61 protein-coding genes (2 of these 61 running past the window's edge) are annotated in these 57671 nt (G+C 59.0%); 24 read left to right on the forward strand and 37 right to left on the reverse strand.

What is annotated here, in order from left to right; genetic code table 11:
• Nucleotides 1-280: the 3' portion of a gamma carbonic anhydrase family protein gene (locus tag VGF98_08730; protein HEY1681704.1), read on the forward strand. Its footprint begins 263 nt before the window's first position; 280 of the gene's 543 nt are visible here — the last part of the coding sequence; its start codon lies beyond the left edge, outside the window; its stop codon occupies nt 278-280.
• A gap of 14 nt (nt 281-294) precedes the next feature.
• Here VGF98_08730 and dnaB read toward each other — a convergent pair whose 3' ends face one another.
• From dnaB to infA, 5 genes are all read right to left on the reverse strand, one after another.
• Nucleotides 295-1674 (reverse strand): replicative DNA helicase, encoded by a 1380-nt coding sequence (gene dnaB, locus VGF98_08735; protein ID HEY1681705.1) that lies wholly within the window; start codon nt 1672-1674, stop codon nt 295-297.
• Nucleotides 1671-3647, reverse strand: a complete 1977-nt coding sequence (gene lonC / locus VGF98_08740; GenBank protein ID HEY1681706.1) for a Lon family ATP-dependent protease — start codon at nt 3645-3647, stop codon at nt 1671-1673. Before lonC ends, dnaB begins: the two co-directional genes overlap by 4 nt.
• A 9-nt stretch (nt 3648-3656) precedes the next feature.
• Nucleotides 3657-4103 carry a 50S ribosomal protein L9 gene (gene rplI, locus VGF98_08745; GenBank protein ID HEY1681707.1) on the reverse strand — a complete coding sequence of 149 codons (447 nt, stop codon included), beginning with the start codon at nt 4101-4103 and terminating at the stop codon, nt 3657-3659.
• 6 nt (nt 4104-4109) lie between these two features.
• Nucleotides 4110-4358, reverse strand: coding sequence for a 30S ribosomal protein S18 (gene rpsR / locus VGF98_08750; protein ID HEY1681708.1), 249 nt, complete (start codon nt 4356-4358; stop codon nt 4110-4112).
• A 220-nt stretch (nt 4359-4578) separates the two neighbouring features.
• Nucleotides 4579-4803, reverse strand: coding sequence for a translation initiation factor IF-1 (infA, locus tag VGF98_08755; GenBank protein ID HEY1681709.1), 225 nt, complete (start codon nt 4801-4803; stop codon nt 4579-4581).
• Nucleotides 4804-5135: 332 nt separating this feature from the next.
• Here infA and VGF98_08760 point away from each other — a divergent pair, with 332 nt between their 5' ends.
• Both VGF98_08760 and VGF98_08765 read left to right on the forward strand, forming a co-directional pair.
• Nucleotides 5136-5456 (forward strand): zinc-ribbon domain containing protein, encoded by a 321-nt coding sequence (locus VGF98_08760; GenBank protein ID HEY1681710.1) that lies wholly within the window; start codon nt 5136-5138, stop codon nt 5454-5456.
• A gap of 25 nt (nt 5457-5481) precedes the next feature.
• Nucleotides 5482-6366 (forward strand): fatty acid desaturase, encoded by an 885-nt coding sequence (locus VGF98_08765; GenBank protein HEY1681711.1) that lies wholly within the window; start codon nt 5482-5484, stop codon nt 6364-6366.
• A 189-nt stretch (nt 6367-6555) separates the two neighbouring features.
• Here the strand turns inward: VGF98_08765 and VGF98_08770 are convergent, their stop codons facing one another.
• A complete protein-coding gene (locus VGF98_08770; protein ID HEY1681712.1) occupies nt 6556-8013 on the reverse strand; it encodes a glutamine synthetase family protein in 1458 nt (485 codons plus the stop codon).
• Between the two features lie 137 nt (nt 8014-8150).
• On the opposite strand from VGF98_08770, the gene VGF98_08775 reads away from it, so the two are divergent.
• Nucleotides 8151-9188, forward strand: a complete 1038-nt coding sequence (locus tag VGF98_08775) for a hypothetical protein (GenBank protein ID HEY1681713.1) — start codon at nt 8151-8153, stop codon at nt 9186-9188.
• Here VGF98_08775 and VGF98_08780 read toward each other — a convergent pair.
• Nucleotides 9157-9786 carry a MarC family protein gene (locus VGF98_08780; protein ID HEY1681714.1) on the reverse strand — a complete coding sequence of 210 codons (630 nt, stop codon included), beginning with the start codon at nt 9784-9786 and terminating at the stop codon, nt 9157-9159. The genes VGF98_08775 and VGF98_08780 overlap by 32 nt on opposite strands.
• A 123-nt stretch (nt 9787-9909) precedes the next feature.
• Here VGF98_08780 and VGF98_08785 point away from each other — a divergent pair, with 123 nt between their 5' ends.
• From VGF98_08785 to VGF98_08795, 3 genes are read left to right on the forward strand one after another with little or no spacing between them, the layout of a single operon-like run.
• Entirely contained in the window at nt 9910-10575 is a 666-nt protein-coding gene (locus VGF98_08785) for a hypothetical protein (GenBank protein ID HEY1681715.1), read from the forward strand.
• A 20-nt stretch (nt 10576-10595) separates the two neighbouring features.
• Complete coding sequence (locus VGF98_08790; protein ID HEY1681716.1) at nt 10596-11594, forward strand: hypothetical protein; 999 nt, start codon at nt 10596-10598, stop codon at nt 11592-11594.
• A gap of 7 nt (nt 11595-11601) precedes the next feature.
• The gene (locus VGF98_08795; GenBank protein ID HEY1681717.1) at nt 11602-12561 is read left to right on the forward strand and encodes a hypothetical protein; all 960 of its coding nucleotides are present in this window, start codon (nt 11602-11604) and stop codon (nt 12559-12561) included.
• A 1-nt stretch (nt 12562) separates the two neighbouring features.
• Here the strand turns inward: VGF98_08795 and VGF98_08800 are convergent, their stop codons facing one another.
• Nucleotides 12563-13987, reverse strand: coding sequence for a serine hydrolase (locus tag VGF98_08800; GenBank protein ID HEY1681718.1), 1425 nt, complete (start codon nt 13985-13987; stop codon nt 12563-12565).
• Between the two features lie 101 nt (nt 13988-14088).
• Between VGF98_08800 and VGF98_08805 the strand changes: the two genes are divergently transcribed.
• Both VGF98_08805 and VGF98_08810 read left to right on the forward strand, forming a co-directional pair.
• Nucleotides 14089-14589, forward strand: a complete 501-nt coding sequence (locus VGF98_08805; GenBank protein ID HEY1681719.1) for an SRPBCC family protein — start codon at nt 14089-14091, stop codon at nt 14587-14589.
• Nucleotides 14586-14894, forward strand: a complete 309-nt coding sequence (locus tag VGF98_08810) for a metalloregulator ArsR/SmtB family transcription factor (protein ID HEY1681720.1) — start codon at nt 14586-14588, stop codon at nt 14892-14894. Before VGF98_08805 ends, VGF98_08810 begins: the two co-directional genes overlap by 4 nt.
• On the opposite strand, the gene bla is transcribed toward VGF98_08810, so the two are convergent.
• A complete protein-coding gene (gene bla / locus VGF98_08815) occupies nt 14878-15717 on the reverse strand; it encodes a class A beta-lactamase (protein HEY1681721.1) in 840 nt (279 codons plus the stop codon). The two genes, VGF98_08810 and bla, sit on opposite strands and share 17 nt — an antisense overlap.
• A gap of 121 nt (nt 15718-15838) precedes the next feature.
• On the opposite strand from bla, the gene VGF98_08820 reads away from it, so the two are divergent.
• Together VGF98_08820 and VGF98_08825 are read left to right on the forward strand one after the other, a co-directional pair.
• Nucleotides 15839-18280 carry a TonB-dependent receptor gene (locus VGF98_08820; protein HEY1681722.1) on the forward strand — a complete coding sequence of 814 codons (2442 nt, stop codon included), beginning with the start codon at nt 15839-15841 and terminating at the stop codon, nt 18278-18280.
• A 21-nt stretch (nt 18281-18301) separates the two neighbouring features.
• Complete coding sequence (locus VGF98_08825; protein HEY1681723.1) at nt 18302-21415, forward strand: hypothetical protein; 3114 nt, start codon at nt 18302-18304, stop codon at nt 21413-21415.
• Here VGF98_08825 and VGF98_08830 read toward each other — a convergent pair.
• Nucleotides 21412-22809: a hypothetical protein gene (locus tag VGF98_08830; GenBank protein HEY1681724.1), complete on the reverse strand. Its 1398-nt coding sequence runs from the start codon at nt 22807-22809 to the stop codon at nt 21412-21414. The two genes, VGF98_08825 and VGF98_08830, sit on opposite strands and share 4 nt — an antisense overlap.
• Before the next feature lie 146 nt (nt 22810-22955).
• On the opposite strand from VGF98_08830, the gene VGF98_08835 reads away from it, so the two are divergent.
• Both VGF98_08835 and VGF98_08840 read left to right on the forward strand, forming a co-directional pair.
• Complete coding sequence (locus VGF98_08835) at nt 22956-23375, forward strand: hypothetical protein (protein ID HEY1681725.1); 420 nt, start codon at nt 22956-22958, stop codon at nt 23373-23375.
• Nucleotides 23376-23386: 11 nt separating this feature from the next.
• Nucleotides 23387-23587 (forward strand): helix-turn-helix transcriptional regulator, encoded by a 201-nt coding sequence (locus tag VGF98_08840; GenBank protein HEY1681726.1) that lies wholly within the window; start codon nt 23387-23389, stop codon nt 23585-23587.
• Here the strand turns inward: VGF98_08840 and VGF98_08845 are convergent.
• Together VGF98_08845 and VGF98_08850 are read right to left on the reverse strand one after the other, a co-directional pair.
• Nucleotides 23584-24519, reverse strand: coding sequence for a hypothetical protein (locus VGF98_08845; protein HEY1681727.1), 936 nt, complete (start codon nt 24517-24519; stop codon nt 23584-23586). The two genes, VGF98_08840 and VGF98_08845, sit on opposite strands and share 4 nt — an antisense overlap.
• Complete coding sequence (locus VGF98_08850; protein ID HEY1681728.1) at nt 24516-24983, reverse strand: hypothetical protein; 468 nt, start codon at nt 24981-24983, stop codon at nt 24516-24518. Before VGF98_08850 ends, VGF98_08845 begins: the two co-directional genes overlap by 4 nt.
• Before the next feature lie 91 nt (nt 24984-25074).
• Here VGF98_08850 and VGF98_08855 point away from each other — a divergent pair, with 91 nt between their 5' ends.
• On the forward strand, nt 25075-25407 hold the full coding sequence (locus tag VGF98_08855; GenBank protein HEY1681729.1) for an NIPSNAP family protein: 333 nt from the start codon (nt 25075-25077) through the stop codon (nt 25405-25407).
• On the opposite strand, the gene VGF98_08860 is transcribed toward VGF98_08855, so the two are convergent.
• Together VGF98_08860 and VGF98_08865 are read right to left on the reverse strand one after the other, a co-directional pair.
• Entirely contained in the window at nt 25388-26476 is a 1089-nt protein-coding gene (locus tag VGF98_08860; GenBank protein ID HEY1681730.1) for a patatin-like phospholipase family protein, read from the reverse strand. The genes VGF98_08855 and VGF98_08860 overlap by 20 nt on opposite strands.
• A gap of 158 nt (nt 26477-26634) precedes the next feature.
• Nucleotides 26635-27474: a DUF6519 domain-containing protein gene (locus VGF98_08865; protein HEY1681731.1), complete on the reverse strand. Its 840-nt coding sequence runs from the start codon at nt 27472-27474 to the stop codon at nt 26635-26637.
• A 404-nt stretch (nt 27475-27878) separates the two neighbouring features.
• Here VGF98_08865 and VGF98_08870 point away from each other — a divergent pair, with 404 nt between their 5' ends.
• A complete protein-coding gene (locus VGF98_08870; protein ID HEY1681732.1) occupies nt 27879-28250 on the forward strand; it encodes a hypothetical protein in 372 nt (123 codons plus the stop codon).
• A 156-nt stretch (nt 28251-28406) separates the two neighbouring features.
• Here the strand turns inward: VGF98_08870 and VGF98_08875 are convergent, their stop codons facing one another.
• The 8 genes from VGF98_08875 to VGF98_08910 all read right to left on the reverse strand — a co-directional run bounded on the left by VGF98_08875 (nt 28407) and on the right by VGF98_08910 (nt 36119).
• On the reverse strand, nt 28407-29669 hold the full coding sequence (locus tag VGF98_08875) for a choice-of-anchor tandem repeat GloVer-containing protein (GenBank protein ID HEY1681733.1): 1263 nt from the start codon (nt 29667-29669) through the stop codon (nt 28407-28409).
• A gap of 67 nt (nt 29670-29736) precedes the next feature.
• Entirely contained in the window at nt 29737-30609 is an 873-nt protein-coding gene (locus VGF98_08880; GenBank protein ID HEY1681734.1) for a retropepsin-like aspartic protease, read from the reverse strand.
• A gap of 25 nt (nt 30610-30634) precedes the next feature.
• Nucleotides 30635-31588, reverse strand: coding sequence for a hypothetical protein (locus VGF98_08885; GenBank protein HEY1681735.1), 954 nt, complete (start codon nt 31586-31588; stop codon nt 30635-30637).
• 14 nt (nt 31589-31602) lie between these two features.
• Nucleotides 31603-32661, reverse strand: coding sequence for a hypothetical protein (locus tag VGF98_08890; protein HEY1681736.1), 1059 nt, complete (start codon nt 32659-32661; stop codon nt 31603-31605).
• Between the two features lie 587 nt (nt 32662-33248).
• The gene (locus VGF98_08895) at nt 33249-33617 is read right to left on the reverse strand and encodes a MarR family transcriptional regulator (GenBank protein ID HEY1681737.1); all 369 of its coding nucleotides are present in this window, start codon (nt 33615-33617) and stop codon (nt 33249-33251) included.
• 109 nt (nt 33618-33726) lie between these two features.
• Nucleotides 33727-34284: an isochorismatase family protein gene (locus VGF98_08900; protein HEY1681738.1), complete on the reverse strand. Its 558-nt coding sequence runs from the start codon at nt 34282-34284 to the stop codon at nt 33727-33729.
• Nucleotides 34285-34296: 12 nt separating this feature from the next.
• Nucleotides 34297-35664, reverse strand: coding sequence for an MFS transporter (locus tag VGF98_08905; GenBank protein ID HEY1681739.1), 1368 nt, complete (start codon nt 35662-35664; stop codon nt 34297-34299).
• 17 nt (nt 35665-35681) lie between these two features.
• On the reverse strand, nt 35682-36119 hold the full coding sequence (locus tag VGF98_08910; protein HEY1681740.1) for a MarR family transcriptional regulator: 438 nt from the start codon (nt 36117-36119) through the stop codon (nt 35682-35684).
• 58 nt (nt 36120-36177) lie between these two features.
• Between VGF98_08910 and VGF98_08915 the strand changes: the two genes are divergently transcribed.
• Nucleotides 36178-36501 (forward strand): hypothetical protein, encoded by a 324-nt coding sequence (locus tag VGF98_08915; GenBank protein ID HEY1681741.1) that lies wholly within the window; start codon nt 36178-36180, stop codon nt 36499-36501.
• Nucleotides 36502-36595: 94 nt separating this feature from the next.
• A complete protein-coding gene (locus VGF98_08920; GenBank protein ID HEY1681742.1) occupies nt 36596-37066 on the forward strand; it encodes a DUF1203 domain-containing protein in 471 nt (156 codons plus the stop codon).
• A 3-nt stretch (nt 37067-37069) separates the two neighbouring features.
• On the opposite strand, the gene VGF98_08925 is transcribed toward VGF98_08920, so the two are convergent.
• The 3 genes from VGF98_08925 to VGF98_08935 form a co-directional block, all read right to left on the reverse strand.
• Complete coding sequence (locus tag VGF98_08925) at nt 37070-38398, reverse strand: DUF1254 domain-containing protein (protein ID HEY1681743.1); 1329 nt, start codon at nt 38396-38398, stop codon at nt 37070-37072.
• A gap of 101 nt (nt 38399-38499) precedes the next feature.
• Nucleotides 38500-39396 carry a hypothetical protein gene (locus VGF98_08930; GenBank protein ID HEY1681744.1) on the reverse strand — a complete coding sequence of 299 codons (897 nt, stop codon included), beginning with the start codon at nt 39394-39396 and terminating at the stop codon, nt 38500-38502.
• Nucleotides 39397-39580: 184 nt separating this feature from the next.
• Complete coding sequence (locus VGF98_08935; protein HEY1681745.1) at nt 39581-40132, reverse strand: sigma-70 family RNA polymerase sigma factor; 552 nt, start codon at nt 40130-40132, stop codon at nt 39581-39583.
• Between the two features lie 692 nt (nt 40133-40824).
• Between VGF98_08935 and VGF98_08940 the strand changes: the two genes are divergently transcribed.
• From VGF98_08940 to VGF98_08950, 3 genes are all read left to right on the forward strand, one after another.
• Nucleotides 40825-40968, forward strand: a complete 144-nt coding sequence (locus VGF98_08940; GenBank protein HEY1681746.1) for a hypothetical protein — start codon at nt 40825-40827, stop codon at nt 40966-40968.
• 292 nt (nt 40969-41260) lie between these two features.
• Nucleotides 41261-41812 (forward strand): RNA polymerase sigma factor, encoded by a 552-nt coding sequence (locus VGF98_08945; protein ID HEY1681747.1) that lies wholly within the window; start codon nt 41261-41263, stop codon nt 41810-41812.
• On the forward strand, nt 41802-42431 hold the full coding sequence (locus VGF98_08950; protein ID HEY1681748.1) for a hypothetical protein: 630 nt from the start codon (nt 41802-41804) through the stop codon (nt 42429-42431). The genes VGF98_08945 and VGF98_08950 overlap by 11 nt, the downstream gene beginning before the upstream one ends.
• Nucleotides 42432-42577: 146 nt before the next feature.
• Here VGF98_08950 and ssb read toward each other — a convergent pair whose 3' ends face one another.
• The 6 genes from ssb to VGF98_08980 form a co-directional block, all read right to left on the reverse strand.
• Complete coding sequence (gene ssb / locus VGF98_08955) at nt 42578-43045, reverse strand: single-stranded DNA-binding protein (protein ID HEY1681749.1); 468 nt, start codon at nt 43043-43045, stop codon at nt 42578-42580.
• Between the two features lie 19 nt (nt 43046-43064).
• Entirely contained in the window at nt 43065-43415 is a 351-nt protein-coding gene (gene rpsF / locus VGF98_08960; GenBank protein ID HEY1681750.1) for a 30S ribosomal protein S6, read from the reverse strand.
• Nucleotides 43416-43580: 165 nt separating this feature from the next.
• Complete coding sequence (locus tag VGF98_08965; protein ID HEY1681751.1) at nt 43581-45743, reverse strand: bifunctional (p)ppGpp synthetase/guanosine-3',5'-bis(diphosphate) 3'-pyrophosphohydrolase; 2163 nt, start codon at nt 45741-45743, stop codon at nt 43581-43583.
• Nucleotides 45744-45836: 93 nt separating this feature from the next.
• A complete protein-coding gene (locus VGF98_08970) occupies nt 45837-46850 on the reverse strand; it encodes a hypothetical protein (GenBank protein HEY1681752.1) in 1014 nt (337 codons plus the stop codon).
• A 30-nt stretch (nt 46851-46880) separates the two neighbouring features.
• A complete protein-coding gene (locus VGF98_08975) occupies nt 46881-47378 on the reverse strand; it encodes a hypothetical protein (protein ID HEY1681753.1) in 498 nt (165 codons plus the stop codon).
• A 1-nt stretch (nt 47379) separates the two neighbouring features.
• Nucleotides 47380-47892, reverse strand: coding sequence for an adenine phosphoribosyltransferase (locus tag VGF98_08980; protein HEY1681754.1), 513 nt, complete (start codon nt 47890-47892; stop codon nt 47380-47382).
• Between the two features lie 29 nt (nt 47893-47921).
• Between VGF98_08980 and VGF98_08985 the strand changes: the two genes are divergently transcribed.
• A complete protein-coding gene (locus tag VGF98_08985; GenBank protein ID HEY1681755.1) occupies nt 47922-48704 on the forward strand; it encodes a hypothetical protein in 783 nt (260 codons plus the stop codon).
• On the opposite strand, the gene VGF98_08990 is transcribed toward VGF98_08985, so the two are convergent.
• Nucleotides 48656-49207: a CoA pyrophosphatase gene (locus tag VGF98_08990; GenBank protein HEY1681756.1), complete on the reverse strand. Its 552-nt coding sequence runs from the start codon at nt 49205-49207 to the stop codon at nt 48656-48658. The genes VGF98_08985 and VGF98_08990 overlap by 49 nt on opposite strands.
• A gap of 68 nt (nt 49208-49275) precedes the next feature.
• Here VGF98_08990 and VGF98_08995 point away from each other — a divergent pair, with 68 nt between their 5' ends.
• From VGF98_08995 to VGF98_09005, 3 genes are all read left to right on the forward strand, one after another.
• A complete protein-coding gene (locus tag VGF98_08995) occupies nt 49276-50628 on the forward strand; it encodes a hypothetical protein (GenBank protein HEY1681757.1) in 1353 nt (450 codons plus the stop codon).
• A gap of 60 nt (nt 50629-50688) precedes the next feature.
• Nucleotides 50689-51687 carry an SMP-30/gluconolactonase/LRE family protein gene (locus tag VGF98_09000; GenBank protein ID HEY1681758.1) on the forward strand — a complete coding sequence of 333 codons (999 nt, stop codon included), beginning with the start codon at nt 50689-50691 and terminating at the stop codon, nt 51685-51687.
• Between the two features lie 71 nt (nt 51688-51758).
• Nucleotides 51759-52418: a hypothetical protein gene (locus tag VGF98_09005; GenBank protein HEY1681759.1), complete on the forward strand. Its 660-nt coding sequence runs from the start codon at nt 51759-51761 to the stop codon at nt 52416-52418.
• A 568-nt stretch (nt 52419-52986) separates the two neighbouring features.
• Here the strand turns inward: VGF98_09005 and VGF98_09010 are convergent.
• The 5 genes from VGF98_09010 to VGF98_09030 form a co-directional block, all read right to left on the reverse strand.
• Nucleotides 52987-53400 carry a PIN domain-containing protein gene (locus VGF98_09010; GenBank protein HEY1681760.1) on the reverse strand — a complete coding sequence of 138 codons (414 nt, stop codon included), beginning with the start codon at nt 53398-53400 and terminating at the stop codon, nt 52987-52989.
• A gap of 122 nt (nt 53401-53522) precedes the next feature.
• Nucleotides 53523-54752, reverse strand: a complete 1230-nt coding sequence (locus VGF98_09015; protein ID HEY1681761.1) for a choice-of-anchor tandem repeat GloVer-containing protein — start codon at nt 54750-54752, stop codon at nt 53523-53525.
• A gap of 206 nt (nt 54753-54958) precedes the next feature.
• Nucleotides 54959-56431: a serine hydrolase domain-containing protein gene (locus VGF98_09020; protein HEY1681762.1), complete on the reverse strand. Its 1473-nt coding sequence runs from the start codon at nt 56429-56431 to the stop codon at nt 54959-54961.
• Nucleotides 56432-56452: 21 nt separating this feature from the next.
• A complete protein-coding gene (locus tag VGF98_09025) occupies nt 56453-56986 on the reverse strand; it encodes a BlaI/MecI/CopY family transcriptional regulator (protein ID HEY1681763.1) in 534 nt (177 codons plus the stop codon).
• A gap of 42 nt (nt 56987-57028) precedes the next feature.
• On the reverse strand, nt 57029-57671 hold the final stretch of the coding sequence (locus VGF98_09030) for a hypothetical protein (protein ID HEY1681764.1). 2195 nt of this gene lie beyond the right edge of the window; only the last 643 of its 2838 coding nucleotides appear in the window; its start codon lies beyond the right edge, outside the window; the stop codon is at nt 57029-57031.

Raw genomic sequence — 57671 nt, forward strand, 5'->3', positions numbered from 1 at the left:
CACGATCGGGCAACACGCCTTGATTGGCAGCAACGCGACGCTATTGAACGGCTGCCGGATCGGCGAAGGCGCCTTGATCGCTGCCGGCAGTGTGGTCGGCGAACGCGCAGAGATTCCCGATGCCATGCTGGCGGCCGGCGCGCCGGCCGTCGTCAAGAAACGCATCGAAGGCGAAGCCGCGCATTGGATCGAGATTTCGGCCGGCGAATACGTCAAACTCTCGCGCACGTACTTGGCGCAGAATATCGGTACGCTCGAGGATCAGGAAACGCGGCTGTAAACTCGGCCGGCGGTTTATGCGGCGGGGTAGTGCGAATCGTCGCCGTACGGAACGAACAGCGTGAACTCGCGCTGGAAACGCAGCTTGACGGTGCCGGTCGGGCCGTTGCGGTGTTTGGCGATGATAAACTCAGTTAGCTCGGGATCCGGGCACTCGGGCTTGTAATAGCCTTCGCGGAACAAGAACGCGACGACGTCGGACTCTTGTTCGATCGATCCCGAATCGCGAAGGTCCGATAGCATCGGGCGTTTGCCGGTATCGGAGCGGCTTTCGACCGCACGGTTCAGCTGCGCCAGCGCCACGATTGGAACTTTCAGTTCTTTGGCGGTCACTTTGAGCGTGCGGCAGATATCCGACAGTTCTTCGTTACGATTGACGTTGCGCGATGTCACCGCCGGACGCATCAACTGCAGATAGTCGACGAAGATCGCCCCTAAAGCTCCTTCGGCCGACTTCTTGAGGACGCGGCACCTATTGCGTAAATCCGATACGCTGAGCGCACCCATGTCGTCGAGGTAGATCGGCAACTGGTCGAGGCCTTCCATCGCCCGCGAGATCGACTCCCACTGATGCGGTTTGATATTCCCGCGCCGCATATCGTTCATCGAAATGCGCGCTTCCGAACAGATCAGTCGTTGGATCAGCTCGTTGTTCGACATCTCGAGCGAGAAAAACGCGACCGGCTGGTTCGAGTCGCGAGCCGCCGCCACCGCCATATTGAGCGCGAACGACGTCTTGCCCATGCCCGGGCGGGCTGCGACGATAACGAAGTTCCCCGGCTGAAAACCGGTCGTCATCGCATCGATGTCCGGAAACCCGGACGTCAAACCGATACGGTCGCCGCGCTGGTGATACAGGTGATCGATGCTGTCGAAGGCTTCTTTCAGGAGATCGCGGACCGGCTTGAAATCCTTCGTGCCGCGCTCTTCGCCGATCGCATAGATCAGTTGCTGCGCGCGATCCAGCGACGCCGCAACGTCCTCTTCGCCTTCGTAACCGAGTTTGGTGACTTGCGTGCCGGCCCCGATCAACGCGCGCAGTGCGGCTTTCTCGTGCACGATCGTGGCGTAATAGCGCGCCGATGCCGCCGACTGAACCGTGTCCATCAGCGAACTGATATACGGCACCCCACCGACGCGTTCGAGCGTGCCGCGCTGGCGCAGTTCTTCGCTGACGGTAATCTTGTCGATCGGTTCGTCGCGCTCGAACAAGTACACGAGCACGGCAAAAATCGATTCGTGCACGTGTGCGTAGAAATCGCCCGGACGTACGAGTTGCCCGACTTCACCCAGCATCTCTTTGTCGACGAGAATCGAACCCAACACTGCCATCTCCGCCTCAATGTTGTGCGGCGGAATGCGGTCGATCGGAGTGGGCGACGGTTGTGCGGTCATGGACGACGTGCGATCTTCCGGCGGGTCGCCGGTGAATGCCTTGTGGAACGCTTGTTCATATTCAGTTCGCGCAAGACGTATTCCACATCGGGCACGGGTACGACGTCGAGACCGGCCATCGTTGCATCGACCTCGCGCGCGTTTTCACGTGGAATCACGACTCGTCGCATCCCGGCTTGTCGAGCCGCGTATAATTTTTCGACGATACCTCCGACGCCCCGAACCTTTCCTTGAATCGACAACTCGCCGGTGACCGCGACGTCTTGCGGCATAGGCGCTTTCAGGATTGCGGAATACAGCGCCAGAAAGATCGCCAACCCGGCCGACGGCCCGTCGATATTACCGCCGCCCACGATGTTGATGTGCAGATCGAAGTTCGCCGTGTCGATTCCGACGAACGTTCGCAATACGCTGGTCGCATTAAACACCGAGTCTTTGGCCATCGAACCGGCGGTGTCGTTAAAACGCACCGTGCCCTTGCCGGGAGCGCTCGCGGTAAACGCGACGGCTTCGATCTCGATGAGGCTTCCGAGATAGTGCAACACACCCAGACCGAACGTCTTGCCGATTTCGCGCACGGCTCGCGCCTTGACCGGCGTGTGCTGCAGCAAACGGCTCGTCTGCGCCACAGATGTCACGTCGTCTTCGGTAATCGCCGGCGCCGCCGGCTTTGCGCCCTCGGCGGCTTTCGCCGGTCGCGAACGATAGAGTGCTTGGCCGTACGCATCGGCCACGAGCTGCACGGCTTTGCGGCCCTCGATCGTATACGACGCGATCGCGCGGGGCACGCCCCGAGTCGCGCGCGCGCCCAAGCGCTTGACCGCGCCTTGCACGATCGAAACGACTTGGTGCTGCGTGAGCGGCGAGAAAAATACTTCTGCGCAGCGCGACCGTATGGCCGGGTCGATGTCGTCGGGCTCGCGGGTCGTAGCCCCGATCAAAATGAAGTCGGCCGGAGCACCGTCGCGGAACAGGCGTTTGACGTACTCCGGGACGTTGGTGGCGCTCTCGTCGTAGTACGACGACTCGAACATCACGCGACGATCTTCGAGTACTTTGAGCAGACGCAGTTGCAGCGCGGCATCCATCTCGCCGATCTCGTCGATGAACAGCACGCCGCCGTGGGCGCGGGTCACCAGGCCGAGCTTGGGTTCGGGAATGCCGCCCTCGGCAAACTCGCGCCGGCTGCCTTGATAGATCGGGTCGTGGACGCTGCCCAGCAACGGATTCACCGTTTCGCGCGGATCCCAACGCAGCGTCGTACCGCTGGCCTCCACGAACGGCGCGTTCTTACCGAACGGCGTTTGCGGACGGGCTTTGGCGGCTTCCAACGCCAGCCGCGCGACCGTGGTCTTTCCGACGCCGGGCGGGCCGTAGAGCAATACGTGCTGGGGAAACGGCGAGCTGATCTTTGCAAGCAGCGCGCGCACCGCGGCTTCTTGTCCAACGATGTCGCGCAAATTCTGCGGGCGTAACTGGCGCAATGCCGACGCTGCGAGCGGTCGCTGGGACAACGCGTCGAGCTCGGCGAGTTTGGCTTGCGTCGCGGGCGTTTCCGGACCGCCGCTTTCCCGCAACGCTTCGAGCTTGAGGTCTTTGACGTACTCTTCGTGCCGTTGCGCCAACTTTTCGGTGACGCGTTTTTCCAACGCGTCCTCGGCGTTGCGCTGCGCCATCGTGTCCGCCATCGCGTCTTCGATTTCCGCGATGGCTTTGCGCTGTTGGGCGCGCGTGGTTGCACGCTCCAGCGTCGGGTCTTCAAAGACCAGGCGCTGCAGCGCGCACAGGCGATCGGGGAGGTTGGCGGAGCGCATCATGCGCAAAGCGTTCACTTTGCCGGCGCGCAGGACGACCTTATCCTGTCCCAACACCGACGCGAGCATGTCGTATAGGGCCGTTACGTAACGGCCCAGCTCGTCTTCAACGCCGAATTTCCGGCGGAAGCGCGACGCGTAATGCGATGCGTCCGGCACGGCCTTCGATTACATCGAGACGACGTCGACCGTCGCTTTGGCGGTTACGTTCTTGTGCAAACGAATCTCGACCGGGTACGAACCCAACGCCTTAATGGACGTGATCAGCTCGATCTTATGCTTATCGATTGCGACGTCGAGGGACTCTGCGATCGCGGTCGCGACGTCGGCGTTCGTTACCGTGCCGAACAAACGGCCGTTGCCGCCCGCCTTGGCTTTGACGGCGACTTTAGCGGTCTCGAGGCGCTTTGCGAGCTCCTTGGCATCGGATAATGCCATCTCGTCGCGACGCCGCTGCGCCTGCTGCTGCGAACCCAGCTTTGCCAATGCGCCCTTATCGGCTTCGATGCCGAGCTTGCGTGGTACCAAGTAGTTGCGTGCGTACCCCTCGGCGACATCGACGATAGCGCCTTTTTTGCCGAGCGCCGATACGTCGGCCAATAAAATGAGCTTCACTCGCCGCTACTCCGAAACGTAGGGAAGGAACGCGATGATCCGAGCGCGCTTGATTGCGACGGTCAACAAGCGTTGGTGCTTGGCACAGTTTCCGGATATGCGTCGCGGCACGATCTTGCCGCGCTCGGAAACGTATTTTTTAAGGCGGTTGATTTCGCGATATCCGATATCGATTACGCGGTCCGCGCAAAATTGGCACGGCTTGCGCTTGGGGCGCCGGTCTTTGACGGCGCGTTTCGTCCTGCTGGTAGCCATCGTTCGTCCTTTCGACTAGGTGGTTTTTGGTCGCCGGCGCTCGTTTCGAGCGTTGCAACCCTAGCCAGGTGACGCATCCTCGCGCCACCACCGGCCGCGGCCGGATTGGGAGGTTGCCCGCGGGCAACAGCGCTCATCCTATCATGTCGGTCACGCGCGCGCTAGTCGCCGCTATAGCGAACGTGTGTTCGAGCGGCGAGCGGCGGATTCCCGTACGGAGCTAGTGAGCGCGGCGGGCCTCGCCCGCACGGTAGCGGTAGACGATGCGCGCTTTTGTGAGGTCATAGGGCGACATTTCGAGCTCTACTCGATCGCCCAGTAGCAGCTTGATCCGATGGCGGCGCAGACGGCCGGCAATGTGAGCCAGCACGGTGTGCCCGTTCTCGAGCTCGACAGCAAAGGTTGTGCTCGGAAACACTTGTTTGATGGTCCCGAAAAGCTCCAGCGGAGCTTCTTTCGAGGTGTCTGGGGCCTGCGGTGTCGATCCGTTATCGGAAGTGCGCCGCGGCCGATTTCTGTTACGCGATGGACGGGCCAAACGTTCTCCTTCTGCTTGGCAGGAAGCGCCCGTAGTATCTCACAGCGGAGAGCTAGGAACAAGGAGTCGGCCTGGTCGCCGCCTAGGAAAAAATGTTCAGGGTCACTGGAACTATTTCGAGCGGGATAGTGTATAGTGTTCTGGTTACCAGGTTTCGAAGTCCGCAAAGGTCACGTTCCACGTACTAGCGAGTCGGATCCGGAAAACACAATCACTACCCTGAGGAGACTCGTTAGTTAATGTATACCAATGAAATGCTGACCTGCATGGATTGCGGCCGTCAGTTCCCCTTCACCGCCGGCGAGCAAGAGTTCTACGCCATGAAGGGCTTTACCAATAAGCCGAATCGCTGCACCGACTGCCGCACCGCCCGTAAGGCCGGTCGCTCGCAGAGTGGTGGCGGCGCTGGTGGCTCCGGCGGCGGCGGCGGAAATCGCGAGATGTTCAAGGCGACCTGCAGCCAATGCGGCGGCGTTGCCGAAGTGCCGTTCCAACCGCGTGGGGATAAGCCGGTTTACTGCCGCGACTGTTTCTCGTCGCGTAGCAGCAGCTACCGGTAAATAGCTAACCGCTATTAGAGCATCGATGAACGCAGAGGGTCAGCAACCCGCCGGCTCTCTGTCTCGTCGGCTCACGGGCGGCGCGCTGTTCGGAATCCACCTGGGAGCCCTGGCTATTTTTTGGCCAGGCTTTTTTTGTTGGCCGGCAGTTGCGACGGGCGCACTCATCGCTTATTGCACCGGCGCACTCGGAATCACGCTGTGCTTCCACCGAACCTTGACGCATCGCAGTCTGCGCTTGCGCAAGCCACTGGAGTACCTTCTCGCCGTGTTTGGGACGCTGTCTCTGCAGGGCGATCCCATCCGTTGGGTGGCAGTGCATCGCAAACATCACGCGCATGCCGACCACGATGGAGATCCGCACACCATTCAGCGCGGCTTTTGGTGGGCACACTTCGATTGGCTGTACCGCAACAACGTTGCGATGCCGAGCGATGAAGAAATCCGACGCTACGCACCCGACCTCGAGGCCGATCCATTTTATCGTGCGCTCGCGTGGTTGGCTCTGCCGTTGCAGCTCGCTTTAGCAGTCGGGCTCTTCTTCATCGGTGGCTGGCCGTTTGTGGTGTGGGGCGTGTTCGGACGCCTGGTCTTCGCCTATCATTCGACGTGGTTCGTGAACAGCGCGGCCCATATGCTTGGCTATCGCACGTTCCGCACGAACGACGAGTCGACCAACTGCTGGTGGGTCGCGCTGCTGTCGTTCGGCGAGGGCTGGCACAACAATCACCACGCGTTTCCGTTTTCGGCGCGTCACGGATTGCAGTGGTATGAGATCGACATGACGTGGTGGCAAGTGCGCTTTTTGCAGCTCTTGCGATTGGCCGACCGGATCAAAGTTCCAACCGCGGCGATGCAACGCAAGCTGTACGTGACACCAGTACAGCGCGACTTGCAAAATGTCGGCTGACGATTCGAAAGGCGCCCCCCGAAAATCCGGTGGGGCGCGTTCGTGTTACAACAAAACCGGCTCCCCGAAGGCCGCGTTCGCGACCAAGAAACTTGCAGAACGTGCGATCCCCGCGAAGAGCGCCGGTTTACGGCCGTACCTGTGCGAAGATCACGGCTGGCATCTCGGCCACCGCTGAGGAACTGCTACCTAAAACAAGCTCCAGAGATATTGGTTGTAGACCTCGTGATGCAGTTGCACTTCCTGCGCTTTCACAACGGTTCCCAATAGTCGTGGGCAACGATCTGCGCCGGCTTGTTTGAGCTCCGCGTATTTCTCTTTGATTTCGGCGCCTAGCATCGCGTCCGGCCATCGCGACTCGCGAAACGCCGCAAGCGCATCGTAGATATTGTCCGGCAGATAACGTTCGGCCGAAGCGACGGTGCCTTCGACATCCGCTCCCAACCCGGTCGCGAACACCGCCAACAACACCAGATACGGATTCGCATCGGGCCCCACGGATCGCACCTCCACGCGCGCGCTTCGTTCGTTGCCGATGGGCACTCGAACCATCGAGCCGCGGTCGATCGCCGATGCTTTAATTTGATTCGGCGCTTCAAAGTGCGGATCGAGCCGGCGATATGCGTTGACCGAGGCGTTGAACATCAAGCACAACGCAGGCGCGTGCGCCAGAATACGCTCGATGAATTCCCATCCGAATGCGCTGAGCCGTTCCTTGCCTTGTGGATCCCAGAAAATATTTTTCCCGTCGCGGCTCACCGAGACGTTGGTATGCATGCCGCTGCCGTTCACGCCGACGACGGGCTTGGGCAAGAAGCTGGCCGTCATGCCCATCCGCGTGGCAACTTGGCGGCAGATGAGTTTGTACAGTTGGATCTGATCCGCGGCGGCGACGACTTCGCCGTAACTGTAGTTGATCTCGAACTGCGACGGCGCTACCTCCGGATGGTCTTTCTCGTTCTGAAATCCCATCGCACGCTGCACTTCTGCGACAGAATCGATAAACGTCCGTAACGGGTCGCCGGGAAGCGAGTGAAAATATCCGCCGATGCTGACGTACTCGAAAGCGCCGGTTTCGTGATAACGCCGTTCTGCGTCTAACCCTTGGAAGAGAAAGCCCTCGATCTCGTTGGCCGCGTTGAGCGTGTATCCGTGCTCGGCATAGCATTTGTTCGAAAGCTGTTTGAGCACGCCGCGGATGTCGCCGGCAAATGGGCGGCCTTCGCGATCGAGCACGTCGGCAAAGACCAGCACCTTGCCCGCACCAAAGACGTCGGCCGGCGCCCAATAAAATGCGCTCCAATCCAACGCCAAGCGTAAGTCGCTCTCGCGCTGGGCGGTGAACCCGCGAATCGACGAACCGTCGAAGGTGAGATTGTCATGCGAGTCCAGCAAAAACTTCTTGTCATAGTCGAGCATGTGCAGACGGCCTTCGAGATCGCTGAACAACACCGTGACGGCTTTGATCCGTTTTTCGGCGCTGAGATACTCGAGCCGTTCGGCGGCGAGTTGATGCGCCGCAGCGCGATCCTTCCGCTGCTGCTTTGCAGCCAGGTTGCGTTCTTCGAGTTCGCTGTAGGTCAGTGTCAAATGGTCGCGGAGGGCGATCGGATCGGGCGTGCGTTCGTGGGCGGACATCGTGCTCATGTTCACTCCTTTGCGCGGCGGCGTCGCTTCGATGCTTTGCTCGTCTGGAGCTGGTCGCCTTTGGACAAGTGGAGTAGTCCGGCGCTCATTATGTCGAGCTCCCCGGAGGTGCCGAGCGAGTCCCCGAAGACGGCAGCATGTGGAAGGCAGCTCTGCTCGCGCTCGCGACCGTCGCGGCGCTCGAAACGCCACAGCCGGATAATGCCGGACGCTTAGCGGACCGGCAGTTCGTCGTGAACGCCCCTCGCGGAAGCGGCATCGCGCGCTACTTCGGCAGCGGGTCGCTGGAAGGCGATCCCGGCACGACGCGCGCGTTGATCGTCGTGCACGGGGTTCTGCGCGACGCGGATTACTATTACGACACCGGAACGCGTGCGGTCGCTCGCGCCGGAGTTTCGAACGTGCTCGTGATCGCGCCACAGTTCGTCGAATCGTCGGAGTTGGCCGGCCACCACGTCTCGGCCTCGACGCTCTACTGGACCAGCACGTGGCCGGGCGGTTCGGATGCGCGCAACGCACCGGTCAGCACGTACGACGTCTTCGACGCGATGATCGCGCGTCTCAGCGACGCTCGACGCTTTCCGCGAATGCGCGACATCGTTCTGATCGGACACTCTGCCGGCGGCCAAATCGTTCAGCGGTATGCGGTGGTGGGACACGCGCCGCAACTCGACGCACGCGGACGCATCCCAGTGCATCTCGTGGTCGCCAATCCGTCGTCGTATTTTTATTTCAACGATTGGCGTCCGGTGCCACAAACCGCTTGCAGCGATTTCAACCAGTGGCGTTACGGGTTGGCCGGCGCGCCGCCGTACGTGCGAGGTTCGCCCGCATCGTTAGAGCGACGCTACGCGTTGCGCCGCGTAACCTATTTGCTCGGTACCGCCGACACTAATCCGAAGGAAGACGATCTCGATCGCAGCTGCGGCGGCGAAGCGCAAGGCGCATATCGCTTCGAACGCGGCCGCTTCTACGTCGGTTATATCCGCAAGCTCTTTCCGGACGGAACGAATCAGGATTATGCATTCGTTCGCGGCGTGCCGCACGATAACCGCCGAATGTTCGATTCAGAGTGCGGACTGGGCGTTCTTTTCGGACGTTCGGAAGCGACTTGCGCGGAGCACGGCTGGATCGGGCCGCGGCTCACAGCCCGAACTTCGGATACACTCCCTTAAAGCCGGTAATTATGAGTTCGATCGCGATCGCGAGAATCAGAAATCCAAGAATGCGATCGAACGCGCTCAGCGTTCCGGCGCTCAATCGCTTCACCAGCGGTCCGCCCAGACGTAAGAGCGCATAGACGAGGACTCCCATCAACACGACCGCGATCGCTATGCCCGTCAGCCACACTCGCGGATCGGGGCGCGCTGCCAGCGCCATTACAACGCCGATCGATCCGGGGCCGGCGAGCAACGGCATCGCCATCGGCGAGAACGCGATATCGTCTTTCGTTTGTGCTTCCGAGCTTTCGGTCGGCGTCATGCGGCTGGATGCCGTCACCATCGTCCATGCGGTGTGCGCGACGATCATTCCACCCGCGATCCGTAATGCCGCAAGCGATATGCCGAAAAACTCGAGCAAGTACGAACCGCCCAGCTCGAACGCAAGCAAAATCAGCACCACGAACATGGCGATACGAGCGGCGGTCGAGTTGCGTTCGGCGGGCGTGTCCGAACTGGTCAATGCAAAGAACACGGCAACGCCGCCGATCGGATTGACGATCGGAAACAGCGCCACGAATGCCGTCACTGCGGCCCCGATCAAAGCGTTCATTCGTCGAACGCTCCGCTACGATTGCATGCGAGCCCGAACCTGCCTCGAGTGTCGAGCGAGGACAGGGGGCGACGGCCATTCGGCGGAAAAGCCCTCGTCGCCAACGGAGGATAGCCGATGCTTGTGATTCGTCGATTTCGTTTGGGAGCCGCCGCGATCGTTGCGGTCGTCGCGCTGCTGGCTTCCACTGCAGCCACCCCGGCAGCAGTCCAGCTTTCGGTCGGAATTCGACTCGTGATTCCCAACGGAGCCATCGAAACGTGTAGCAGCAAAGCCAAGGCCGCGCTCAGCTCCGAGTTATCGACGGTCGGTGAAACATCGCCCGGAACCGCGATCTGGTTCGGTTACGGCGCGACCGACAGTGAAGGTCACGCGACATCCGCCGCCGCCATCCACTGTTTTCCGGTCGATAAAGGGTACGAAGTCACGTTCACGTGCTCGGTCGAGCAACCGGGAAGTCCGTTCAATGCCGACCAGTTGTGCAAAGGTCTCGACGATAAGTTTCAGGGCCGCACGGGCACGCCGCTCACGCTTCCTGCCACGCCGACGCCGGTTCCAACCGGTTGCGCCATGACCAATCTCGTGGGAACGTGGTTGATGAATAATTCGCAAAGTCAGAAGTTCGTGTTCTCGGCGGACGGAGACGTTACGGATCCACAAGGCGTATCGGGCAACTGGAATCTCGACGGAAACACGGTAACGCTGACGTACTACGGAACCTCCACGCTCAAACTTTCGCCCGACGGCAAACAGATCACCGGGTCGAAAAATTTCACGCGTCAATGCTGAAAAAATAGAGGGGCTTTTTTATGCGTACCGTTTCTACGATTGCAAGCGCCGGCCTAATAACCGGCGCTTTGCTGCTTTCGGCCTGCTCGACCTCGGGTTCGAGCGCCGGATCCGTGCCGCAAGCGGCCTCGCAAGGCCGCGCTTCGTCTTCCATCGCGAATAAAAATGGCATCGACCTGCGTTATGGCGGTTCGTATCAAACCGTTCAAGCTCGGCTGTCGCCGGCCAAAGCAAAGGCCGACAAGGATGTGTTCGTTTCGGACTCCGGAGCGACCGTGTTTCTGTTCAAGAACAAAACCTACAAACCGAACGGCTCAATTACGGGATTCAACAGTAACGACGGAATCGCCGTCGATACGGCCGGCAACTTATACGTCACAAATGTCGATTCGAAAAACGTCGAAGAGTTTGCGCCCGGTTCGTCTACGCCCAAATGCACCTACGACAGCGGCCTCGTCGATCCGATCAACGTGACCACCGATGCCAAGGGCGATGTGTTCGTCGTAGATTTCAACGACTTACATAATCCTGGTTACATCGACGAATTCAAACAATGCAGCGACACGGTCACCACGCAATACTCCGTTTCCAGTGGACCCGAGGGTGCCGTGCTCGATAGGAAAGGCGATCTGTTCGTAACGTTCTTCAATAGCGGCTTCACCGGCGGATTTGAAGAGTTCGTCAAGGGCAAGACGCCGGGCGAAATTTTATCGGTAACCGTGGATTCGCCCGGCGGACTGACCATCGATAAGGATGGCGACCTGATCGCCGACGACCAGGCGGGCTCGATCGACGTGATTCCGGAGCCCTACACGACCGCGATTCCGCTGGTTTCGGGTCTCTCAGACCCGTTCCACGCCGCCTTGAGCAAGAACGGAAAAGTTCTGTTCAATGCCAACTTCGGCTCCGGCACGGTCACGATCTATAAGTATCCCGCCGGTACGCTAACCCACACGCTCGGCTCCAGCGATGGTCTCGATGGCGCGGAAGGCGTTGCCGATTCACCGAGTTCGCTCTAACCATCGCATGCGGGTAACGCGTTTTCTCGTAGCGATAGGCGCGTTATCGCTTGCTGCTTGTGCGACAGCGGGGCCGCCGGACGGCGGCTCCGCGATCGCCGGTCCGAACGGCATCGACAAGCGCTATGCGGTCGGCTACGAGCCGATCGAAGCTCGACTCCACCCGGCGGCCTCGAAAGCCGGTAGGGATTTGTACGTTGCCGACGATGCCTCGTCGGTATTTCTTTTCAAGAATAAGAGCTATCGGCCCGATGGTGCGATTACCAACGGAGTATCGGACACGAATAGCGTGTGGGTCGACCACTCGGGTAACGTTTACGTTGCCAACCTGGAGACGGTCAATATCACGGAGTTCGCGCCCGGCGCGAAGTCGCCGTCGTGTACGTACGCTTCCGGTTTGATCGATCCGGTCAACGTGACGACCGATTCGAAGGGGAACGTGTACGTTGCAGACTTTAACTTCTATGCAAAAATTGGGTATATCGACGTGTTTCCGCAATGCACCGACTCGATCGCACGGCAGTACGTGATCAAGCATGGACCGGAAGGCGTCGCGGTCGACGCTCGCGGCGATATTTTCGTATCGTTTTTCAACAAGCAAAAGCGTGGCGCGTTCGAAGAGTTCGTGCGCGGCGATTCGACCCCGACGCTCCTCGCGGCGAGCGTCGCATCGCCCGGTGGCATCATCCTCGACAAACAGCGCGATATCATCGCCGACGACCAGCGCGGAGCGATCCTTAAAATTCCACCACCGTATACCACGGATATGGGCATCGTCTCCGGAATGTTCGATCCGTTTCGGGTAGCGTTGAGCAAGGACGAAAAGACCTTATACAGCGCCAACAGCGGGTCGGGAACGGTAACGATCTATTCGTATCCGTCCGGCACGTTAACGAGAACCCTTGGCCCCGCCGACGGTTTGGACGGAGCAGATGGCGTGAGCCAAAATCCCAACGACACGCCGTAGCTTACTGCAACAGCGAGCCGGCGATTTTCCCGTTCGAATCGACCATAATGGACCAGATATGCGGCTGTCCGCCGAGGAGCACGCGGTACCGGTAGGTCGTCACGTCTCCATGGGGCTGCGACCCGAGGTATGTCCAGCCGGTAAACTCACCCATCGCGGTGAGTGACGCGCTCACTTGTGCGAGCATATCGCCGGTGATGTGCTGTGAGAATTCCGGCGTGAGTTTCGATCGATCGATCGTTCCCGTCCGCAAACTCAACAGCCAACTGCGCGCTAACGCGGTGATCGCGGGATCTTCCTGAACGATTCCGGTCTGCGGCACCGATGACACGGGTGCGGGGAATAGTTGTGGGTACATGATGTGCAGCGCCAGCGAATCGACGTTGGCGTCGGCAACGTTGGCGAGCACGACGATCCCGCTCGCGGCCGTCCGATTGAATCCCATGAACGAGTGGTAGCCGCCGGTCTCGCCGTTCACGAACGTGTTACCGTTGTTCACGTTGACGATCCACGCCAGCCCGGTCTTGGTTTGACTCTGCGACGCATCGCCGGGTGCGCGCGGCATTTGCGCCATCGCCATTGCCGGTCCGAGCGGGCCGGACGGTGCTGTAAGATTCGCGCGCAGGAATACCAGCATATCGTGCATGTCGGAATACAGACCGCCTGCGGCCGCCAGTTCGCCGAAACTCCACGTCGGCGCGGATACGCCCGCCTGCGTGAGTCCGGGCGCTAAGCGCACGCGCTGATCGGGCGTCAGCGACAGCGTCGTATCCGCAAGCGACAGCGGTTGCAGCACACGCGCCTGCAAGAGCTGGTCGTACGACGTTCCCGCGCTCCAACCCAACGCGTCGCCTAACAACCCCACGCCGGCATTCGAATACTCGAATCGATCGCCCGGGGCGCGCGTCAAAGTATACGCCGACAAAAACTGCTCGAACAGCGCCGGCGTGTACGTCGCATATGGGTCGGGCGAATTGGTGGGCAGATTCGTGGGGAGTCGCGGCAACCCGGAGTTGTGCTCTGCCAGGTTAGCCAAGGTGATCTGCTGTCCGTGATACGACGGAATCGTGACACCGGATGGCGCGACGGTTTGCACCGCTTGTTCGAGACGCACGCGTCCGTCGACGACCATCGATGCCAGCAACGTCGCGGTGAACGTTTTGGTGAGCGACCCGATCTGAAACATCGTGCGGTCGTCGAGCGGCGGTTGCGCCGGTCCGAAGTCACCCGAACGATAGACGGTCACCGTCGAACCGTCGACGATACCGACAATCACTCCGGCGCCGCGTATGGCACTCGTATATGCATCGAGCGTGTGCTGGGTCTCCGCCGGCGGAGCAAACGACGGCGTCTGGCCGTTAACCGGCATAGCCGTCCCCAAGGCCGCCACCGCGAGCGCGACAAAGCGCATCATCCAACGATTCATTCGTCGGCCATTCGCGACGTCCGCGGGCAAAATCTTGCAACCAAATGGTTGCATTTCGAAGCAGAGGGTGATATCGTGATATGCAACTAGGAGGTTGCATAATGACATCGTCCACTACCGACAGGGTTGAAAAGAAAACGCTGTTGCGCGCGCCGATCCATCGCGTTTGGAACGCGATCGCCGACGCCACCGCATTCGGCGACTGGTTCGGGATGGAGTTCGCCGAGCCGTTCGCTGCAGGTAGCATAGCCCGCGGGTTGATCCGCGGCACGAAATGCGATCCGAGCGTGGCTGCAATACAAGAAAAATATGCCGGCATGCCGCTGGAGATGCACGTCGAGCACATCGAACCCATGCGGCTGTTTTCGTATCGTTGGCATCCGTTCGCGATCGACGCATCGATCGACTATTCGGACGAACCCATGACGCTCGTTACGTTCGAACTCGAATCGGTCGAAGGCGGAACGATGCTCACGCTCACCGAGTCGGGTTTCGATGCGTTACCGATGGGTCGCCGAACCGACGCCTTCGAAGCCAATGGAGAAGGTTGGGATACGATGGTACACATGATCGAGAATTATCTCGACGCACGTTTGGCATGAGCGTCGCACCGGTCCTCGCTGCCCTGGGCGACGAATCGCGTCTTCGCATCGTCGCCAAGCTCTGCAACGGCGGACCGCTCTCGATCGCGAAATTGGCCGAAGGCTCGGGCATTTCGCGTCAAGCCGTCACCAAACACTTATACGCGCTGCACGCCGCCGGAATCGTGCAAAGCCGGCGAAAGAGTCGCGAGCGCATTTGGACGCTCGAGCCCCGCCGTCTCGAAGAAGTTCGCCGGTATCTCGAACAGATTTCGCAACAGTGGGACGTCGCGCTACAGCGGTTACGCGCTACGGTCGAAGAGTAGACGAAACGATTCTGCCGACGGAAGCTAATGCAGCATCGCGCGTGGTCGCGCGGACCGTCACCCCGGTCAGATAAGCCGTAACGACGATCGGAGCTCCGGACGCGGCCCAGCCGATCGCGATGTCGTTGCGCGTGTCGCTGTCGCCGTACGCGGTATGGCCGCCACCCATGCCCGTTTTATCGCCCGCAGTCCAAGACTTCGGAAAGCCCGCACGAAGCAGCGTCAAACCGGTCTCGCATTGGATCAGCCAGCGCTGCAAAAGCCCGCGCGTCTTCTCTTGCAAATACTTGTCGCCGACGACCATGTCGCGGGCATCGTACGCCATGGCCGATGGCGTCGTCGTGTCGCCCGTCTGGCCGGGGCGCAGCGGGTCGTTCAGCGCCGGTTCGCCGTGCGCGAGGATCGTCTCGGTATCGCCGAGCTGGCGAATGCCCTTCGTGAATCCCGACGGGCCGCCGACCGACGCTAAGAGCAAGTTGGCCGCCGTGTTGTCGCTGACGCGCACTGCTGCGGCAAGCGCCTCGCGCACGGTCATATAACCGCGGGCGACGTTCTGTTGCGCCACGGGTGCGTTTTCTAGCAAATCGGTTGTGCTATATGGGATCCGGCGAGCGAACGACTCCACGCCAAGGTCGATTTTTCGCAACACCATCGCGGCTAACGGCAACTTGAACGTACTACACATCAAGAAGCGTTCGTGCGCGCGGTATGCTAGGGTTTTTCCCGAGTTGGTGTCGATCGCGAAGACGCCCAAGCGTCCACCGGTCGAACGTTCGACCGTTGCCAGCTCCTCGGAGTAGGTCGTCGCGGAGGCCGCGCGCACCGGTGTCGACACCGCAAGCGCAAGGGCAGAAACACCGCCAAAAAACTCGCCTCGTCGCATCGACGGATCGATTCACAATCGCCGCTGAGGAAACCTCGCTTTCGAGCCGAACGTGCGCCGCATGCACGGAATTCTGCTCGCACTTTGCTGCCTCGTATCGGGCAACGTACACTCGCCGTCGGGGGCTCCGATCGTCCAAGCGCAGATCGTCCTGTCGGGCCCGGTCACCGTTCGAGCGGCGACCGATGCGAGAGGCGCGTTCTCCGTGCAAGTATCTCCCGGACGCTACACCGTGGGGGCGAACGCAGGCGGCTTCATCGCGATTCAAGCCGACATCGGCGAGATCGACCGCGATTCGACCGTCGACGTCGCGTTGGAGCCGGCCGACTCCCCGAAACTTCGGACGATCGGCGAGGTGCGCGTAAACGGCGGATACGGATTGGTGCGCAGCGCCATCCCGGAGATGAGCGTTTCGCGCTCGGAGATGGACGCGCTCGGTTACAGCACCGTGTTGCAAGGTCTGCAGCAGATTCCGTCCGTCGTCATCCAGCATCCCGATTCGGGTGCTCCGACCGCTCCAGCCGTCGTGTCGCTGCGTGGACCGGACCCATCCGAATCGCTGGTAACGCTCGACGGACAAGTACTCAACGACGGTAACACCGGCGATCTCGACCTCTCGCAGTTCGCCGTGCCGGCTTTTAACAGCGTCAACGTAACCGAGGGGCTCGGGCCGGCCGATAGTGAGGGCAGCAACACGTTTGGCGGCGCCGTCAACCTCGTATCGCTCCAGCCGACCCAGCAAGATCACGTTGCGGTATCGGGCTCGGCCGGCTCGTACGGCACGACGCAGACGTGGATGAACGCCACCGGCAGCATCGGGAAACTCGGTTACGCAGTGGCAGGCAACGTGTATCAGTCGGCCGGCCAAGTCGACCAATATACCCCGGTCTATCCATCCAACAATGCGCCGTCGAAACATTGCAACTTGGTGGGTAGCGGGATCGTCACGCCGGCCGCACAACCGCAGAACTGTGCGCTGCTCACGCATCTCGGTTCGTCGATCAACGCCAAGCTCGGCCTGGTGAACCTGGATTACAACTTTTCGCAACGCGCCGATGCCGGCGTGCGCATCTTCACGCTCGGTGACTTTCGCGACGAAAGCAGCGCGGTGAACGGCATCGCCGGTAATTCATTCGAACCATGCGACCCGACCGACTCGAGCGCGCCGGTATGTCCTAGCGGCTTTACGAGCACGCCCAACCCCCGGTACGGCGACAACGTCGGTACGGGCAACGCAATCTTTACGCAAAACATCCGCGCCTACGACGCATACTCGCGTTCGGTGCTCGGGTCGGGAACGCTGCTAGCCGAATTCTACGCCAATGATAACGACGTCGACCTTTCCGGCGGATCGGGCGCGACGTCGCCGTACGATGTGTCGCATCAAGATAAGCGCTACAACGAAGCCCTATCGTGGGGACGCACGTTCGAAACCGGCGAGTTCACCTTCGGCGGATACGCGCGCCAAGAATCGCTGACCGCCAACGGCATCGACGGAACGCTATCGCAAAGCGTTAACGCCTACTTCGCGCGCGGCGCCCAGCAATTCGGCCGGCTGCGCCTTTCGGGCGGCCTCTACGAAGCCGACTACACGACGTTCGGCAGCACGCTGGATTGGCGGCTCGGACTCAGCTACGACCTCAACGCGTCGAACGTGATCCATGCCTCCGCAGGCACGGGATTTCGCGCTCCGCTGTTGATCGAACGCTACTATTTTCCTCCGGTGCTGGTGAACGGCAAGCCGCAACCCAATCCGGGGCTACCGCCCCCCGATCAGAATTGCGTGGTCGCAGGACAAGGAAATCCGGACGAGCGTCCGGAGCACGCGACTGAATACGAGCTCGGATATTCGCATCTCTTTTCCACCCAATCCGATCTCGACGTGTCGTTGTACCGTTCCAATTTGCGCGACACGATCGAGAACTATTATCCCTTCGGAGCGTGCAATTCGAAGCTGGAATATGCATACGAGATTCCGATCAACATCGGGAACGCGGTCTACGAGGGCGCCGAAGTGCGTTATCGCCAAGGATTTCCAAGGCAGCACCTGACGATGGTGCTATCGTACGGCCTCAACGTCGCGTATCCGTACTCACTCGGACCGAATGTGTCGAATCCGACCTCGGGCGGCAGCTTGGTCGACGACGAGCAGTTCCTCGGCGTTCCGCAGCAACAAGGGTCGGCAACACTGACATGGGCGCAAAACGGCTGGCACGCATCGACGGCAGCAACCTTCAGCGGGAACAACAATCCGTTGAGCCAGCAGCCGTACACGATCGTCGACGGCGCGATCGGTCACGATTTCGGACGCCTCGACGTCACCCTAGCCGCATCGAACATGTTCAACGCAGTTTCCGGTCCGTTCACGCAGTATCTGGCCGGCGTTCCGTATCGAGGACTGTACGCGGGTCCAAACGGCTCGCAATACCAAGCCAACCTGCCCACCGACCAACTCAACGTGCAGCCGGCTTCAATTCGCTTCATCGTAACATTTCACGAGTGATCCGCTAGTAAGGGTGTAATCGTGCATCGATTTCTCATCGTACCGTTCGCAATCGTTCTGGCTCTTGGGCTCGTTTCGTCGAGCGCACGCGCCGCCGCTCAAGATCCGCAACAGCAATTGATGAGCCGGCTATCGTGGCGCACTATCGGTCCGTATATCGGCGGTCGCGTTGTGGCCGTTTCAGGCGTTCCGAGCAATCCCGACTTGTTCTACATGGGCGGCGTCCAAGGCGGCATTTGGAAGAGCACCGACTACGGGCAAAACTGGTCGAACATTTCCGACGGAGAGCTGCCGGGCATCGCCAGCCCGATCGGCGCGTTGGCCGTCGCCGGATCGAACCCAAAGGTGATCTACGCCGGGACCGGCGAGTCGGATATTCGCAACGATTTCGATACCGGCGACGGCATCTACAAATCGACCGATGCCGGCAAGACGTGGCGATACGCCGGATTACGCGATACGCATATGACCACGAACCTGACGATCGATCCTCGCAACGCGAATATCGTCTACGCCGCTTCGATGGGGCACGTGTTCGCGCCAAACCCCGAGCGTGGAATTTTCAAAACGACCGATGGCGGAAAATCCTGGAAGCGAATTCTCTATGTGAATGCCGATACCGGCGGCGTCGACCTGTCGATGGACCAGCATCACCCGAACGTTCTCTACGCATCGATGTGGCAAGCGCGTCGCTTTCCGTGGAAACTCATCTCGGGCGGCCCGGGCAGTGGACTGTATAAAACGACCGACGGCGGTGCCCACTGGACGAACCTGTCGCGCAATCCCGGCTTTGCGACCGGCACGCTTGGAAAGATCGGCGTTTCGATCGCGCAGTCGGACCCGCGCAGAGTCTACGCCATCGTACAAGCAAAGGACGGAGGCGTGTTTCGATCGGACGACGGCGGGCGTACGTGGAAGCATCTCAACAATCAGTGGAAGCTGCGACAACGCGCGTTTTACTATATGGCGATCTTCGCGGACCCCACCGATCCGAATCGCGTGTACGCGCCCAACGTCGATGCGATGTATGTGTCGACCGACGGCGGCAAAGTCTGGGATGGATTGGAAGGCGATACGCACGGCGACCATCACATTCTGTGGATCAATCCGCGCCATCCAAACATCCTGCTGGAAGGCAACGACGGCGGCGCGACGGTGTCGGTCAATCGCGGCGATACCTTTAGCCGCGAGGACAATCAGCCAACCGGGCAGATCTACCACGTCGCTCTCGACAATCAGTTCCCGTTTCATATTTTCGGCGCATCGCAAGACGAGGCGTCGTGGGAATACACCTCCGCATTCGTCGGCGGCTCGATACCGCCGAGCGAATTGCATACGGTCGCACTGGGCGAAAGCACGTTCATCGCACCGGATCCGGATAATCCGCTGGTAACCTTCGGTTCCGGCTATTACAGCACGTTCGTCGAGCTAAATCGCGTCACCGGACAAGAGAAAAACGTCAGCCCGTGGCCGCGCTTGATGTCAGGCGCGGCGGCAGCGGATTTGAAATATCGCTTTACTTGGACGCATCCAGCGCTGTTTGCACCGATGTTTTCCCCAGCCAATCCACGCGAGCTATTGCTGGTCGCACAGGTCGTCTTTTCGAGTCTCGACCGCGGCCGCACGTGGAAGGCGATTAGCCCGGATCTCACCCGCAACGATCCTTCCACCCAAGGGTTGTCGGGCGGTCCAATCGACTACGATAATACCGGGGCCGAACTCTTTCCCGATGTTTCTTCGCTCGCCGTGTCGCCGCTCGACGCTACCGTGCTGTGGGCCGGGTCGGCGGATGGCCTCGTGCACGTCACGACCGATCACGGCGCGCACTGGACCGACGTCACGCCGCCACAACTGCCGCAGTGGGCGCAAATTAGTTCGATCGAACCGTCGCACGTCGCGCGCGGCGTCGCGTATCTCACGGCGTCGCGCTATCAGTGGGACGATTTTCGACCCTACGTGTATATGACGACCGATTTCGGCGCGCACTGGACGCCGATCGTAAGCGGCTTACCCAACGACCAATATGCATTCGTCGTGCGTCAAGACCCGCGCGAGCCGCGGCTGCTGTTTGCGGGCACGCGTAGCACGGTCTACGTTAGCCTCGATGGGGGTACGCGCTGGCAACCGTTGACGCTCAACCTGCCGGGTGTGCAAATCCGCGATCTGGCAATCGATGCGCGCGAAGGCGAACTCGTTGCCGCTACGCATGGACGCGCGTACTGGATCATGGATAACCTCGCACTGCTCGAACAACTCGCGCGCCAGACGCAGTACTCGGTCGCCGGCGCGCAATTGTTCGCGCCGGAAGGTGCGTGGCTAACGCAATCCTACGGTGACTTCCCGTCCGCACTATCGGGGGAAAATCCGCGCTACGGTGCGCGCGTCTTCTTCACCCTGCCGGCCGGCTACAATGGCAGCGTGCCGGCCACGTTATCTTTCGTCGATTCCACCGGCAAAGTTATTCGCGCGTTCGACCTGCATTTGGCGCCGAAGAAGCCGGTCGATCTCGACGAGGATCAACAAGACGAGATGGATCAAGCCCACATCCGCGCCGTCGAGTATTCCGAAGCGACCGCAGTGAAGCCGGGCGTGAACGCGTTTCAGTGGGATATGAAGTATCCCCCGGCTTTCGATGCGCCCGGCTATAAGATTGATGAGACCGACGATTTCTCCGACAACGGTGACGGGCCGACGACGTTACCGGGTGCATACACCGCGGTGCTACGATACGGCACGCACGAGATGCGAGCGGCGTTTACGATTACGGTCGACCCACGCGTCCATCCGGCCGCCGGCGCCCTCGAAGCGCGTCTGTCGCTCGAGTTACAGCTCCTTGGCGAAATCGACCGGCTCGACCGCAGCATGGCCGCAGCGCTAGCCGCGCGGTCGCACGTTTCGCGCCAAACCGCTCGCGCGATCGACGAAGAGATCGCACACCTCATGCTGCTCGGCAAGCGCTCGAGTGAATACGACTCAGTGCTTCCGACGCAAGTCCGCGAGCAGTTAGCGTTCCTGATGAATGCAATGGAAGGCGCGTATCAAGCGCCGACCCAGGCGGAGTATGATTCGTACGACGAGCTCAAAGGACTAGCCGACGCCGGAATCGCGAAGCTCGATCGCCTCGTCGCTCCCTAAAGTCGGTGGCTCGACCCGACGGTCAGCTGAAATAGCGTGCCGCATTCGCAAGGGGCCGATCCGCCGACCGACGCCGTTGCATATAGGTGGGATCCGATCAAAAGCACTGGCCCGTTCGGATAGGCGCCGTCGCTTCCGACGAACGAATGTAGAAGCGATTCGTTCCATTTGCTCCCCGAGCGAGCAATGGCGAAAATCGTACCGCAGCCAAACTGCGTGTTACAAACCGCCGACCCTCCGTACTGCGTCAAACCGTAGAATCCGGACGCCGCGTTGCCCGAAATCGAATTCGGTTGTTGGCCATCGGGAGTGCCTGTAAACGCATGTAGGATAGTATCGTGCATCTTTTTGCCGCCGTTGAACGGAATCGAATACAACGTTCCGCAACCGTACGGGCCATTGACCTCGACTTCGCATTTCATTCCCGTGCCACCACCGCCACCGTAGGCGGTGACTCCATACAGTTTGCCATTGCCGCCGTCAAGGATCTGTCCGGGCAATGCGCCGTCGTTTTGTGAGTCGCTCACGCTAAACGAATACACGAGGCGCTCGGAAGATCCGCTATCCGACAGCGCGATCTTATAGATCGTTCCGCAACCCGTTATGTAGGGGCACCTTTCGGACGCTCCGCCCAGCTCAGTCGTCCCGTACAGCGAGTTCCCTCTGGGCACTAACGAAGAGGTCGGAACCGCGCCATCGGTGGGAGTTCCTAAGAACGAGTGCAGAATCGATTCGTTCCAACTGCCGATCGGCTGCGATGGCGGCTGCAGTTCGAAGACCGTTCCGCAACCCGAACTTTCGTATAGGCACGCTCTTCCGGTGCCGCCCGAACGCGTGGTTCCGTAGAGGTCTCCACGCGCGTCGATGTATGCTAGGCCGGAAACGATGAAGCCGTCGGGAGCGCCTTTAAAGTTGTAGATCGTCGTCTCGATCCAGTCACCGCTCGCGTTTTGGCTCAGCGAAAAAACCATACCGTCATCGTATAGTCCGCCCTGCGCGGCGCCGTAGAACACTCCGTTTCGGGACAGCAAGCTCCCTACTGGATGAAACCCTTGCGGTTGCGGTTGAAACTCATACACAAGCTGGGCGGCGGAGTTCTGATATTCGTAGACCGTTCCACAACCGCTTCTCTTGCAGTCTCGTGGATGGATGTGACCGCCGTCGTTCGTCGTTCCAAGTAGCGAACCACCCGGACCCAGCACGACTCCTTGCGGCGATCCGCCGTCGCCGGGTCCCCCTTTGAAGTTATACAAAACGGCGAACGACTGGTCGAATCGCGTACGTGTCGCCGCCGCCGGTAAGGCCTTGGACGTGGGGACGTTCGCACCGCAAGCGGATAAAGCGACGATCGACGCGATCGAGCTAAAGAAGAGAAAGACGCGGGCCGTGTTCATGTCGCGGCACCTCCGAAGATTATTAACTTCGACATTAGTCGTAGCTACTCATGGACGAAGGGTTGTTGACATTACTATCCATCATGTTATATATATCTAACATGAAGGTAGATATTGCTAACACAGATTCAAAGCCCGGCCGGCAAATGGCATACCGCGAGAAGGTCGCTTGGCTGTCGCTCGGGGCGATAGTAGTGGCGTTCGTTCCGTACTTCACGATCGTTGCGCAGCGAATGCAGAACCAGACGGCGCTCATTCCGCAGCTCGAGCTCTATACGATCGCCGCCGCGATACAATTGCTCATTCTCGGAGCCGGGTACTGGTATCTTCGCCGGCAGTCCCCGGGGGACGCGGCCATGCCGCCGGACGAGCGCGACACCGCAATCGCTCATCGCAGCACAACCACCGCGTACTATGTCTTGATGGCCGGTACGATCGTCGTAGGATGCATTATGCCGTTCAGCAATCGCGGCTTTGCGATCGTCAACGCGGCGTTCTTGGCAATCATTCTGGCGCAGGTCGTACGCTATAGCGTCGCGGCTGCTACCTATCGCCGCCAAGCATGATCGCGGGAACGATTGCCAATCGGGTTAGGCTGCTTCGTTTTACGAACGGCGAGATGTCGCAGGAACAACTAGGCGTTAGCGTCGGGGTGACGCGGCAAACGATCGCGGCCATCGAGGCTGGGAAATACGCGCCTTCCCTAGAGACGGCGTTCCGAATCGCGCACGTCTTCGGAGTGCCGCTCGGCGATGTCTTCGATTGGTCGCCTAGCTAGATGCATATCCGAGGCATCGTGTCGACATTTACGGCCAACACCCGATCTGTATCGTCAAACGTTATCTCGACGTGCGTCCGCGTCCCGCAAAAGAAATCGAAGGCGCCAAAAAAATACAGATCCACCTCTGGGCTGGCAATCGACTTCGGAGGATTCAATTTGAAAATGTCGCCACATGCGCCATCTTGTTTTGGCAACTGCTCGCCCTGATACGGCCACTCTCCGCTTGCAATATCGCTCGTATCGCAACTGGCGCCAAAAACGACGCCGTTCTTCTCTTGATTCATGGGTGCTGGAACTGGTTTGCCTTTGATAAACGACCAGTTATATGCCGTCAAACCTTTGGAACGAAGCAACTGATAGGCAAACGAGCGTGACACGCCTGGTCGCACATGTCCTTGAATCCAGCTTACCTCGGCGGCCGCGAACGCCGCCGACTGGTCGCTCGCCGATTGAAACGCTTGCACGACCGCGTGCGCTAGCGTGCGCCGTTCCTGTGCGTTGGTAGCCTTTGCATAAAGCGACTGAAGTTTCGGCCCTGCCCCTCCGCTATCCAGCACTGCGAGCGTCATCGCGAGAAGGTATTGATTGCCGGCATCGGGTGGGCTGTCGTGCTCCGAGTGTCCGGGAGCGATCCAAACGATCTCAGATGCGGGTGGACCCGAATCTAATCCCCTGTACGATGCGAACTGTTCATTCATAGGCATGTCCGAGCGTTTCTTCATCACCTTTGTAATCGGTGGATACGGCGCACTCGGTGCATTCATCTGTTTCAAGAATGCACCAATGTCATCCCATCCAAATGGTTGTCCCTGTACGGTTACGTCGATCGGCGCAATGGGCTGTTTCGGCATATCCGACAGGGTCGGGACCGGCCAAAGAACGATCGTCCCGATGACCAGTGCAGCGATAGCACGCCGGACCCGCTTCACTGCACCGGTACGAACCGAATCGCCGCCAACTTACCGTCTTTATCGAGACCAAACACTTCGTAGATAGAAGTCGACTTAAACGAAACCTTGTAAATGTATGCCGTTACACCTTGGGTCGTTTGCTCGCCCGAAATCACGAACGTTACGGGTTCACCGAGCGGTGCCAGCTGCTGACTAACTTGCTTCACTAAATCCGGCGTTAGCGCAGTGTTCATTTCTGCATTGAGCTGCGTACGATCGAGGTTACCGGTCTGAAAACGGTGCAGCCACTCTTTTGCGCGAGCGGTTATCTCCGGTGCGACGGTCGGGGCCGGCGCCGTAGAAGCCGTAGCTGCCGTAGCCGGCGAGGGGCTTGCCGCAGGTGTGGGCGACGCTGCGATCGTGGATGCCGCCGCGTTCAAGGGCGCGAGAAACTTCGGTACAAACAAAACCGCCAAAACCGCGGCGAATAGTAGCTTGCTCATGCGCAGGGGTGCGTTTCTGGTGGCTTTTTTACCTGCCGGTCTTTAACGCGCGCTAGAGGAAGTCGGGCAATCGATGGTCGAGTCTGTATGCGTGATTACGGTTTTCATTCGCTACCAGATCGACCCGTTTCAACGCGAGGCGTTCAAGGAATACGCAGACGTTTGGGGACGTGTTATCCCCCGCTGCGGCGGCCGCCTTATCGGCTACTTCTTGCCGTACGAAGGCACGAACGACATCGCTTGGGGCTTAATCGCATTCGATTCGCTGGCGGCGTACGAAGAGTATCGTCGCCGCCTACGCGAGGACGTGGAAGGGCGCGCGAACTTCGCGTTCGCTCAGGAACGAAAACTAATTCTGCGCGAAGAGCGAACCTTTACCGAGATCGTTCCTAGCACGTTTGGCACTACGACCAAAACGCCTTAATTTTTGCCGCGTCGGTGACACCGCGGTTGGTGCCGAACTCAATCGCCACTGGAATCAGTGCCGGATCGACTAAGTTGACTTTGGAATATCCGGGCGGGCAGCCGACGACGATCAACTGAACTTGGGAGCCGCCAGCCTCGAGATTCTTGATCTCTTGATGGAGCGAGTTCGGAAAGTGGCTGAGGCGCAATCCCTGTGCGGCATCGCGCTCGTCGTCCCCCGACGCTAGGGATACGATCAGCACTCGTTTCGCGCCGCCGAGGACGTCGGAATGCGTTGAGGTTGCGCAGGTTCCGCCATCCATGCAGCGGCGATCTTTTAACCATGTTGGTCCCGCGAGTCCGGGCCATGACGAACTCGCCGATATTGCGTCGATTGCTGCAACGCCGTCTTTCTCGCCGACAATAAGGCGCTGTGCAGTGTAACAGTCGATCGCGCTCGTATGAAATTTGGGCGAGGGCCATGCCTTGCCGGCGCCCGTCAGGCGATTGATGAGCGACTGCCACTCTCCAACCGGATTCGTATGTGCGGCCATCGCGGCGCGACCCAACTCTTGAATGTTCTGAACGCTTGCGGTCGGCAGCGTGTTGCCGACATAATCGGCTCGTTTCGAACTGAACGGCGGATTGAGCGAGTAATTCATCGATGCGGGATTGCGGCCGAACGCTTCCATCTGGGCCTTCATGCGCGCGGCGGCGTCCTTTAGAATCGCGTAAGTGCCCAATGTTCCGGCAGACGTTCCGATCATAACGTCGGCGATTTGCAGATCCACGCCGTTCTTTGCGAGCGATGTTAGATAGCCCGAATAAAACGAGACGAGATAGATCGCGCCGCCACTCATTGCGAGTCCCCGCTCTTTTCCGACCCCAAGCGGCGGCGTGTACGGAATCGGATGCGCGAGTCCGTCGTTTGGCGGAATCCCGGTCGCGAGCGAAGACGGCTTCGTTGCGGTGGGCGTATCGGCAAACGCCCTGCCGGAACCGGCGAGTCCGAGCGCCGCAACCGCACCCATTGCCGACGCAATCGCGCTACGGCGCGTTAACCCGGAGCTTTTAGATGGTGACGTCATTTCTGCGTCAATTTTGCGCCCGGCGTGCGCTTGCTCCTCTTGCTATGGCGTGGGTAATCGCTAGCGGGCCAAGTCGCCAGCTGACTTGCTGCACGACATTGGCGCGTCCGGTGAGCGCCGACTGTTGCTAAACAAATGGTCGGTTCGAAGCGACGCTCTTATGCGTCTTCCGCGCATGACGTAATTGCCGGTGCGCTTCCGGTCAAGTCGAGAACGGCTAGCGGCAGATAGTGGTGGGTCACGCCCTCGGGAGCTTTGGCCACCGGATAGACCGTAACGGCGCCTAGAACATCGGTGTCGGTTTCCGTCGGCCAAATAACGTCGCCGGTTGCGACCCGCGCGGGGATTAACCAGTAATCGCCCGTTTGGTACGCAGCCTGGTCGCCGTTTGGAAAGCGCACTTGAACGCCATCTTCCAGGTCGAGCCATGTATCGCCGACGATCTGTGCCGCGCCATTGACAAGTGTCAGACCGCCCGAAGCCGGATCACCGGCCTCTTGATTCCAAAGCCGAAGGAGCGGGTGCGCGGACGGATCCGTACCAGTCGTCGTTCCGCTGTTGCCGTTCAACGTGACCAACATGGCGGTTCGATCGATCGCCTGTACTTGCAACAACGGATACGCAGCATTAGCCAGCGCCGACGTATCGTCTTCGACTTCAACGTAATCACCGATGTGTAAACCGAAGCGATCGTCGCGACCCAGGCTTCCGAGTACGACCTGCGTCGTTCCGTCGGCCACGTCGAGTTTGACGATCGGAAATACGACGGATCCGTTTTCGCGCGACCAGACGAACGTTGCCGGTTGCGCGGGATCGGCGGGCAGCGCGCGACCGTTGTGGATCTGGACTCGTATAGTTGGTTTTCCGGCCCACGATACTGCGAATCCGGTGCGATGGTGCAGGGGTCGGTCGACTCCACGCCCGGCAGCGCTCGTGCCTGCAACCAGCCACTCGCGTTTGGCTGCAAGGAAGTGGCAAGGGCTTGCACCGTCAAACACTTCGGCGGTGACGGCGCGGGAGCCGGCTTGCCTTTAATAGCACGGATTGGCGGAGGAGGCTGCATTTGCAGGGCGCGTACTTGCCACACAACTTGCGTGCGTGCAGCGGTGTCAGGACCGTTGAGCGCAACCTCGCGGATCGAAGCGTCCTGCAGATACGTTATAATGCGTTCCCATACGTCGAGATAAATCTGGTAAAGATTTCCACTTGTAAGCGGCGAGCCGGTTAGACCGGGCTGGGAAACGTACGTTACCAAACGCTGCAAACGCAGACCGGTAGCATTCTGCAATGGGGTCACGTCTGCGTCCAGCGTTAGCGTGGACGAACCATAGGCCGTCGCCACGATTTTCCCATCGACTTCCACCGGCCCACCCGACGTATCGACCCCGGTCACCGAAACGTATTGTCCGACCCCGAAGGCGCGCTCGTCGACGGTCCACGCAGCCACGGAAACGTTGTGCGGAGGGGTTACCGCCGTGACGGCAACTGGTGTAGACTCAGCTTCACAGAGGATGCCATCGACCCAACGATCGCCTGCGCCTATGATGAAGTCGTTCGTGAGATTGCCAAGCGGTGCTACGTTGAATCCGCCACCGCCGCCGTTTGGGAATACGGCCGCAGCCAGACGTCGAAGTATGTGCAGCTGGATATCGGCTTGCTCGTTCCAATCCGCATCCAGCTGCACGCGGCCTTGCTGCATGACCACGCGACTGAAATGCTTGATTGGGTCGAAGCTTTTGCGAGTGTTGTCGGCCCCCACCTGATTGCTCCTTAGCTAGCGTAGATGATGCCGGTATCGGTTCCGGCCGGAGTGTACTCGTTGAGACGCTGCGCGAGTGCACCTAGGAGTGGAACCGGTTCCCGAAACGACCGAACTTATACGGAGCGTTATGCACCCCGGCTGGGCTGCATTCGATGGACCTATCTTGTACTATGGCGTGAGCTCGAAAATTGTTCCCTGGCCTTTCGTTCCTCCGGCGACGGTCGTGCCCACAAATTTTCCATTTGCTTCTTGCGTGAGGCCATAGTACGGATACTGTCCGTCGCTGGCTCCGCCGAAGCTATGCAGTACTTTCTCTTTGCCGGTTTTTGCGTTGACGCTGAAGATCGTACCGCAGTCGCACGAACCGCCTCCGCCGGATGTCGTGCCGTACAGTTGCGTGGTCGATCCAAAGATCAACGTGCTCGTACTCAAGCTGCCGTCGTTGCCACCCTTGAAATTATACAGAACCCGTTCGGAGTATTTGCTGCCCTTGCGAGCGAGTTCGAACACGGCGCCTAGACCGTTAGCGCCACCATAATAGGTGGTTCCATACAGATTGCCGGCCGCATCCGCGACGAGCCCGCCGTATGGGGAACCGGCGTCGGGCGTCCCTTTGAACGTGTAGAGCGTCGTTAGCTTTCCCTTACCGTTCGCGCCGGTCGACACTCGATAGACCGTTCCGTTACCTGATTCGCCGCCGGTTTCGGTTACGCCGAAGAGATTTCCAGACGAATCGCGCAGCAACGCGCCAAGGCTGCCGGTTCCGCCATCGCGCTTTCCGGTAAATGCGTGTAGCACGTTCACTTTGCTTTTGCCGTTCTGCAACTCGTAAACCGTGCCGACGCCTGCCGTTCCACCGTCGGGCGCCGTGCTGTAGATATTTCCCGACTGGTCGATCGTTAGCGGAGTGCCGGGTCCGAAGCCGTCCTTTAAGCCGGTGAACCCATACAAGACGCGCTCGACACCCGATGCATATTGGAAAACGACGCCGCAACCATCGCCGGTGCAGTATCCTGTACCGCCCGCAACGGTCGTTCCGTCGAGATTTCCCTTTGCGTCAATGGTGACGCCCCCGTGCGGGTTCTTACCGTCTCCGTAACACGTAAAGCTGTACAGCGCCGATTCTGTCCACGGCGGATTGGCCTGTGGCTGCGCTTCAAAGATCGTTCCGCACTGATACGGCCCGCCGATCACCGTCGTGCCATACACGTTTCCGCTCTTGTCGAGAGCGAGCTGCGTCGCGGCATTGCCGCCGTCGTTCCCGCCCGTGAAATTGTAGACGACTTGCTCGTTACTGGAATTTCTTTGCGCGTGCGCGCTGGTTGCATTGGTGGCCGAAGGAACTAAGGCGGAGTTCTGGCCTCCGCAGCCGGCTATCAAGAACGCAGCGATACCAATAGTCGATAGCTTATATAAGCGAGAAACGGTCATGACGTGCTCCTCATCATCTCCGCGGTGCAACAGATTTGGTTCTTTCAACATCGGCGCAAACCCACATTCATTTTGGGATCGCCGACGGCCCGGGAACGAAATACGCCTGATAATGCGCGTAGTCGAACGTTATACTAAAAAATGAGAGAAGGTTTCGCCCAAGAATGCCGTCTTGCGAAGTTCGAGGTGGATTTGCGATCGCCACTTGGCAATGCGTGATCGTCACATTACCCAACGTTATGGGCGGACTGTCAAATATCGGTTCCAAACGGTCGCCATCGACGCCCGAGGTAGTGGCATTTCCGTGAAAAAAGCCCAGTCGGAGCGTTTTAGCAAACGTACCCTCCAACTCGTTTTGATCGGATCCGGTGTCGAGAAGAAACCGTCCTGGCTGCGACCCGATCGTCGCCGTTACAACAGGTGTGTTCGCCGAAAGATCGAGGGGCATCGGCACGATGCCCGGCGGTGGCACGTACGTTCTGGGCGGATAGAACGTTACAACTTGGTGCGGATAATCGATCGTGATGACGTTGGCATGAAAAAAAGCACCGCCTATTAGGCCGGATACGTGGTAACCGCGGGTTTCGAATCCGTAACGCGGAAGGACGAGAAATCGCGCGGTGGGAGCACGCACCGCACCGATACTGACCGGAAGCGGTTGCGAATAGTGCGTAACCGGGTTCACCTTGGCGCCGATACTTGCGGCACTTTGGGCACCGAGGACGAGCGATGACGTTCCGGTGTCGAGATGCAGCCAAACTGGATGACCGTTAATCTCCGCCTTGAGAAGCACTCGCCCTACAAAAACGGCGGGGAGGACAACCGGCGTCGCACTGGTCGATGAAAAGAGCGGAACCTCACGCGGCAGTGGCGTCGGTGCCGCGCCATCGCCCACCGACGCCAACAGAACAGCAGCCAGCAAAAACGGAGCCGCTATCATACTCGAAACCCAGACCCTTGCCGGTCTACAATCCCTCGGGAGAAACGGCCACGCCATCGATCGACGTCGCACCGTTATTCAATGTGGTGATGTATTTACCCGATGGATAGTCGTACACTAGCACTCCGTCGACTTCGTCGTCTTGAATATAGAGATGTTTAAACGACGAATCGAATGCGATATTGACCGGATCTTGTAGTCCTTGTGTGATGGTTTGCGACGGCGAAGTGCTGCCTGGCGGAAAGACGTACACTGCCGCGGCATTCTGGTCTGCAACGAGTAGATTGCCGCTGCCGTCGGTCGCATCACCGGCTGCCCAGCCGATTGAAAGATTGAGATTCTTACCGGTTTTCGAGCCAGGCGCATACTCGTTCACCGCACCTGGTCCTGCCCCGTGCGCTCCAGTGTTGTACGAAACATACACGTTGCCGTGCGAGTCGAGCGCTACGCCATGCGCCGGATATCCAATCGGAATAGTCAACTTCGAGCGCGTGCTGCCTTTTGGAAATTCGACCACTTTCTCGCCAATGAAATCTACGATATATACGAGTCCCTTCGAATCGACTACGACGTTCAATGGATACGCGAAGCCGGTATACCGAAGCTTCCACGTCGTACTTCCCGGCGGATACATCGTGACGGTAAAGTTAGAATCGTTCGCGACATACAAATTGCCGTACTTGTCGACAAAGCTCCCGGACGGACCGGAAATACCGTCGGTTATTTGCCCGATCGGTGCCGGATTCGCGCCCGCACCGAGTTTCTTCGTATACAGGTAAACGATGTTACTCGTCGAGCTCGAGAGATATAGTACGCCTTTGGACATCGAGTTTGGAGCGATCCAACCCATCGGGCGATGCGACGAACTGGCAGCGGCACTACTTGGCACGCCGGCAACCGGCGACGAAGGCCCACTACACGCCGAGCCGAGCACGAGCAGCGCTATTGGAAGCGCGCCAAGTTTGTTTGCAAAGGTCACGAACGATTTCTCCTTTACCACGGATGCTGCGACAGCGGCGCCGCCGGATAGAGCGCAACGCCTTCGGGGCCGTCGACGCCATCGGTGATGGTGTCGACGAGTTTTCCGCTCGGATAGCTGAAGACGTCGACCGCGTTATCGACCGAATCGCCGACGAAGATTCGCGATTCCGAATGATTGAGTCGCACGGAAATCGGGTTGTACATCGACTGCGCAAACGTCTTGGACGGCGACGCCGAACCCGGCGGGAAAACGAGTACCCCGGGCAATCGCTGATCGGCCGTAACGATATCGCCGGATTTATCGAGGACGATACCACCCGGCGCTCCCGTATCTATGCCGAGATCGGTCCCCGGCGATTTTCCCGCTAGATATTCTAAAACGATCCCGTTCGAAAAGCTAGATGTATACGTCGTCACGTACGTGTTGCTCTTCGCGTCGACCGCAACGTCGATCGGGTACGGAATGCCGGTAAGCGTCGAACTTTGCGAGTTCGTGCCCTGAGGAAAGATCGCCACCGAACCACCCCCAAGATTCGTCACATACACATTTTGCTTATCATCGACGGCGACGGCGCCGGGCGATGAGAGCCCTTGGGAATACGTAAAGCTCACGCTCGTACTGCCCGCCGCATATTCCGTGACCGTATTGCTGGGAGTGTTCGTAACGTACAGATTGCCTTTAGCATCGGTCGCGGCGCCTTCCGGGCCTCGAACGCCGGCGGTAATCTCGCCGATCGGCGCTTGGTTTTGGCGCTTGCCGGTGACGCAGTAGATGCTCACATAGTCGAGCCAGTAACTCGAAACAAACAACTTCTGCTTGCACGTTTTCGCTGCCGGCGAGAGCCAGCCCGGACCCCGAGCGAGCGGATGTGTCGGCGGCCGCGTCTGCGCGAGTAGTTGCGGCGGCTCGAGCGAGACCGGAGCGGAGCCGTGGGCTCCCGGGGATAAACCGGCGTTCGCCGCGCCCGGCAACGCACTGGTTGCGGTGGTTTGTGCGGAGCACGCGGCGAGGAGCGTCAGCGTACACGCCAGTGCCCCACCGGCCGCGAAGATAGCAATCCGATTCGTCATGCAAGAACATTCGGAAAGTAGCCGGCGTCAACCCCCACTAGCTAGCGACCCGTCACTGAGCCGACGCTCGAACTCGGCAAACTTCTCTAGACTTTGCTCGCGCGCGGACCATGATCTGAGTAATTCTATGTCGACATCTGCTATCTTCGCTGCAGCAACTCCCACAGCGGCCCCAAGTGCCGTGTAATCTCCCCAATGATAAAAGTGAGCTAGCCGATCGCGTACGCAGTCTGTTACATGTAGGATTCGCAGAGTTAGATCACCACGTGTCAGAGTTGCAGTCTCATGCACATAATCGCCGCCTATTGCGAGCGGGCCTCGAGGAAAGTCCAACGAGAAATTGGTTTCCGGATGCACAAACATCCGCGATTTGCCGTCGCGTTCGAATCCGATCGAAGCGAGGGCTTCGACGATATCGGCAAGCGGTTCATCATTGGTAAGTACGAAATCGGCGTCTTCTGACGAATAGACATGTGCTGCGTACACCGTCGCCGCGCTGCCACCGGTGAGGACCGCGTTGATCCCATGCATTTCGAGAGCCTGAGAAACCGCGAAGCAAACCTCTGTCAGCGTACTTCGATTCGAGATCAAAGCGGTTTTCCTCGGCGGCGCGGTCGCGTCCGCCGCGACTCTTTGACAATCTGGTATTTTGGATATCCCTCGGCGACGCGCAAAAGAAAGGCCCTCAGTTCCCGAAAGGCGGGATAGTTGGGATTGAGAGCCACGCGTCTAACTGCGATCTGCCGTGTGGCAATCAGACCTTCTTCTTCCAGCTTGTCTAGCGTGCGCTGGATGGACGAAATGGTCGTATCAAGATAGCGACTGATTTCCGCCGGATAGGTTTCGCCGAGAACGGCGACCAGCATGAGCAGCGCTGTCCGCATACGCGACCCGAACAACGCTGGCGCGGGCAGTTCCCACCTCGGCTCCCCGGAGAACGCTGTGACGTTTGCCATGTAGTATACCTTCCGGTATACTATACTATACTTTTCAGTATACTTCAACTGTCCCCGATACACCGGAATCCAGCACGTTTCTCGAAAAAGTACGCCCTTGCGGAGCGCCCTACGTAGCCCGCAGTCTTGCTAGAGCTTCGGCGGTCGTAGTCACTTCAGCGATGCGGGGGTAGACGGCGCTCATCGCGTGCTTATGATTGTCGGCGCTCATGTCCGACATTGCATCCTCGACGACGACGACGTTGAAACCCAGGTCGTAGGCTTGGCGCGCAGTAGCTTCGACACCAACCGTCGTTGCGACGCCGGTCAGAAAAATCTGCGTTACACCGGCTCGGCGTAGGATCCGTTCGAGCGCGGTTCCGTAAAAGGCGCCGATTTGCAATTTGGTAACGATGTAATCGCTCGGCTGGCGGTCTAACTCCGGCACGAGTTCCGCCCAGCCGGCGGGCGGGTTGAAACTGATCGTCGAGTCGACGCGCCCGGGCGCGCGGCCCTCGACGTTGACGAGAATAACCGGCAAATTGCGCTTGCGGAATTCGCGTGCGAGTTCGGCGGTACGCTCGACGACATCGGCGGTCGCGTGCGGTCCGCACGGCATGCCGACGATGCCTTTTTGAAGGTCGATCACGACGAGTGCGGCGGCCTGGTCGAGTTGCGTGAGCGGCATACAATGGTTCCTTTATACGCGACCGCGCGGTAGCGTGCGATCGAAGATGGTGAGGATAAAAAGCACTGCGGCGGTCGCGGCCATAAGTATCGAAAGGGTGAGAAAACGACCGTTAGTCGCGCTCTGACCGTAGACGACGGCCAGAATGCTGGCGGCGACGATCGCGCCGAAGTACGACGCAGTACGTTGAAGGCCCGATGCCGCGCCGATTTCCTTCGCTTGCGCTTGAATATAGACGGCGGCTTGCGTGCTTACGAAGAACATGCCTTGCGGAAAACCCAACAGCACAGCGGCTGCGACGATGAGCCAAACAGGCGCACCGAACGTGACCGCACCGAGCGCGGCGCAGCCGAGCACCATCACGCCGATGCTGACGACGAACGGCATGCGAATGCCTTTCGTGCGTCCGCCGACGAACGATGAGATACCGGCGGCGACGGACATCGGGAGCATGATCGCGCCGGCTTGCGTACTCGAGAAGCCCGCGCCGCTTTCGAGCCATTGAGAAAATCCATACAGCATAGCATAGACGATCGTCGAGAGGACGCATGCGCGCAGGTAGGTGATGACCAGCGGTGTGTTGCGCGCGAGCATATGCACGTCGAAGAACGGCGCTGTATGAGCGCGCGAGTGTGCAACGAGTGCACCGCCGAGTACGATGGTGATCGCGAGCACCCACCACATTGGGTGTGTGAGACGCATCAGGAAACTCATCAAGCCGAACAGCGTCGCGCCGAAGAGCGCCAAGCCGAGAACGTCCAGTCCTTTGAGAAGTTTGGCGATCGTGAGTTGTTGCGGGGCATCTCTTGGCGTCCAGATGAAGACGAGGATTGCGGTGAGGAGCGCCAGCGGCAAGTTAACGGTGAAGATCGAGTGCCATCCAAACGCACCGGTGAGGATGCCACCGAGCAGCGGTCCGATCGCCATTGTGGAGATAGCTGCCAGCGAAAGAAAGCTCATCGCTGCGCGCGGCGGCGGAACGTTGAGATGATCGGCGCGGATGCGGAAAATTCGCATAGCGGCTGGATATGCCCCCGACGTGCCGATGCCCAGCAGCACGCGCGCGACGATGAGCAGGTTCAGCGATGTTGAGAACCAGCCAACGACGCCCGAAAGCGCGACGAGTGTCAGCGCGCACAGTAAAACGCGGCGCGGGCCGAAGAGGTCGGCCAGGCGACCCATCGTCGGTTGAGCGATCGCGCTTGCAAGGTAGAGAGCGGCGATAAGCCATCCGGCTTCGGCGGCGCTAACGTTGAGACCGTGTGAAATCGGAACGAGCGCCGTCGCGATCATGGTTGAGTTAATCGGATTCAAACACGAGCCGAGCGCGAGCGGCGCAACGAAGGTAAAGCCGAAGGCTTGTTGCTTCGACTTTACCACGGGGGCTGCAGTAGCGCTCAAGAATTCGCCAGTTTGCGCATCGGTTCGGCGGCGGAGAGGAGAGTGCGAAGTTCATTCTGCGTCAGTTGCGCGAGAGCTCCGGAGAGCCACGTACGTTTGAGACGCGAGCGCGTCTTGCGGATGGCGATGCCAGCTGTGGTGAGGGCGAATAAGATTTGACGGCCATCGGTTGGGTGCGAGCGCCTCCCGACCAGGCCTTGTTCCTCGAGCACTGCGAGGGTCGCACTCATCGATTGCGGCTTCACAGATTCTGTCCGCGCGAGATCGGCAGTCGTACTTGGACCGCGCTTTTCGAGCTGGCTGAGGACGACCGATTGCGACCAGGTTAGATTGTCGCCGCCGGCTTCAGCGCGGAGGCGCCGCACAAGCTGCGCGGTCGCTTGCAACAGGTTCTCGACGGACGCCTCGACGGGAGCTTCTACGATCTTAGCCATGGATTCCAGCATATCAGATTAGCAGGTAAACTTGCAAGTTTAACTGAACACTTTGATCATGTGGCTTCAGTATGTCGGCTATTTCCTCGGCGGCGCATTCTTGACCAACAGCATCCCGCATATCGTAAGCGGCGTGATGGGTCGCGCGTTTCAAACTCCGTTTGCGAAACCGCCAGGTCGAGGGCTATCGTCTTCAACCATCAATGTGCTGTGGGGCTTTTTCAATTTAACGCTCGCGTACGTCCTCATATGCCGTGTCGGGAATTTCGATCCACGCGCGTGGGACGCTCTCGCTGCGGGACTAGGCGCCCTCGCAATGGGTCTCTTCTCTGCCCGCACCTTCGGAGAACTTCACGGCGGGAATTCACCAAGCCGCTCGTAAGTTGCTCCGCGAGCACATAGCTCATCTGTTCGCTCGGCGATTCGACAGCAAGAATCGGAATGTCGAGGGGATCGAAAACGCCTAGAATTTTGGTATGAGCAATTTTAGGATCATCGGTCTCCAGCCGGCTGCGTTTACCGAATATTTCGGGAAAAGTGATGACGAGCTCTCGGCCTTAGGCGCGCGTCGGTACGTGGTAGATGAGAAGCCGGGATTTCCCGATCGCATCGAAATGCGCGATCTCGAGATCGGCGAAACGGCCATTTTGCTGAACTACGAGCATATGGATAAGCCGTCGCCCTATCGGGCGTCGCACGCGATTTTCGTTCTGGATGGTGCGAACCAGGCATACGATCGCGTGAATGAAATTCCGGAAGTGATGCGCTCGCGGCTTCTCAGCGCGCGATCGTTTTCTGCCGACGGGATGATGCTCGACGCCGACGTGTTCCCCGGCGCCGAGTTACGTGGATGGATTATGCAATCGTTCGCCGACCGCGCGGTCGACTTCATCGACGTGCACAACGCGAAGCGAGGGTGCTTTTCCGGACGAGTCGTTCGGGCTTAGACGCTATTGCGTGCGTTTCACCGGAGGCGGCGCCCACTGTCCGTTTAGCACCTGGCTTTTCGGCGCATACAGACGCATTGTCAAGTTGAAGTCGTCTGCGGGGGCGGGCAACCAGTTCGATTCCTTTTCCTTACCCGGAGACGCATGTTGAATGTAGAGATCGAGCGAGCCGTCCGGGTTAAACTGCAGAGCATCGCGATCGCCGATCGCGTTCCGATGCAAATCGTTCGCTGTCGGGAAGCCTTCCTTGTCGTATAACGTTACCGACCAGAACGCTTCCACCGGCGGGATTTGGTCCTTAGCGAAGTGCAGAACGTATCGGTTGCTACCGGTCAGCGGCTTCCCATCGGCGTCACCGAGATTGAGCGGATAGACCGCGTCTTCCGGTAGGTTAGCTCCAAGACCAACCATTCCAACGATGGCGCGCTTCAGATAGTAGTTTCCGTACACTCCCATCGTGTCGGTGTTCATTTGCCAGGCGTTCACGACGCGGGCGAGTGTAGGGATTTTCGATCGCATAGCGGCGAGAGCGTCGGGCACAGCGCGTTCCAGTGCGCGCCGAACCGTCGTATCGGCCTTTCCGAGATCGAACGATTGACCGGCCTCGATGCCGATGCGCCGCATCCGCGCGACAATAGGCTGGTCCGTACTGTGCGGCGGATGTAGTTTCAGGAGTTCGGCCGCGTAGGAGAAGAACGTGTCCGCAGCCATGCCCTCGATCTGGTGCATGGGAGCCGCTTTCATATCCACCGTCGGATCGATCGTTACCGTCGTAGGCTGCGGCGGTTTTCCTAGCTGGGAAAGCGGCGTGATGACGTAGCCATTCTGCACTTCATGAACGGCCTCGTAATCTTTTGTTCCATTGGTCTGCGTACGACCGATGATCCAAACGTATCGGGTCGGGGCATCGATGCGCTCGAGACCACTGGGAAGTTCCCCCCTCCATCCTGGCGGAACGACGGCAAATTGTACGGCACCAGTCCCCGTCGTGCGCTTTCCAGGGCAGGCAAAGACGTCCGACCACATGTCCAGCATCGGGAGCATGTAATACCGTCCGTGCGTGTCGGCGGCAGAAACGACCATCGGCTCCCGCGTAAGATCGAGCCACCCTATGGAGTACAACGTATCAAAGTTGGGTCTCACGACATCGCGAAAATCGGCCGGCGGAAACGACCGCACGCTCGTAAACGCGTTCATCGGTCCGCGTCCGATGACCTTACCTGCTTCCACGTTGACGGCTTGACGCCGCGTCGCGTCCATCAATGCTAGCGGATAAAAATAGGTGTACGCCTCGATTCCAATTTCGTAGGCTTGCTGTTCGTCGATCGTCAAATCAATTCTCCTAAAGTAATCCAATCTTCAACGCCTGCCTGTCTCCACCCGTTTCAAAGAAGGGCCGGGAAGGTGGCTACCAGGGATCGTCTCCCAAGCGTTTAGATTTCTTGCTTCGCCCGAAGCGTTGTACGGTCGACGGTGTATTTGACAGGTGATGTCGGCGACCGTAGCGGCAGTGCCCAGATCCGATATGCGTGGCCGCTCCGCTCGTTAAAGAGAATCTCACAGGTGAACTGCGGAGCGCTTCCACACGCTTTCGTTTCGAGTACGGCAGCAATTGCACGCACGCCGTCTGCAGACACCGCAACCTCTTTGACTACGTGGGACGATTGGTGCGCCCAATCCGGCTTTCCCGAAATCCATGGAAGATTGTCGACGACGCGCGTTCGCGAATCGGTAATCAACGGCTTGCGCTCTCGAGCCAGAGCAGCAATCTCGCCAAGATATGCGCGACCGACTAAAACGCTTCGCCCATCGTTTGGTGCGACCGAGTCGGCAACATCGGCGACGCCGGAATATCCGCGGTGAGATTCGACTCGGTACAATCTCGGCAGCGACTGTGCAAGACTATCCGAAGGCGTTGAGTGCTGCATCGCGGCCTCGACGTGCGCTTGCCTTGCAAAATTGCTTCGATCCGAAAAAATGACCGTCTCACCACCGACGCTCCAATGCTTCACGGTTGCGACCGGCGTCTTACTGCCGTTCGGAAGCAGAGGATTCGCGCCGTGCTCGATCACCGACGAGTCGGCCAGCGTCCAAGTCCATGCACTCCCGGTCTTGCCATTCTCATATTCGACCAAGATGACGTTCGGATGGTCTGCAGGGGAGAAGACGAGAAGATTTAGATGCAAATCCTCCGGCACGCCTAGCGGAAGTACGACGGGAAACGTCGCGGCGGCGACGACTCTACGCAGATCTTCGGGCGCCGGGTGCGTAATGGTGGCAAACGAGGTGATCGTCCCCGTCTCGCTGTTTCCCCAGAGCCAAATACGCATGCCGGACATCCTTGCTGCGAAGACCGAACCCGATCCAAGAACCGCAAGCGCTACAAGTGCGCAAGCAACGACTAGATGCGAACGATGCTGCGCGCGTCTCGCTCGAGAGCGGTCGCGGATCGAAGCGATGGGCAGTTTCGGAACCGGAATAGCCGCCTGCAAGCGCCGGCCGGCCTCTACAAAATCAGATGGCATTGCGCTGAACCTCCCACGTTGTCTTATATGGTTTGACATCATAGTCGCTCAGCAGCGAACGAAGCCGTTCGCGCGCTCTCGAAAGGCGAACGCGCACGCTGCCGTGTGAAATGCGCAGCGCGGCCGCGATCTCCTCACCACTGAGGCCTTCGAAGTAAAATAAGACGGTGACTTCGCGCAACTCGCTAGAAAGCGCCGCGAGCGACCGCCAGATGTCGAGAGATAACGTATCGACGGCAACGGTGACTTCTTCAATTGTTTCGGCAACCCGGCCGTGACGATGCCGAACGCGCGCCGATTCACGCATCACAACGCGATAGAGCCATCCATCAAAGGCCTCGACGCGTCGAAGGCGGCGAATCGTTCGATCCACGATTACGCAGGTTTCCTGGGCCGCGTCTTCGGCAAGGCCACGGTCGCCGGTCACCATAACCGCTAGCCGAAAGCATCCAGGCCAAATTCCGGAAATTAAATCCTCAACGGCGCTTTCACTACCGTTAACGGCGCGAGCGACGGTTTCTGGGGATGCCCACTGTCCCATAGGCCTCCTTTTTTGTGGATGATTCTTGTTCTATTATAGATATAGAGACTCGAAATGGTTCGAAATGTTACTAGTTCGAAAAAATACGTCCAACATGTCGCCCTTCGTACGAAAAAAAGCCCAGTTGATACAGGGCTTTTCACAGTGTCTCCAAGGCAGATTCCGGCATCTACCGTTATCTGCGTATTTTACCCGGTACCTAGTCGATAGATACCGCAAACGAGTCCATTAGAAGGGGATCACCACCACGGTGGCTTTGCGCCTGTTTCCGTCCTTGTCGTCCTAAGAGCGGATCACGTCGCACGCGATTTACGTGCGCCAAGGAGCGAGCCGAACGTGCGATCGAGTCGATGAAGCTCCGGAGGTGATGACGTCTCGGCTTCTCAGCGCGCGATCGTTTTTGACCGTCCCGGTACCGAGTTACGCGATGGGATTTTGAAATCGTTTGCCGATCCAGCGGTCGACTTCATCGACGTGCATAACGCAAAGCGCGGATGCTTTTCGAGACGGGTGCTGCGCGCGTAGTAGCCCGAGGACGCGCGCCTCGCGCAATTCGGAGGATGTTTGTCGCCGCGTCTTAAGCTAGCAAAGTGGACGATGCAAAAAGACTCGCGGCGGCGTTGAACGCACTGGTAAAGTCCCCCCAATTCTCCAATAGCAGAGCGCGAGCCGCGGCGCGGCAGGAGCCGCGGGTGAATTGGCCTGCAACCAAAGTTCAGAACGCCGACTTCAATCCCGACGTCGAAGGGTTCGAGTCGTTCGTGATGGCCGACGGCAGCACGTGCGAGTGGCTCGCCGGTCAGTTTCGATACGTTGCGAAGCCGGCGCGCCTTTAATTCCTCGCTTCAAACGTACAAAGAGAAAGGCCCGGTCGCAAGACCGAGCCCTTCCAAAAAAGCGTTGGGAACACGCAAGATTTCGCTGTTTTAGAACGGGGCTGTCTCACGAATTCCCGGATTTACCGCTATCTGAGCCAGGGGGCGGGATTTTCACGGTATCTCGGGCCTAAGACGGGTGGCCGAGATTAGGCTCCGGCATCAGCGGCTGAACGTCTTTCTCGGACGAATCAAACACTTCAACCCCTTTTGCGCTCTATAGGTCGATGTTACATATTGTACTAAGGAAAAAATGATGGGGCCTCAGGTACCGAAAGAGATCATCGAGGCAGCCCGCTCCGGGGGTCCGGCCGACGTCGAGCGGCTGCTCGAGGCCGTATGGGTCGACGCCTATCGCCTCGCGGTGGCGATCTTGCCTCATCGGCAGAGCGCCGAGGACGTCGCACAAGAAGCATGCGTTATCATGTTTCGCAGCATTGCGTCGTTGCGAAACCCCGAGGCCTTTCGCACCTGGTTCTATCGGATCGTAGTACGCGAGGCGCTTAAGCAGAAAAAGCTAGAGGCGGCATCCATGACGCTGTCGACGGACGTAGGCTACTGCGATGATCGCTCAGATCTCATCGATCTGTGGCGCGCCCTTGGGACGCTGTCCGATAAGTTGCGCACCGTCATCGTGCTCCATTATTTCGAAGCCCTCACGAGCCGCGAGATCGGTAGGATTCTGGGGATTCCTGAAGCCACCGTGCGGTTTAGATTGCTCACGGCAAGGCGTAAACTTCGACCGCTCCTCAAGGAACACGCTTCATCCACTCATTCGAAAGGCGAAGAGGTCTATGCACTCTGATCTATTGGTCATGAGTCGCGATGCGCGCGACCGGATCGAAGCCCCCCCGTTTCCGCTAGCGGCAATTCGTGCCGCAACCGGAGGTCCTGTGCGGCGCCCGTCGCGGCGGCGCTCCATCATAGCAATCTTTGTCACGGGCTTCTCGATCGCCGCGATTGCGGCAGCCGCTGAGGTGACGCATCAGGCGCATCTGACCTTCCTCCCGTCGGGTGGAATGGTCGTCTCGGCCGGCACTGCAAAATTTTCGTCGCGGGAGATTCATTCGGAAGCCGATATTCAAGACGCGACCAAGCAACTCGACTTTCAAGCCATTATCCCGACTGGCTTACCCAATGGCGCCACACCGGTGAAGATCGACATGGCCGGGACCGGCTTACTGGTCATAACGTATGCTCTCGCGGACCCACACGACGGCAAAGGTCATAAACTGTGGATATTCTTGGCGAATCCGGCAACGATTTCGCAATCCGCTGTGGCGCACTATCGCTCGCGCCATGGGTATGCGACCGAGCAATGGCGCCTAGGTACGGAGCAAGTCATCGTCGTCTCCGATGGTTTGACAAAGTCGGAGTTTGGAGCAATCAGAAACGCAACGGAGCGCTCCGCCTCCAATCCTTAACGCAAAATCGAATGATCCGGAGCAAGAAAGAGAGCCCCGTTGATTCAGGGCTCTCTTTTTGCTTCTGACGCGGACTACGCCATTTACCGTTATCTACCTATTTTACCGGTATCTAGGCGAAAATCGCTAGACACCGTGAGACAACATTAGAACGGAATCTCGTCTTCGATCTCCCCTTCGAAACCGCCGCCGCCAGACGAACCCGCGCCGGCCGGAGACGACGCTCCGCGGTTGTAACCGCCGCCGTTACCGCCCCCACTATACTCGCCGCCTTCTTCGCCCGATCCGCCGCTACCGGTGCGCGAGCCGAGCATCTGCATGTTGTCGATCACGACCTCGGTGGCTTTACGCTTGTTGCCGTCCTTGTCGTCGTACGAGCGGATCACGAGCCGGCCTTCGACCAGCGTGTTCGTGCCCTTCTTGAGATACGTGTTGCAGGTTTCACCGAGGCGGTCCCACGCAACGATGTCGACGAATGTCGTCTCTTCTTTGTTGCGCGGGTTGTTAACGGCGAGCGTGAACTTGGTCACGCCTTTGCCGGACTGCGTGTAGCGGATCTCCGGGTCGCGCGTTAGGTTGCCGACCAGGATGACGCGGTTGTACGAACCTGCCATCGCGTTCTCTCTTTCGCTATTAGTAGGGTAGTGTCGGCGGCGGCGGCGTTGCGGCAACAACCGCGGCCATGTGCCGGATCATTTTCTCGTCGAGCCGGACGACCAGCGCGCGCAAAACATCCTCGTGCAGTTTCAACAGCCGTTCGAGTTCCTTGGAGGCCGCGCCGTCGCTCTTGAACTGCATAACGACGTAGTTCCCCTCACGCACGTCATCGATCTCATAGGCCAGACGTTTTTTGCCCATGCGCTCGATGCCAACGACTTCGCCCTGCTGATTGCGGATGATGTCGGCGATTGCGTTGGAGCGCTCCTCGACCTCGTTCTCTTCGAGGGAGGGGCGGAGAATGTACGTTACTTCATAGTCGGTCATTGTGATCCCATCTGCGGACACCCGGCAAGCGGGCGGCCCGCCCACGCGGCGGGCAGCGGGTCGGATCGGGCCGGTTAAAGCCGGTCCCGGAACCTACGAATCCTATCACACGCTTCCGGGCGGCAGCAATGCCCCCATGGCGCGCAACGGTCCGTCCAGGGAAAGCTAGGGAGCGACCCGCTCGCGCTTGGTCACCCGATACACGCGACGGACCTCGGGCAGGCCCTGAAGGCGCATCAAAATCTTGTGCAGGTGGTCCAAGTCGTGGATCTGGATCGTCAGGCTGGTCACCGCTACCCGGTCGCGCCGGACCCGCGCCGTCACCGAGCTGACCCGCGTCTTGAACTCGGCAAACACGCTCATAATATCTTGCAGTAGCTGCGCGCGGTCCTCGGCTTCGACCTCGATATCGACCGAATGCAATACCTCTTCTTGGACGTTCCACTGCGCTTGCAAGATACGCTCGGGCGTCGCGTTCATGTACGCGACGTTTGGGCAATCTGCGCGATGGACGCTCACGCCGCGTCCGATCGTCACGTAGCCCATGATCGGATCGCCCGGTACCGGCGAACAACATTTCGATAGCCGCACCAGCATGTCGTCGATGCCCGCGACGCGCACGCCGCTCAAGCGGCGCGTGCTGCGGCGTGCTGCAGGGCGTCGCGCCATTTTCGTAAGATCGACCACGTTGTCGCTCTTGAGCTCGTCGCGAATGCGATTGACCACTGCCTGCGCGGATTGGTCGCCGAAGCCGATCGCCGCATAGAGATCTGCCGGCGTCGCGCAGTTGAGCCGGTGCGCGATGGTTTCGATCAGCGACCCGCGCGCCGTATCGACGCGTACGCCGGCGCGTGCCAACTCGTTCTCTAACGCTTCTTGTCCGGCCAGCACGTTTTCTTCGCGCCGTTCTTTGCGGAACCACTGCTTGATCTTATGCTTTGCACTCGACGTCTTAACGATCGATAACCAGTCGAGCGATGGTCGACCGCTCGTCTTGTTGACGAGAATCTCGCAGATATCGCCGTTATTTAGTTGCGAATCCAGCGGCACGATGCGCCCGTTGACTTTGGCGCCGACGCAATGGTTGCCGACATCGGTATGCACGAGATAGGCGAAATCGAGGGGCGTACCATCGGCCGGCATCGAGAACACGTCGCCGCGTGGAGAGAACGCGAACACTTGCGAATCGAAGAGGTCGAGCTTGAGATTTTCCATGAACAAGCGCGAGTCGCGCATGTCTTTTTGCCATTCCAGCAAGGCTCGCAGCCAGGAAAGCTTATTCTCGAATTGGTCGGCCTTGCCGCCTTCTTTGTAACGCCAATGCGCGGCGATGCCGTATTCGCTGGTGCGATGCATCTCGAGCGTGCGGATCTGAATCTCGAGCGGTTCGCCGGTCGGACCAACGACGGTCGTGTGCAGCGACTGATACATGTTTGGCTTTGGCATCGCGATGTAATCTTTGAATCGTCCAGGCAACGGCGTCCAAAGCGCGTGGACGGCGCCGAGCGCGGCGTAACAATCCTTGACGCTATCGACGATGATGCGGATCGCCGTGAGATCGTAAATCGTCGAAAAGTCGCGACCGCTCTTGAGCTTGGTATAGATCGAATAAAAATGTTTCGGACGGCCCTGGATTTCGGCCTCGACGTGCATCTCGCCGAACTCGCCGCGCAAACGATCGATGACGGAGTCGACGTCGGCTTCGCGCTGGTTGCGCGTCTTCGCAACGCGCTCGACGATATCGCGATAGGCCTCGGGATCCAGATAACGCAGGCAATCGTCCTCGATTTCCCACTTGATCTTCCAAATGCCTAAACGATGCGCGATCGGAGCGTAGATATCGAGCGTTTCGCGAGCGATCGAAATGCGCTTGGCCGGTGGTAGGCTGGCCAGGGTGCGCATGTTGTGCAAGCGGTCTGCCAACTTGATGATGATGACGCGAATATCGCGAGCCATCGCCATGAACATCTTGCGAAGGTTCTCGACTTGCGCGTCTTCCTTCGATTGATACGGAATGCGCGTGAGTTTCGTCACGCCCTCCACCAACCGCGCGATCTCGTCGCCAAACTCGGAGGCAACCTGTTCGTTGGTGATCGACGTATCTTCGACCACATCGTGCAGCAGCGCCGCAGCGATCGTCTCGCGGTCCATTTCCAGCTCGGCCAACACGCCCGCGACGGCCAGCGGATGCTCGATGTACGACTCCCCAGAGGCACGGTGCTGGCCCGCATGGGCAGCATCGGCTACCTCATACGCGCGCCGCAGCAGCACATCGTCGAGGTCAGGGTCGTACCGCCGAACGCGGTCGGTCAGCTCCTGAATGGTCATAACGGTTCCGCCCATTATAGCGCGGAACCGAAAAATCGCCAGCTTTTAAGAACACGGGCCGGAATAAACCGGCCCGCATCTCGCGTTTTGCTCTTATTTTCCGAGGACGTTGTTGGGGTTAACGGAGATCGGCCAACCGCCGACGTTCGTGCTCAGTTTGGTCTTCGGCGCCGTGCCGTTCGGATACCTGAGCGTTTGAACGAGGAAGTTTGAGCCTTCTGAGTTGCTTATGTAGATCTGCTTGTTGTTTTTGCTCAGAGCGATCCCGAAGGGGAAGCCCCCCAGCGCAACTTGCTTCGACGGCAACGTCTTTCCAACCGGGAAATAGTCGAGATCGTCGTTGCTCTCGTCGAGGACGATGATGGTGCCCTTGCCGTCTACTTCCAGAGCACCCGGCGATCCAATGGACAAACCCAGGCTGGTGCCGCTGCTAGAGCCTTTCGCATACTCCTCGACGTTCGGGTACTCGGCGGCGTACAGGTTATCGTTGGCGTCGGTTGCGAGATATTCGGCCGATGCATCGATCGTAATCGACGGAGCGGTCTTGCCTTTGGGATATTCGGTAATCGTATCGGTATTCACGTTGGCAACGTACACCGTTCCGGCCGCATCGACGGTCAGACCGGTTGGACCGTCGATGCCGGTGCTGATTGTCAAGAAGGGCGTCGTTGCGCCGGCTTTGTATGCGGTGACGGTATTGTTGCCGATATTGGTAGCATAGACGCTGCCGTTCTTATCGACGAAGAGTCGCTCCGGGTTACTGAGGCCGGTCGTTATCTGGCCCAACTCTTTACCGTTGACACCTTTCGACGAGTAAATCGTGATCGTGTTGGTATCATAGTTGCCCCAATAGATTGCGTTACTATCGGTTTTTGCCTCAGGTGACATCCAGCCGCGGATTAATGCGGGGGATGCCTCCAATCGTATCCCCTGTCCGTTCGAAAGGGCGCGATACTGACTCAACGATCTACGTTGGCCGGCCACAGAGTTGCCGGCGCCGGCACTGGAACCGGTTGGAGCGATACTATTGCCGGAACAGCCGGCCATCATCAGCGCGATAAGGAAAGCGCCCGCCGCGGTGCGGCGGGCTGTTGGAAAAGTAGACAACTCGTGATCCTCCCTAGTGAGTAGCAGAAGCTACGGTGGCGGCGGCGATGCTCCGGCCGACGCACCGGGTTCGCCGGGACGTTCGACCGTTTCGACGTCGAATTTGTCCTTATAGAAAATGGTCGCGATCTTGCCGTCGGAATCGAGAATCATCCAGAGATACACGTTGCCGGCCGAGCAGCGCATCTGATAGATATAACCGCGCGCTTCCGGCGGAATATCGGGCGCGGAAAACGGTCCCATGTAGACGGTGTCGATGAGCGGCCCAAGACCCTCTAGAGCATGGGACGTCTGGTCGATTTTGTCTTGTGTAAGTTTCGGCAACACTTCCGGCGCGTAGAGCTTCAGATTGATACTGCCGGCCTGCCAGGCCACAAACTGTTGGCGCACGATCTTCGTGATTTGCGGATCTGCAACGGGCGTCGGTGTCGGTGCAGGCGTCGGCGTTGCCGACGGCCGCGCTACCGTTACCAACGGCAGCATAGCGACGGCGGCCAGCATCAGCAGCACCGCCCATAACCGGGTCATTTTAACGTTCAATAAACGATACCACTTCCGCGCCGGTCAACGCTTCGCGTCCACCCAGGCCGCGCAGCTCCAATAAAAATGCGAAGGCTTCCACCGTCACGCCCATCCTTTCGAGCAGACGACCCGTCGCAGCAGCCGTGCCGCCGGTAGCCAGCAAATCGTCGACCACCACGACGCGTTCGCCGCGTGGTATTGCATCGGCATGAATTTGCAGCGCGTTGGTGCCGTACTCCAGCGCGTATTCTTCGGTCAGCGTCTCGTGCGGAAGCTTACCGGGTTTTCTAATCGGAATGAAACCGGCGCCGATGGCGTAGGCCAACGGCGCGCCGAAGATGTATCCCCGCGCTTCGATGCCGACGACCCAGCTGACGCCACGATTCTCGAACCGCTTAACGAACAGGTCGATTGCGTCCCGGAATCCTAGTTTATCCTTGAGCAACGGGGTAATGTCGTGGAACATAATGCCCGGAATCGGAAAATCCGGAATCGTTCGAATAAAAGCGTCGACTGGCACGGTGTGCGGGGTTCGAGGAGCGCATCGGCGTGCCTTTCCGGCTTAACCGCGGCGCGAGACGGTTGCTTGCCGCGACCATCGGAGCGTTCGCACTGCATGGAGCAGTCGCGTCCATCGTTCCGGCGCTGCGGACGAATCTAGGCCCGGAAACGGTCGCGCCCGTCACGCTCGCTCGCATCGAACGGCACCCGAACCCAACGCCGTCACCGATTGCTACGGCGACGGCGCCGCCGGTTATAGGAGCGCGACCGGCGCGTTCGACGCCGCCAACGGACGTGCACGTGCGGCATGCGCCGGCTCTCAGGGCCGGATCGCTACGTCCGATCGTTCGATCGACGGCCCACGCGCGCCCGGAGGTCGACCTACCGTCGGGCGGAAGCGGCGCCGGTAGCGGTTCGCAAACCGGAACCGGCGGAGGCGGAGCGAGTGGTTCGGGAAGCGGCGATCGCGGCGGCAACGGAACCGGCGGTGCGCAGCCCTGCGGGTTCGTGACCTTTTCCGATCCCGAAGGATCGCGATACGATGCGGCCACCGGCGGATTTTACGTCACCATTGCGATGACCGTTCACTATTCGAACGGTGGCACGGGGTCGATCGCACTCGATTATCAGTGGTACTATCCGAGCGAAGCAGCTAATCCGTGGTCGCGCCGCAACCGCGACGATCCGAACTTCCCCACAACATTTCAACAGCCGCCGCCGGACAAGCGCGATGCGGAGCCATCGATCGTGCGCTACGTTATGGACCACACCAGCGCCGATGGCTACACGCTGCTGAAAGAATGCCCGTCAGCCTCGCCGCCTCCGTCGTGACCCGCGACCGTGAGGTGCTCGAGCACGCGCCCGGATCCGCCATCGTTCCAACGATCGACGAACTCGTGTAGAATCCGTGCCGTCAAACCCCAAATGCGGCGGCCTTCAAAATCGATGGACGATTCGTGACCGGCAAATGCCAGCACGCGCACGAGCGGCACCACGAAGACCCCGGCCGTTTCGCTTGCGTCGATGCGCAGTTCGCCGGGCTCGACTACCGCAACGAACGGCGTGACGTCGAAGTTATTGGCGATGCGTTGGCGGATCACGGGCAGTTCGTCGACCAGCCGCACGCGCGAAGCATCGATGCCGACTTCTTCGTCGAGTTCGCGTACGGCGGTGTCTGCAAGCGTCGCGTCCTCGGCATGCACGCCGCCACCCGGTAATCCGATCTGACCGGGATGATCGCGTAAATGAGCGGCACGCTCAACAAAGACGATACCGTGCGGCGCGGTACGGAAAATCGCGATGACGACGGCTGCACGTCGTCGCGGCCCAAGCATAGCCTGGATGATACCACAGCCCGCTTTGGCCGGTAGGGTTTTCTAGGGGGGCCGTCGCAGGCGACAGCATGCGTTCTTCGAACGCGGTAGCCGCCGTTATCCGCAGTGCTGGAATAGGCCGCGACGGCGACGATCCGTCGGGGCGCGCCGTTTTTGACGCGTTGCGGCGCCTTCGCCACGAACCTCGCGGCGAGCGTCTGCATGCCATCGTTACGCGCTGCGATTTAGCCAACGAACCACACAAATCGGTCGTCGGCGATTTGGCAATCTCGCGCCGGCAATTCTATCGCGATCTCGACGAGGCACGGCGCCGCGTCGCAACGTTTTTACAGGAACGTCCGGGAGTCCGCGACGATCGCACGATCGGCGATTGGAGGCTGGCAGCAGCTGTTTCGCTGACCGCTGACGGGCACGTGGACGCAGCCCGGAAATTGTCGGCGCTCATCGGCGAAGGCGGCGACCCAGCCGAGGCGGCCGCATGGCGTTCTATCGGTCGAGCAGCAGAGCTTCGAGACACTGGCCGATCTGCCGAAGCCGCCGCCTTGCTGGAGCGCTGTATTCAGGAGTTTCGAGTGCGAGACGACGGAATGTCGATCGACGCCGACATGCGCAGCTATTGCTACACCTCGCTGACGTTTCTCTATTTCGAGTTCGGCAAGCTGCGGGAAGCCATCCGGACACACGCGCGGAATCCCGCCGCCGCGTCCGGCGCCGTGTCAACGCTGACACGCAAACAGTATCTCAACGTCGACGCTATGCTCGCTATCGACGGGCGATCGGGTGCGGAGCGAGCGCGCGCGATCTGCGTCGCCTTCTATCGATTCGCGATGGAACAAGGTTTCGTCGACGACATTTCATCGTCGCTGTTGCTGCTGGCCGGGATCGCCCGCTCGGAACGGCGCTACGAAGAGGCCGAACGATTAGCACGAGAGTCGCTGATGCTTCACCAAGCCATCGGCGCCCCGGTCGCACCAATCTTCAGCATGCTAAGCGGCATCGCCATCGATCGCGGCGATGCAAGCGCCGGAATCGCCCTGGCGCGCGAAAGCAGAACGCAAGCGACCGCGCAATCGCACGCGTGGTGGGCGTCGCACTTGTTCGAAGCCGAAGCGACGAATTTGCTGGGGCGACCGGCAGCCGCATTAGCGATTTGCGCGATGGTCGAACGCGAATCCGATTCGTCCGACGCTCGCATTCGTTCGTGGACGCATCGCGTGCGGGCTGGAAGCCTGGGTCTGCAAGGAGAGAACGCTGCCGCCCGGCGTTCTGCCGAAACCGCTCTGGAAATCGCAGGCCCAGACGGACCGGCGTATCAACGACTCAAACATTTGCTCGTTGCCAACAACCTGTCGCCGCGGCCCCAACGGACGGATGAAATCAAAGATCTTGCCGCGCTTCTCGGCTGGAATCGGCGAGTCTAAACGCGGTTCCCGAGTAACCGTAGGCATAGGTACGCTCCCGCCACAGGCGAAGCAACCGCGATGTCGTTACGCACACTACCAACCGCGGCGTACGCAGTGGGCGTCGCCGCCCTGCTATCGGGCTGTTCGCAGTCCGCATCATCGCCACTGGTGGCGCAATCGCAACCTCAATCGCTTTCCCAAAACGGCGTCCTCGGCGCGCGGCCGGCGAGCGGCGCGGCGGTTCGCGCGCCCGGCTGGCTTTCGCCCGAAGCCAAAGCCGGCAAAGGCCTGCTCTACGTTTCGGATCAGTTCAATCAGCGAATCGCGATCTTCTCGACGAAGAAATCGTCGAGCCCCGAGCCGGTCGGCCAAATCACCGACGGCATCTCAGCCCCCGACGGAGCGTTCGTCGATCCGAAGGGTACGCTGTACGTTTGCAACTTCGGCGCCGGTACGGTGACCGAATACGCTAAGGGCAAGACCAAACTTTCTAAGACGCTCACCGGTGCGGGTTCACCGAAATACGTCGTTGCTGGGACCGACGGAACGGTGTACGTGTCGAACTTCAACGGCAGCTTCGATGGAGATGTCTTGGAATACGCCAAAGGCAAGAAGACGCCGACGCAAACCATTCCGTTTAGCACGTTCCCGGCCGGCCTTGCGCTCGACAAGAGCAACAACTTGTACGTCGCGTACAACGATTCGCAACAGGGCGACATCGAAGTGCTCGAATTCGCGCCCGGATCGACCAATGGGACGAATCTTGGCATCCACATCGCCTTCGGGTACGCCGGCAGCATGACCATCGACAAGAAAGGCGAGCTGCTGATCGCCGACCAGGAAGACGCCATCGTGTACGTCTTTCCGTCCGGTGCAACGAAGCCGTCGACAACCTACTCGGCTACTGCGGCGTATGCAGTCGCGTTAGACGCCGCCAATAAGCACCTGTTCATCAGCGCTCCGTTCGCCCCGGCGGTTTCGGAAATAACCTATCCGAAGGGCGTTCCGGTTCAGACCTACAGCAATAGCTTGAGCGCCGCCTTCGGCGTCGCCACCAGCCCCGACAGCGCGTTGTAACCAAAACTAACCCCTAGCCAGCGGTCGCGAACGAAGCAGAAGCTTCCTGACAACTTGCGTCAGGAGGCTTTATGCTGCAGAACGTTACGATCACACCGTCACGCCGATCGCTGGAATTCGGTATCTACCGCGACGGCGACAACAATCTCGACGACATTCAAGGTGCGACGCTATCGCAAGCGCTGGCCGCGAGCCGCAGCGACGAACGCATCGATTTCACCGTCGAAGATACGACGTCGCGTCACAGCGGAGACTTGCACACCGACCGGTACACGATTGCAGACGGATCCATCGGAAACGTGCACAGCGGAGCGCCCGACGACATGAGCGATGAGGGCACGCTCGCGCGCTTCGTTTCCCGCACGCTCGATAACGCCGAAGCCAACGGTGCCAAGCAGACGTGGATCGATCTGGTCGATCACGGCGGCGGGGATGGTGGTGGACTCGAAACCGGCGACGGATCGTGCATGTCGATGCCCGACATCGCCAAAGCAATCGCCGGCGGCATCGCACAACACGCGCGCGAACACCCCGAAGACGCGGGGCGTAACGTCGATGGCGTCGTCGCCAATCAATGTTTGATGGACACGATGGGTTTCGCAGAGGGATATTACAAAGTGGCTTCAAACTTCCGGTCCCTCTCGCAGTCGGGATCAAACATTTCCGGAACTCTGATCCGCCCGGCCGCTCTACCGACTGACCTTCCGACCCTTGCAAAAGCACCGGACTAATCTATGCAGCGTCGAACTCGCGCCGTATGTTTGACGCTTCAATAAAATATGAAATTGACGGTAGAGAGGTCTCCCGTGAAGCATTCGTGGGCAAGATGGAAAACAATTTTCACAAAATGGCTGCAGAGAACTTAGTGGCCTTACTAACGGCTCGACTCGCTGACGTTAATTGCCGAATACACGGCCGAGCGCCGACAGCCGTGATGGTCGAGCAGTCAAGAGCAAATGCCTCATTTGTTTTCCGCGATCTATGCTGTGACGGTCTCAGAGCGCAATGTGAAACAGCTGTTAAATCTTTGCGAGGCTCATCCTCGGACGGGCCGCTGTCTTAAGACGCAAGAGACTCGATTAGAGGTGACCTTCAAAATCTAGGTCTCTAACGACATGACCGAGTTCTTCAAGTTTTATTAGATAGTCATAGGTTTTGGTAAGAAGATCGTTAGCGATGTAGGCAAGGACTAGTGCGCTCTTGCTAAACGAGGTCAGGTCTGTTCCTACAAAGGGTACGCGACTCACGTTTCCTCGCAGAGTCGCATCATCATAGGGAAGGCTTGAGATCTATCTTTCACTAGTGGCGCATCATGGCTATGAAATATGCCTGCTCAAAGTCACTGTCGTATGTCACAGCGTCCGTAATGCCTAGATCAAGCATAATGACTACACTGGAACAATCGGTAAAGCTCCAGATCTTGTCTTTGTACTCTTCGTATCTCTGCAACGCGCGCTCGACGTAGTCTGGGCTTCCCTCTACGAAAACTACGTCGGTCCTGATTCTCAGATCGTCTACTAGAGACTTTGCCGCGGCGCGCACTGCGGCTCCATATTTCGAGAATCGATCGAGAACCTCGGCTACGATGTACGAACTTGTGACAAGGGTGACTTTTTTGTCTTGCAACTCTGCCGTCAGGACCTTCGCGATGTCATTCAGACTTTCTCTGGGGCTCAGCAACGCTACCCAGTACGAGGTATCCGCGAATGCCATGAGCACTTGGCGTTTTGCGCTGCGGCCGCCGAATCGAGTCCGTGGCAAGTAAACACGGCCCGCGAATCGCGAAGCCATGTCGAGTTCTCTTTATCTAAACCGGCGAATGATCTATCCGCGTTTTAAGGCGTTAATGAAAAGACGTTCCCGTGCGTACTTTGGCGGGCACCATACGTCGTGCCGTATAGCGTGCCACCTACTTCAAGCAGGCCTGCTTGAGGGTTCACGCCACCTCCGGCGCGGAAGCTGTGCAGCACATGCTCTTCGCCGCCCGTGGTAACGCTGAAGACCGTGCCTCGATTCTTTGCGCCGCCCATTGCGGTGGTGCCATAGAGCAAGCCCTTTACTTCGATTAGGCCCGCGAGGGGTCCACTGCCGTCTCGTCCTCCGAAATTATGGGTGGTTTTTTCTGTGCCGTCGGCAGTGACGCTGAAGACCGCGCCGCCTGAGCCACCGCCCGACGCCGTGCCGTAGAGCGTGCCTTGCACGTCAATCAGGTCAGACATAGGATTTCCACCATCATTTTCGTTTGTCCCGAAGCTGTATAGCAGATGATACTTTCCAGCCGTGGTGATACTAAAAACCGTTCCATAGCCGCCCTTGCCACCATAGTACGTCGTGCCGTAAAGTGTGCCGTTGACGTTGACCAGGGCTGCCGCAGGGTTCGCGCCGTCGGTGCCTGCGCCAAAGTTGTGCAGTACGTTATGCTTACCGCGGGTCGTGATGCTAAAAACCGTACCGCAGGCCCGAGTGACACAATGAGAGCCACCATCATAGGTGGTTCCGTAGAGCACGCCATCGACATCGATTAAGCCTGCAAAAGGGAACGTGCCGTCGTTTCGGTCGTATGAGTATGCGGAATCGAAACTATATAGCACTTTTTCCTTTCCGGCCCTTGTGATACTGAAGACGGTACCCGAGTCGTTTTTCCCGCCGTCGGCTGTCGTGCCGTACAGCGTACCGTTGACGCTAAGAAGCCTCGCCATGGGATTCACTCCGTCGCCGGGCGTGCCGAAACTGTGCAGCACGGTTTCCTGACCGCTCTTTGTGATGGAGAAGACCGTCCCGTAAAGATGCGAGCCTCCGGTAAGCGTCGTACCATAGAGTATACCTCTGACGTTGATAAGGCTCGCAACCGGATTCTTTCCGTCTCCCGGCGAGTTGCCGAACTCGTGGAGTATGTCGTACGCCTTATCCGGCCGCGATTGCTGGGACGCCATTCCTCGCGGCGAGGCGCCGAGCGGGGGTTGCGATCCGCCGCAGCCCGCAAGCAACGCAGCCGCCGCGCTAAGACTCACGCCAAAACGTACGAAAGCCGTTGCGATAGCGGCCTGTGCGGCTGGTCGGTTCATTTGTAAAACTCCTAACGCTCGAAAGAGATCGCATTGGGTGCGGGGACTCGTCGAGACCGAGTATGCGCCCGGTACGGAACGCCCGTCAATCCGGAGTGGGGCAATCCAAAACGAGCGAAACCAGACTACTCCGAGCGACCGACACGTGAAGGCCGCTCCGCGAGACTGGCTGGCCTCACCACTTAAATCGATCTAACGTGCATGTGTCAGTAATCGTAGGCTGGTGCAAATGCGAGATAATCCAACTTGCCCGATGAAGTCACTGCATACTGGAAATCGACTACGTCCCTTGGAAATGTAACGTGGTACTCAAAAGACTGCACACCCGGCGGGCTGTCGCGACTTACAAGTTGGAACGAGATTGGTGCGCCGAGACGGTCACCTAAGGCTCTCAAGTCGGCTGTGACTGACGCTTGTGCCGCCGCCGACGGCATTATCCAGCTCATAAAATCAGGATCTGCGTTTGTCGCGTTGATCCTGCCGCCAAGAGCGCGTTCTAACCACGCGCGAGCTTGTTGCTCTTCGATTTCGCTATGCGGTAACGCTTTTGACGGACTGTGAGGTAGCGGCTGCGCGTAGATCGCGGCGATGATGTCGTGCGCTATAGGGACGGGATTGAAGGTATCGCTGTTGCTCAGCAAGACCACTGCGACATGGTCGGACGGGATAGTAATATCCTCACTAATAAAACCTGAGAAACCACCAAGGTGCCCTACTATAGCGTGACCGATAAAAGAGTTACCGGCACCAAGCCCGTAACCGTATCCGGTGCTCGTCCCGTCTGGTAAGGTTTTTGGCGTAGACATTTTTTCGAATGACTCTGGCGAAATCACGGCACCGGAATCTAACGCGATATCCCATTGGGCAAGGTCGGCCGCGCTCATCATGAGATCTCCCGTTCCCTGAAACCAACTATAGTCAGTCGGAGCAGCCTCGTGCGCCGTCCCCATTGCGAATGAGCTGTATCCAAGCGCCTCGTGCGGTGCAGTTTGCGAGTTGCTCTCGAACGCGGCCGTATGAAGGTTAGCAGACTCTAGGATCTCGTTGCGGACGAACGTCTGGTACGGCTCACCTGATGCTTTTGCAATCACCATGGAGAGCAGTAGGTAATTCGTGTTGGAATATTGCCAACTCGTGCCGGGTTTAAATGAAAGCGGTAAATCTCGAATCGTCGCGAGCATCGCGCGTGGCGTCGTGCTCCTTGAGGAGTTCTTCCCAAACTCAGGCGTTTGCGTATAGTCTAGCAGTCCGGAGACTTGTCCCAGGAGCTGTGCAAGCGTGATGTCGTTCGCGTGCGGAGCCTCAGGCACGTACTTTGATAAAGGATCGTCCAACGCGAGTTGGCCCCGCTGCTGCAGAAGTAAGATGGCGGCGGCGGTAAATTGTTTGGTATTCGAGCCGATGGGATAGATCGTCTGAATACTTGCTTCTGTCTTTGAAGAAAGGTCTTGAACGCCGTACCCTCTCGCATAGACGACTCGGCCGTTCAGGGCGATCGCAAGCGAAGCACCAGGAACTCCCTGGCGTATCAACGCCGCGTTCATCGTCGCATCGACGTGAGATTTCATCTGCGGCGTGAGCGCCGAAGGGACTGTCAAAGAGTCGGCCATTGCTTCCTGGACCGCCACAACGCTAATTGACAGCAACAATGCTACTACAATCGCCTGTCTGTGATTCAAGAGACCCCAAATTTTATGAAGCTAGTATTCAAGGAGCGAGACCTCGAGCCGGGGCTCGGGTAAGGATGCGTTCACATGGAGAGCATCATCGAGAAGCGACGCTACAAGTGCGATGTGTGAACCGTTGAAGAATCGATTGACAACATCAGCAACCGCAAAGCAAGCTGCCTTGTCGCGCGTAACACGAGGATAGTAAACGTAGGCCCTGGCTATCTTTTCGTGGGCGATATAGCCCTTGTTCTCCAGCGTGCGCAACGTCGTCAACACGGTACTGTAAGCTAGCAGTGGCGGGGGCAGTGCAACGACCACCATGCCGACAGTCACGCGCTCGCGAGCCCACAGCACCTCCATCAAGCGTATTTCGTGATCGCTGAGCACGAGAGATTTCTTCCGGGGCACCGCTCCTCCGAGAGTGACTACTACGAATCTAGTAGTCAGTATCAACTCTTTGGGAAACTTTGTCAAGTCGACTGGTGGAAGGTTGGATTTTGCGCCACTGCTATCAGATCCAGGCACCGGTAAGGCGCGCCGGTTGCGTACAGCTAAGATGCCCACGGCAATCGGAGTGCCCAGCTGTGGGTTGCGGTGGACCTTGCGCTACTCAATCCAGCGCTGTGCCGCCAGAGCCTTGATCCGACGCGCCGTCTCGCAACGCGGTTCGGAAAAGCGCTTAACGATGTTGCGCCACGCCCGTTCCGAGATCTGGAGCGCGGCAGCGATCTCCCTCTGGGGCAACTTAGCCAAAAGGGCGATGCACTCGGCCAGGTCGTCGCGCTCGTACTCGATGGGCAGAACGAAGGTTAAACTGGATCCACGATCTGCGTCGAGGCGATCAACTTCCTTTCCGATGTGTGAAACCGGAACCGACTCGATTGCGAGGCGTGAAAGCAATCCGATGGTGTGCTCTCCTGCGGGATTCCCATCCTGATCGGCAGCCTTTGCTTCGGGATGCATCTGATACTTTTCAATATACTTATCCAACCGCATCACGCTGATGGTATCGGCGTGCCCCGTTCCGAACCAGTCGAGGTCAATGCGTTTGCCCGTTCGGAAATCGATCCATTGCAGCTTCATCGATGCATGAGCATCGTCTTCGCGTGGTGCAATCGGCAATATATCCTTGGGACCAAGTTGAGTGTCTGGCGTTACCGACTGTACGAATCCGAATGGTTTGACGGATTGATCGTAGGAACAACCTTCGTTGAATGCTTTCATGCGTTGGTAGATCGCCGGCTGGCTG

The sequence above is a fragment of the Candidatus Tumulicola sp. genome (assembly GCA_036490475.1).
Classification (GTDB): Bacteria; Vulcanimicrobiota; Vulcanimicrobiia; order Vulcanimicrobiales; family Vulcanimicrobiaceae; genus Tumulicola.

Coding starts and splice junctions, on each gene's coding strand:
- dnaB (HEY1681705.1), bottom strand. CDS start 1,674: ATGACCGCACAACCGTCGCCCACTCCGATCGACCGCATTCCGCCGCAC.
- rpsR (HEY1681708.1), bottom strand. CDS start 4,358: ATGGCTACCAGCAGGACGAAACGCGCCGTCAAAGACCGGCGCCCCAAG.
- VGF98_08760 (HEY1681710.1), top strand. CDS start 5,136: ATGTATACCAATGAAATGCTGACCTGCATGGATTGCGGCCGTCAGTTC.
- VGF98_08765 (HEY1681711.1), top strand. CDS start 5,482: ATGAACGCAGAGGGTCAGCAACCCGCCGGCTCTCTGTCTCGTCGGCTC.
- VGF98_08770 (HEY1681712.1), bottom strand. CDS start 8,013: ATGAGCACGATGTCCGCCCACGAACGCACGCCCGATCCGATCGCCCTC.
- VGF98_08775 (HEY1681713.1), top strand. CDS start 8,151: ATGTGGAAGGCAGCTCTGCTCGCGCTCGCGACCGTCGCGGCGCTCGAA.
- VGF98_08780 (HEY1681714.1), bottom strand. CDS start 9,786: ATGAACGCTTTGATCGGGGCCGCAGTGACGGCATTCGTGGCGCTGTTT.
- VGF98_08790 (HEY1681716.1), top strand. CDS start 10,596: ATGCGTACCGTTTCTACGATTGCAAGCGCCGGCCTAATAACCGGCGCT.
- VGF98_08795 (HEY1681717.1), top strand. CDS start 11,602: ATGCGGGTAACGCGTTTTCTCGTAGCGATAGGCGCGTTATCGCTTGCT.
- VGF98_08800 (HEY1681718.1), bottom strand. CDS start 13,987: ATGAATCGTTGGATGATGCGCTTTGTCGCGCTCGCGGTGGCGGCCTTG.
- VGF98_08805 (HEY1681719.1), top strand. CDS start 14,089: ATGACATCGTCCACTACCGACAGGGTTGAAAAGAAAACGCTGTTGCGC.
- VGF98_08810 (HEY1681720.1), top strand. CDS start 14,586: ATGAGCGTCGCACCGGTCCTCGCTGCCCTGGGCGACGAATCGCGTCTT.
- VGF98_08820 (HEY1681722.1), top strand. CDS start 15,839: ATGCACGGAATTCTGCTCGCACTTTGCTGCCTCGTATCGGGCAACGTA.
- VGF98_08830 (HEY1681724.1), bottom strand. CDS start 22,809: ATGAACACGGCCCGCGTCTTTCTCTTCTTTAGCTCGATCGCGTCGATC.
- VGF98_08835 (HEY1681725.1), top strand. CDS start 22,956: ATGGCATACCGCGAGAAGGTCGCTTGGCTGTCGCTCGGGGCGATAGTA.
- VGF98_08850 (HEY1681728.1), bottom strand. CDS start 24,983: ATGAGCAAGCTACTATTCGCCGCGGTTTTGGCGGTTTTGTTTGTACCG.
- VGF98_08860 (HEY1681730.1), bottom strand. CDS start 26,476: ATGACGTCACCATCTAAAAGCTCCGGGTTAACGCGCCGTAGCGCGATT.
- VGF98_08875 (HEY1681733.1), bottom strand. CDS start 29,669: ATGACCGTTTCTCGCTTATATAAGCTATCGACTATTGGTATCGCTGCG.
- VGF98_08880 (HEY1681734.1), bottom strand. CDS start 30,609: ATGATAGCGGCTCCGTTTTTGCTGGCTGCTGTTCTGTTGGCGTCGGTG.
- VGF98_08890 (HEY1681736.1), bottom strand. CDS start 32,661: ATGACGAATCGGATTGCTATCTTCGCGGCCGGTGGGGCACTGGCGTGT.
- VGF98_08895 (HEY1681737.1), bottom strand. CDS start 33,617: ATGGCAAACGTCACAGCGTTCTCCGGGGAGCCGAGGTGGGAACTGCCC.
- VGF98_08900 (HEY1681738.1), bottom strand. CDS start 34,284: ATGCCGCTCACGCAACTCGACCAGGCCGCCGCACTCGTCGTGATCGAC.
- VGF98_08910 (HEY1681740.1), bottom strand. CDS start 36,119: ATGGCTAAGATCGTAGAAGCTCCCGTCGAGGCGTCCGTCGAGAACCTG.
- VGF98_08915 (HEY1681741.1), top strand. CDS start 36,178: ATGTGGCTTCAGTATGTCGGCTATTTCCTCGGCGGCGCATTCTTGACC.
- VGF98_08920 (HEY1681742.1), top strand. CDS start 36,596: ATGAGCAATTTTAGGATCATCGGTCTCCAGCCGGCTGCGTTTACCGAA.
- VGF98_08930 (HEY1681744.1), bottom strand. CDS start 39,396: ATGCGTATTTGGCTCTGGGGAAACAGCGAGACGGGGACGATCACCTCG.
- VGF98_08935 (HEY1681745.1), bottom strand. CDS start 40,132: ATGGGACAGTGGGCATCCCCAGAAACCGTCGCTCGCGCCGTTAACGGT.
- VGF98_08945 (HEY1681747.1), top strand. CDS start 41,261: ATGATGGGGCCTCAGGTACCGAAAGAGATCATCGAGGCAGCCCGCTCC.
- VGF98_08950 (HEY1681748.1), top strand. CDS start 41,802: ATGCACTCTGATCTATTGGTCATGAGTCGCGATGCGCGCGACCGGATC.
- ssb (HEY1681749.1), bottom strand. CDS start 43,045: ATGGCAGGTTCGTACAACCGCGTCATCCTGGTCGGCAACCTAACGCGC.
- rpsF (HEY1681750.1), bottom strand. CDS start 43,415: ATGACCGACTATGAAGTAACGTACATTCTCCGCCCCTCCCTCGAAGAG.
- VGF98_08965 (HEY1681751.1), bottom strand. CDS start 45,743: ATGACCATTCAGGAGCTGACCGACCGCGTTCGGCGGTACGACCCTGAC.
- VGF98_08975 (HEY1681753.1), bottom strand. CDS start 47,378: ATGACCCGGTTATGGGCGGTGCTGCTGATGCTGGCCGCCGTCGCTATG.
- VGF98_08990 (HEY1681756.1), bottom strand. CDS start 49,207: ATGCTTGGGCCGCGACGACGTGCAGCCGTCGTCATCGCGATTTTCCGT.
- VGF98_08995 (HEY1681757.1), top strand. CDS start 49,276: ATGCGTTCTTCGAACGCGGTAGCCGCCGTTATCCGCAGTGCTGGAATA.
- VGF98_09000 (HEY1681758.1), top strand. CDS start 50,689: ATGTCGTTACGCACACTACCAACCGCGGCGTACGCAGTGGGCGTCGCC.
- VGF98_09005 (HEY1681759.1), top strand. CDS start 51,759: ATGCTGCAGAACGTTACGATCACACCGTCACGCCGATCGCTGGAATTC.
- VGF98_09010 (HEY1681760.1), bottom strand. CDS start 53,400: ATGGCATTCGCGGATACCTCGTACTGGGTAGCGTTGCTGAGCCCCAGA.
- VGF98_09015 (HEY1681761.1), bottom strand. CDS start 54,752: ATGAACCGACCAGCCGCACAGGCCGCTATCGCAACGGCTTTCGTACGT.